The organism is Komagataeibacter oboediens (genome assembly GCF_003207815.1).
In the GTDB taxonomy this organism is placed as follows: domain Bacteria; phylum Pseudomonadota; class Alphaproteobacteria; order Acetobacterales; family Acetobacteraceae; genus Komagataeibacter; species Komagataeibacter oboediens.
Genome location: NZ_NKTX01000001.1, coordinates 115344 through 173014, shown reverse-complemented (window position 1 = coordinate 173014; position 57671 = coordinate 115344). Strand labels below are relative to the sequence as shown.

The window sequence follows — 57671 nt, the reverse complement described above, 5'->3', positions numbered from 1 at the left end:
CCGTGCCGGGCGGCGTAATCCGCCACATAGGGCGTGGGATGGTCCACCGGTCCGTTATGCTTGGCCAGCCCCTCGAGCATTTCCCATGTCAGGTTCAGGCCATCAAAGGCGAAATACCGCCGTTCCAGCAACGTCACCAGCCGCAGGGACTGCGTGTTGTGGTCGAACCCGCCCCATGGCTTCATGGCAGTGGACAGCGCTTCTTCCCCCGCATGGCCAAAGGGGGTGTGGCCAAGGTCATGGGCCAGCGCCAGGCCCTCGGTCAGGTCTTCCTCCAGCCCCAGCCTGCGCGCGATGGAGCGGGCGACCTGCGCCACTTCCAGCGAATGGGTCAGGCGGGTGCGAAAAAAATCGCCTTCATGGTTGAGGAAGACCTGCGTCTTGTACTGCAGCGTGCGAAACCCCGCCGAATGCAGCACCCGGTCGCGGTCGCGCTGCCACGGGCTGCGGGTCGGGGCCTCGGCTTCGGGATAGAGCCTGCCACGGGCCGTGGCGGTCTGGACAGCATAGGGTGCAGTGCTCATATAAGGTCAGGATCCAGCCATGGATGGAACGGCACGTGATGATGCCGCCGCCCATCCATAACCCGCGCGCCGCCCGTGGCCAACATGGTCCCTCAGGGTTGCGTGCCATTGATCATGGTGAAACCCGATGTCCATGCCCCCCACCCCGTCCACCGACAGCTTCCGCGTATCGGACGCGGCGGCCCGCCGCCTGCGTGAAATACTGGATGAACAGCCTGCCTCGCCCACCGGGGAACCCGCGCTGCGGGTATCGGTCGAGGCCGGGGGGTGCAACGGGTTCCAGTACAAATTCGCGCTGGATCATGAAAGCCGGCCTGATGATATCGTGATCCCGGCCGGAACGGTCCGCGTGGTGGTCGATCCGGCCAGCATGGACCTGCTGAGCGGGGCTGAACTGCATTTTGATGACAGCCTGATGGGCGCGCACTTTACCGTGCGCAATCCCAATGCCGCGTCATCATGCGGATGTGGCACGAGCTTTTCGGTCGAATGATGAAATTCGCCACCTGGAACGTCAATTCCATCCGCCAGCGTCAGGACCATGTGCTGGACTATCTGGCCCGCGAGCAGCCCGACGTGCTGGCGCTGCAGGAAATCAAGTGCCAGACCGAGGTCTTTCCCGTCGATGTGTTCAAGACAGCGGGCTACGACAGCATCGTGGTGGGACAGAAAAGCTATAACGGCGTCGCCATCCTGACCCGTCACGCGCATGACATCACGCATACCGCCCTGCCCGGCTGGGAAACCGACCCGGCACAGGCACGCTATGTGGAAATCCGCAGCTGCGGGCTGGTGTTTGGCAACCTGTACCTGCCCAACGGCAATTCCGGCGGCAGTGCTGGCTACGACTCCAAGCTGGCGTTCATGGAGGCGCTGGCGCTCCACGCACATGGCATGCTGCAGGCCGGACAGGATTTTGTCCTGCTGGGCGATTACAACGTCTGCCCCACCGATGAGGACTGCGCCCCCGGCGCACTGTCCCCCGATGACGCCCTGGTCCGCCCGCAGAGCCGCGCCGCCTTCCGCCGCCTGCTCTGGCTGGGGCTGACCGATGCGCTGCGTGCGCTGCACCCTGTGGGGCGGTTCTATACATTCTGGGATTATCAGGCGGCGGCATGGCAACGCGACAGCGGTCTGCGCATCGACCATGCCCTGCTATCCCCCCGCGTGGCCGAACGGCTGCTGACAGCCCTGCCTGCCCGTGACGAACGGGGCAAACCGCAGCCATCCGACCATGTGCCGATGGTGGTTACGCTGGCGGATGCGACGGGCTGACACCACCATGCCCCGGTGCCACACCGGGCACCGGGCAGTGGTCGGGCACCGGCAGCAGCCGGAATTCGCGCAATGTGCCCGACATGCGAAACTGCCCGAAATCCATGTCAACCCGGTCGGCTACGCCATTGCTGAAATAGCGCATGCCCGTCTCGAACACCGGGGTCATGTCACGGGTGGTGGGATTGTAATAGGCGACATGCACCCGCTGCGCCGCAAGCGTGGCAAGGGCGGGGAACATACCCGCCACCGGCTGCGTATCGCGCCCCAGCAGCAGCACATAGGTCCCCAGCGCCCCGGTATCCACCGTGCCGTCAAACAGGAAAGGCGCGATCTGTCCCCGCCCGTCCTGTCCTGCCTGAATGATTGCCGCCGTATGCGCAACGGGAAACAGCGTCCCGGCAGGCAGTGTCACGTCATGGGCCACGGGGGCGGTGTAATGCACCTTCCCACCGGTAGGGCGCATATGGGCCTCCCCCGCGATACGGGGGGCGGGCTGTCCGTTTTCCGTCTGGTCGGCACGGAACACGAGGGATGAACCGTCCTTTTCCTCCAGCACGGCATAATCCGAATCACTGACCGATTCCGCCCCGTCACGCCCCACGGTGCGCAGATGAAGCTGCTGCTGCGAGGACCATTCCGAACACATGTCAGACAGGACGAAGGTCAGCCTGCCCTCCGCCGTGACAACGTCGCCGCCACTGACCGCCACCAGCGTCAGGTCATAGACCGCACGGTGCGCAGCCATGGCCGGGGCCGCCTGCACCGGCATGCTGCGCCACAGGCACGCCAGCGTCATGCCCACCATCACGCACCGCCCCACCGGCACCCCGTGCTGCGCGGCACGGGGCATCGGGGCGGCAGGTGCATCGGCTGGCATCACGCCACTCAGTTCTTGGCCTGGCCGGGCTTGGGGCGCGACAGGTCGAGGGCGAGCGAGAGTTCCTTCAGCCGCTGCGGCTCGACCGGCGCGGGCGCACCCATCATCAGATCCTCGCCCTGCTGGTTGAGCGGGAACAGGATCACCTCGCGGATGTTCGGCTCATCCGCCAGCAGCATCACGATACGGTCCACGCCCGGGGCCGAGCCGCCATGCGGCGGCGCGCCATAACGGAAGGCGTTAAGCATGCCGCCGAAGCGGGCCTCGACCTCGCCTGCCGGATAGCCCGCGATCTCGAAAGCGCGGATCATCACGTCGGGCTGGTGGTTACGGATCGCGCCTGAGGACAGTTCGATCCCGTTACACACGATATCGTACTGGAAGGCCTTGATGGTCAGCGGGTCCTGGTTCTGCAGCGCATCCATGCCACCCTGCGGCATGGAGAACGGGTTGTGGGAGAAATCGATCTCACCCGTTTCCTCGTTGCGCTCGTACATCGGGAAATCCGTAATCCAGCAGAAGCGGAAGGCGTTCTGTTCGATCAGGTCCAGTTCGGTCGCGACGCGCGTGCGCACGGCGCCCGAGAACTTGACCATTTCATCACCCTTGCCGGCCACGAAGAACACGGCATCCCCCGCCTTCAGACCCGTTTTCGCACGGATGGCCTCGATCCGGTCGGCCTCGAGGTTCTTGGCGATCGGACCCTTGCCACCTTCTTCGGCGAAGATGATGTAGCCCAGACCACCAGCGCCGGATTCGCGCGCCCAGTTATTCAGCTTGTCAAAGAACGCACGCGGGCGGTCACCTGCGCCGGGGGCGGGAATGGCACGAACCTGCCCGCCATCGGCTGCGATACGCGCAAACAGGCCGAAGCCGGAACCGGCGAAGGCGTCGGTCACGTCCGACAGCTTCAGCGGGTTACGCAGGTCGGGCTTGTCGCTGCCATAGACTTCCATGGCCGTGGCGTAGGGAATCCGCTCGAACGGCCCTTCGCTTACAATGCGGCCACCGCCGAATTCGCGGAACACGCCTTCCATCACCGGCTCAAGGGTTGCGAACACGTCTTCCTGTGTCGCGAACGCCATTTCGAAATCAAGCTGGTAGAACTCACCGGGGGAACGGTCGGCACGAGCGGCTTCGTCGCGGAAGCACGGTGCAATCTGGAAATACCGGTCAAAGCCGGCGACCATCGCCAGCTGCTTGAACTGCTGCGGGGCCTGCGGCAGGGCATAGAACTTGCCCGGATGCATGCGCGCGGGCACGAGGAAGTCGCGCGCGCCCTCGGGCGAGGACGCGGTCAGGATCGGGGTCTGGAATTCCACGAAGCCCAGATCCGTCATCCGCCTGCGCAGGCTGGCAATCACCTGCGCGCGCAGCATGATGTTGCGATGCACCTTCTCACGCCGCAGGTCGATGTAGCGGTAGGTCAGGCGCAGGTCCTCGGGGTAATGTTCGTTGCCCGCCACCTGCAGCGGCAGTACGTCGGCGCTGGACTGGACCTCGATCTCACGCGCGCGCAGTTCGATCTCACCGGTGGGCAGGTTCGGGTTCTTGGTCGCGCCATCACGCAGCACGACTTCGCCCGTGACCGTCAGCACGCTTTCCACGCGTACGCGTTCCGCCGTTTCCAGCACGGGGGAACCCGCGGGGATCACAATCTGCGTCATGCCGAAATGGTCACGCAGGTCAATGAACAGCAGGCCGCCATGATCGCGCTTGGAGTGTACCCATCCGGAAAGGCGGGCCGTCTGCCCGGCGTCGGCTGCCCGCAGGGCCGCACAGCTATGGGTACGATAGGGATGCATGATCTTGTCCTGATTCTACCAGATTTTGGGGGATGCGCCCTGAAGGGACCACACCCGGTTGCAGGCGCGACAAAGCCAATCCCGCCCGCGCCTGTCAAGGTTATAGGTGAACAGCCCCGGCCTGCGGGGCCGCAGTCTACACGTATTCGGGGAACAGGTCGCACAATCCGTCCGCCGTTGCGGGGCAGCGGCCACGTTCGGTAATCAGCCCGGTCACAAGCCGCGCGGGCGTGACGTCAAATGCCGGATTGGCGGCGGTGCTGCCATCGGGCACAAGCTGTACGGCCGTCACGGCGCCACCTTCGTCACGCCCCTGAATGTGGGTGACTTCACGGCCGCTACGTTCCTCGATGGGGATTTCCTTCACACCATCGCTAATGGACCAGTCGATGGTGGTGGACGGCAGCGCCACCCAGAAGGGCACGCCATTGTCATGCGCCGCCAGCGCCTTGAGATACGTGCCGATCTTGTTGGCCACGTCGCCCGTGCGGGTCACACGGTCGGTGCCCACGATCACCATGTCCACCTGACCATGCTGCATCAGGTGACCACCGGCGTTATCGGCAATGACGGTATGCTTCACCCCGTGGCGGCCCAGTTCCCATGCCGTCAGGGATGCGCCCTGATTGCGCGGGCGCGTTTCATCCACCCAGACATGCACGTCAATGCCACGGTCATGCGCCATGTAGATCGGCGCAAGTGCGGTGCCCCAGTCCACCGTCGCGATCCAGCCCGCGTTGCAGTGGGTCATGATGTTGACCGGGCCGGGACGGCGGGCTGCGATCTCCTCGATCAGTTCAAGGCCCTGCCGCCCGATGGCTTCATTCTGGATCACGTCTTCATCACAGATGCGCCCGGCTTCGTCATATGCCGCCGCCACACGGTCCGCGGGTGCGGTCTGGCGCAGGCGCGTCAGCATGCGCCGGATCGCCCAGGCCAGGTTGACCGCCGTGGGCCGGGTGGCCGCAAGCAGCGCCGCATCACGTTCCATGGCGGCGTCACTGCTATCGTACCGCAATGCCAGCGCCAGACCATAGGCCGCGACCGCACCGATCAGCGGCGCGCCACGCACCTGCATGCTGCGGATGGCGTGCGCCACCTGGTCGCGTTCAGTCAGGCGCAGGATATCAAGCGACCAGGGCAGACGGGTCTGGTCAAAGATATGGACCGACCAGCCATCATCCGCATCTACCCATACGCTGCGATAAGAGACGTTATCAATTTTCATATAATACTTGCCGCCATCCAAAAACCAGAACACACAAAAGGGGCGTAAGGAAACATTCAGCAGGCTGTTATTCAAGCCCCCGCCCCCGATACATCGCTTTTTTACACCGGCAGGCCGCCAGTCCCGCGGTCATCGTCCATCATACAACCGGATCACGGACGGTTCCACAGGCTTGCGCCAGATACGGCCCCGCCTTTATCCTGATCGCCTGTGTTCTCAGGGCGGGGTGAAAGTCCCTACCGGCGGTAACAGGCTGCGGCCTGAAGCCCGCGAGCGCCCGGCCTTCGGGCCGGGGTCAGCAGATCTGGTGCAATGCCAGGGCCGACGGTGACAGTCCGGATAAAAGAGAACTGGCGGCTGCACGGCCCCTGCGGGTCCGTGCCCGTCCGTGATCGCCTTGGATGACCACCGGGTCCACCAAGGGAGACATCCATCATGACATCAACACCCGATTACCATGATTCCCCGCCACCGGGCGAGGTAAAAGACACGGCAACGCCGTCCCCCCAGAACATTTATGACAATCCGCGTTTTTTTGACGGATACCGCACCCTGCGCGAAAAGGACACGGGGCTGAACGGTGCGCTGGAAATCCCGGCGATACGCGCCCTGCTGCCCGACCTGCATGGCAGGGCCGTACTCGACCTTGGATGCGGGTTCGGGGATTTTGCCCGTTACGCCCGCGAACGCGGCGCGGCCACGGTCACCGCACTGGATGTATCGCTGAAAATGATCGAAGCCGCACGCGCACTGACGCACGACGCGGCCATCACCTATATCCATGGCTCCATCGAGGACCATGCGGTGCAGCCCGCGGTATTTGACCTCGTGGTCTGCTCCCTCGCCCTGCATTACATCGCGGATTACGCAGCCGTAGTCCGCCGCGTTTTCGACAGCCTCAGGCCCGGCGGACTGCTTGTCTTTTCAGTGGAGCACCCCGTCTGCACCGCCAACCCCATAGGCTGGATACACAATGCGGACGGCCACAAGCTGCACTGGCCACTCGACCACTATCAGCAGCAGGGCGCGCGCAGTACGTCATGGTTTGTGGACGGGGTCATAAAATACCACCGCACGATGGAAACCTACGTCAACACCCTACTGGATGCGGGCTTTCAGCTCCGGCACCTGGCCGAACCGCAACCCGCAGCAGACCTACTGCGCGACCGTCCCGATCTGGAAGATACCGTGCGGCGCCCGCCCATGCTGGTCCTTGTGGCCATGAAGCCGAATGCGGCACCCGGCCCACACCACAGGCTTGATACAAAAGACTGAAATCGCGTTTCCTGTCTCCATAACGAAACTGTCCCGCCATGCGGATGCATGGCGGGACAATCCGGTCCGGTCTGACAGAATCGCGCGGGATCAGCCCTGCGGACCGTCGGACAGCGGCAGGCGGGTCAGGATCGTGGTCAGGCGCTGGGCAAAGCCGGTCGGATCCTTCGGGCTTTCGCCATCCTGGATACGGGCCATGTCCATAAGCGTCAGGGCAATATCCTGCACCGGGTCGCCATTCTTCACGCGGGTCGCAAGATCCGCGATCAGCGGGTGTGCGGGGTTGACCTGCAGCACCGGCGCCGTATCGGGCACCTGCTGGCCGCTACGCTTCATAAGCCGGATCATCTGCAGGTCCGGCCCGGATTCGGGGGCTGCCAGCACCACGGCGCTGTTGACCAGGCGGTTGGTGCCCTTCACATCCGATACCGCGTCACCCAGTGCGTCCTTCAGCGCAGGAAGGACGACCTCCAGCGTGTCCTTTTCAGCCTGCGTTTCCTCCGGCGCGCCGAACTTTTCCAGATCGGTCTGGAACTGGCTGATATTGCGCAGCGGCGTGTCCTTGTACACGCCCAGGCGGTCAGGCCAGAAGGAATCCACCGGATCGGACAGCAGCAGCACCTCGATCCCGCGGGCGCGGAAGCCTTCAAGCTGCGGCGAGGACGGCAGCATTTCCGTGCGGTCGCCAGTCAGGTAGTAAATGGCTTCCTGCTCGGGCTTCTTGCGCTCCAGATACGCATCCAGCGTGGTCCAGCCGTCCTGCGTGCTGGACCTGAAGCGCGCGATGGCGGCCAGTTCCGTGCGGTGTTCGGCGTCGTCCCAGATGCCTTCCTTGAAGGTCGGGCCGAAATTGTCCCAGAACTTCTCGAAATCCGCTTCGTCCTTGGACCGTGTCTTGAGTTCCGAGATCACGCGGTTGGTCACCGCCTTGCGAATGCGCGCAAGCACCGGCGTCGCCTGCAGCATTTCGCGCGAGACGTTCAGCGGCAGGTCCTCGGTATCCACCACACCGGTCACAAAACGCAGCCACGGCGGCAGCAGGCCCGCATCATCGGTGATGAACATACGGCGGACATGCAGCCGGATCTGGCTTTCACGCACCGGTTCGGCGAATTCGAACGGCTTGCTGCCGGGAATGAACAGCAGGGCCGAGAATTCCAGCATCCCCTCGGCATGCCAGTGCAGGGTGGCCCATGGCGTATCGAAGTTGTGGCTGACGTGGCGATAGAACTCGTTCAGCTGTTCTTCATCAATCTCGCCACGCGGCTTGCGCCACAGCGCCGTACCCTTGTTGGCCGAAGCCTCTTCCCCATCATCCTTGACGATGGTGATCGGCCACGAAATGTGGTCGGCCCATTTGCGCACGATGGTTTCAAGCTGCCATGAATCAAGGAAATCATTCGCATCTTCCTTGATGTGCAGGATGATGTCGGTGCCTGCCTTATCACGGGTCGCCGGGCTGATCGTGTAGTTGCCCTTGCCAGTGGAGGACCAGCGCCAGGCTTCATCACTGCCCGCGCGACGCGAGATCACGTCCACCCGATCCGCCACCATGAACGCGGCATAGAAGCCCACGCCGAACTGCCCGATCAGGCTTGGCTTGTCCTCGGGCTTTGCATTGGCCAGTTCCTCGCCAAAGGCACGGGTGCCGGAACGCGCGATGGTGCCAAGGTTGCGGGCAAGGTCTTCCTTGCTCATACCCGCGCCATCATCACTTATGGTCAGCAGGCGGGCGTCCTTGTCGGGGTTGATGCGGATCTTCGCATCATCGGGCAGCGCACGCGCGCCATCGGTCAGCGCCTCGAACCGGCGCTTGTCGGTGGCGTCCGCCGCATTTGCCACCAGTTCACGCAGGAAGATCTCGCGCTCGGAATAAAGCGCATGCACCACAAGGTCGAGCAGGCGGCCGACCTCGGCGCTGAATTCATGCTGTTCACCCGTTGCTTCGGGCGGGGTTGTCGTTGTGTGTTCCGTCATTGCCGGTCCCTATGTCCGTGAAATGCCATCAGGTTTCAATTTGTAATGAATATGGAAATCTTCGCGGCGTTTTCAATGGCCTGCGTGCGGGACCGCTCAGTCAAAATCCGTCGGCAGTCCAGGGTTGCGGACATGGTCGAACATGCGGGCGATCTGCTGTGGCAGGACGCGGCCCAGGGACAGGTCCGCAGGGATTTCATCGGGGCCGAACCAGCCGATTTCCGATGTCTCGACACTGGTCTGTGCCTGCCCGCCGGTCAGTTCGCATATGAAATACAGCGTGTAGCATGAAAACGGCGCGGGCGGATGGCCCTGCCGGTCGCGGTCCCACACGGCGGCAAGCCGGGTAACACGGACATCATACCCGCTTTCCTCACGCACTTCCTTGACCGTGTTTTCCACCGGGCTGAGGTTCACGTCCGCCCAGCCTCCGGGCAACGTCCAGCGGTCATGGTCCAGCACTTCGCGTACCAGCAGGATCCGCTGGCGTTCATCAAACACGGCGGCCCGCACCACGATCTTGGGCGTGGCGTACCCGTCCTGTCGGGTGAACAGGTCCAGCACCCGCTCCATGTCGGCTGCGCTGCCTGCCGCCATCATCTCGGCTGCGATCTGCCTTATGCTTTCATACCGCTCACGGTCAAAGGGGCTTTCGGCATAGGTCAGGCCGCTCTGGGCCAGTGCCTGCAGGTCCCGCGCCCAGACCAGCCATTTGGGGAATGTCATTCTGCCTCTCCCTGTGGTGACCAGCCCGGCGGGGCCAGTTCGAAGCTGCTGAATACAAACGCCGGCGCGACCTGGCAGCCCGTCAGGCTCCACGCTCCTTCCGGGAATGCCGCCTGCCAGGCGCCCGCCGGCACCACGGCCTGCATCACCTGCCCCTGTTCCGGCAGCGGGCCAATGGTGACACGTTCAATCGGACCGTCGGCACGCGGGGCGATTTCCAGCACCAGCGGACTGCCCCCCTGCCAGCACCAGATTTCCGCCGCGTCAACCCGGTGCCAGTGCGACCGCTCCCCCGCCGCCAGCAGGAACATGATGGTGGATACCGCGCCACGCGGACCATCGGCCGGGGTATCACGCCATATCTCGCGGTAGCTTCCGCCTTCGGGATGGGGCTGCAGGCCCAGCGCCTGCCGCACGCTTTCCGGTGGGGTGGAGGGATCACGCAGGTCGATCATGGTGAATTCTTGCTCCGGTCATAAGGCTTTGAGACTATTTGAAATAGTCCGCCCGGACACCATCCGGCAATCATCACGAAGTTTGCGGAAATCCGGTTTCAGAACGCTTCGGGAAACATCGCCTTTTTGAAAAAAGGTGACGTCCAAATAATTTTATCATTTCTTATCAATGGATTATATGAAAAACTGCCACCACAATACCAGCCTAATGCGCGTAATCCGCATCCATTGCGGGCATGAACGACAGGGTCTGGTCCGTATAGGTCTCCACCACCTCGCTAAAGGGCTGGCCACGCGCATCGCGCAGTACCGCGCGCTGGCGCACGATCTGCGCAGGCGGTGTGATCACTCCCGCCGTGTCATGCGGGCTCCCGGGCCACGGTGACCACAGCCGGGTGAATTCCAGCCGGTCACGTGAAAAATGCAGGCCCGCAACCACATGCCCGAATGCCGCGTCGGTCCCGTCCAGCGTGGCGTTCATATCCGCCGTCAGCCGGTCGGGCACATACCAGTTGTCGGCGACCGACAGCACATGGGTGCCGCAGACAAGCTGCACCTGCCGGTGGCGTATGGGCTGTGTGGCACTGGCCCCAAGGTCAGCCCGTACGCGTGCGGGTACGGGATCGGGCCCGGTAGGGATCATCTTGCGTGCAACCACCACCGGCCTGTCGGCCATGTGGTGGCTGGCGCACCAGTCCTCCAGCGCCACAGTCGCGCTGGGATGGGTCAGCAGGGTAATTTCCAGTTCCTGCACCGCCAGCAGCACACGGGCACGATCCAGTGCGGTATCAGGCAGGCCCGCCGCCAGGCAGCCACCGGAAGCAGGCAGGATGCCTACGCCCGACAGCCCCACGGCGGCCAGCAGGAAACGTTTCACCCCGTGCCTCAGGGCGCCAGCGTGCGCGCGGGCAGATGCACGCTGACCTGCTGGCTGTCATCCACGGCCGACGTGCCCAGCCAGACCCGGAAGCGGCCCGAAGGAATGGCCCACCGGTCATGCCTGCCATCAAAATGGGCCAACAGGCGCGGATCGACCTGCACCGAGACCTGGCGGCTTTCGCCCGGTGCCAGCGTCACGCGCTGCCAGCCCCCCAGCCTGCGCGCGCCACCATCGGGCAGACCGACATAGACCTGCGGCACATCCACACCCGGACGCGTGCCGGTATTGCGCACGTTGAACGTCACCGTAAGCTGCTTGTGGTGATACCCCGCCGCCAGCCCGTCGGTGGCGAAGGTGGTGTAGGTCAGGCCATAGCCGAACGGATAGAGCGGCTTGAGGTGATTGCGGTCGAACCAGCGGTAACCGACATCGCTACCTTCATCGTACACCAGTTCCTGATCGGTATGGAACTGCATCTCGAACACGTTGTTGGCGGTTACACCCGCGATGTCAGGATGGGCAAGCTGGGATTCAGCCTGCGGGAAGGTCATGGTCAGATGGCCCGACGGCGCGACCTTGCCAAACAGCAGCCGTGCGATGGCCGTGCCGCCACCGGAACCGGGGAACCATGCCTCCAGCACGCCCGCCACGCTGCTGTTCCACGGCATCAGCACCGGATCGCCGGTTTCCATGACCACCACGGTGCGCGGGTTGGCGGCCGCAACGGCGGCGATCAGCGCATCCGCATTGCCATCCAGATGCATGTTCGGCGCGTCCATCCCTTCAAAGGTGAACTGGGTGGCATACACGACGGCGACATCGGCGGCGCGCGCGGCACGGACGGCGGCTGCGATATTCGTGCCCGGATCATAGGTAATGTGCGCAGACGGGGCCTCGGCCCGCATGGCCTTCAGCGGGCTGGACGGGAAATAGACCGGATCGCCCGGCCAGTCCTTCTTGCCCGGTCCCTTGACGACCTCACCCCCGATGGGATCGACCTGGCTGGACCCGCCACCCGAAATCACGCCCACATCCGCATGACCGCCAATGACCGCAATGCGCGCGGTGGGGGACAGCGGCAGGACGTTGCCTTCGTTGCGAAGCAGGACCGCGCCTTCTTCCTCGTCACGCTGGGCGACAAGGGTGTCGGTCACGACATCCAGCGGCGCACGCCGCGGCGGATGGTCAACCAGCCCCTGCGCGAACAGGGAACGGACAATACGTTGCGCCATGTCATCAATACGCGACTGCGGCACGCGACCCGCCTTCACATCGGCCGCCAGTAGCGCCTGGAAATAGGGACGCGCATCAGCATGGTCGCCCGCCGATTCCTGATCCAGACCGGCCAGCGCCGCACGGGCGGAGGAATGGGTGGCCCCCCAGTCGGACATGACGAAGCCGGGATAATGCCAGTCCTGCTTCAGCGTCGTGTTCAGCAGGTACGGGTTTTCACACGCATACAGGTCGTTCACGCGGTTATACGAACACATGACCGAACCGGGATGCCCGGTTTCCAGCGCGATCTCGAAGCCCAGCAGGTCACTTTCACGCATGGCCACAGGGTCGATATCCGCACTCATGGTCATGCGTGATGTCTCGAGATCGTTCATCGCGTAATGCTTGAGGGTGGAAATCACATGCTGTGACTGCACGCCCGCAATGGTGCTGCCGACCATGCGCCCGGTCTGCAGCGGATCCTCGCCTGCATATTCGAAATTGCGGCCACCGCGCGGGTCACGGGTCAGGTCCGCCCCGCCGCCCAGCAGGACGTTGAAGCCGCTCTGCCACGCTTCGCGGCCGATCATGGCCCCGGCCTCACGCGCCATGTCCATGTCCCACGAACTGGCGGTGGACAGCCCCGATGGCAGGGAAACCGCCGCCCCGTCCTTACGGATATGGGCCGGGTTGCGGATGCCAAGCCCCGCATCCGAAATCTGCAGGTCCGGCAGGCCCGACCCCGCAGGCGCACGCAGATACGCCGCCGAACCAAGGCCGCCCGGCGGGGCGACGCTGCCATTGAACCCACCACCGTCAACGCTGAACAGCAGGGACATCTTGTCTTCAGGGCTCATATGCGCCAGCACCTGACGTGCCTTTTCATCGGCCGGATCACCCGGGGCATGATGCGCTGCATGGGCGGCGTCATGCGCCACCATCATGCCGCACGCCACGGCGGACAGCAGGAATATCTTGCGGGACAGCTTCATGCGGCGGCTTCCTCATCATAATGGTCAGGACAGCAGGGATACGAGCCGGACGGTCCCGCCCGCTGTGGTCATAATTACTGAAACACCCGTCCTGCAATCCGCATGATCTAGCGCAAGGCAGGACGAGAAATTGGGCCAGCAGGTGTAAAAAAACCCCGCCGGCAGGCCATATACATGCCTGTGGGCGGGGTCATGCGGCAACAGCGCGGCCCGGACAGGTCCGGTCAGTTGCTGTTGCTGCGGGTACGCATGTACAGGATGATGGTCTGGGTCGGGACGGAATTCAGGTCTTCCGCATCCACATCGCGGGTGACGACATAATCACCAAACGCACCCGGCTGCGACGTGATCCAGCGGCCGTACAGCCCTTCCAGCACCGGGGCCAGCCAGGTGCCCGAGGGTTCACCTGCACTGCCAACCTGCGGCAGGTCTTCATGCACGATGCGCATGGCCTGTTCTTCCGCCAGCAGTTCCAGCTTCACATATCCCCAGTTGATCATGCCCAGCAGGGCATTCAGTTCGATCTGCAGCTGGTGGATGGTGTTGCACAGGGGCGGCTGCAGTCGACCAGCCATGCCGCGGCCGACCTCGCGCAGCAGGTCATTCCTGACCTCGATCCCGGCCTGATCGTCGATTTCCCACGACAGGGCCTGCAGGAAAAGCGAGAAGTCCGGTTTTGCGTTGAAAGTTGTCATTACTGGTCCATAATAAGATAGTGTACGGAAATCATGGCGCCGCTTTCAGTCCAGTTACCGGCCTTCTGCCAGCGCCCCGACAGATCAAGACGAAGATTGTGTGTAAATCGATACCCTACCCTAGCATTGAAGCCGCCCGTAAGACTAGCGATACTATCCCCGGGATAATAGGCCCTGTCTACCGTTTCCTCTGACAGATAATCCGAGGCCGTCGCATTCTGCATATACGAGTCGGCAATGTACTGGGCCCCCGACTGCAAGAGCGAGGATGTCGGGAAGAATGGGGAAGAGTGTTCGTGGAACACCTGATAGCCCACGCTGCCGGTCACATCCCAGTCCAGTCGCTTGTGCTGCCCGGCGTAACGGATCGGAACGGTAGCTGAGTAATAGGACTGGGGCGAGAAGTAGCCACCCTGCCCATAAGTATAGAAGTCCTGATTGTTGGCATAACCGAAATAGGTCAGGCTGACACCGATCCGCACCAGCATGTTGGCGTTGTGCCACACAAGTGTATTGGCGCCGATACCGGCCTCACGCTCGTTATTACTCCGCGTGTTCTTACCGGTCTGGATCGCATAGCCACCGCCACCATACAGGATGGTATTGCCCAGCGTCGCCTCGACCTGGCCATGGAAGTGGTTGGTCACGACACCACCCCATTCCTGCCCCCACTGCGACGCAAGCTGGCTGCCATAATGGTTCAGCGCGTAACGGCCCAGGGCCGAATTGTAGTTCGGATCACGCAGGCCGCCATAGGACAGGACGCTGTTGGTGATCGAACGGCGCTCGGCACTGACACGGAACGTCACCGGCCCGACACGTGGCGAGAATTCGACCCCGCCCAGCACATTGGTGATGGGGAAGCCGATCGGCGATGCGCCGACATCCGCCCGCACCCAGCTATTGCTGAACTGCACATCCGGCGCAAAGCCCGCTTCACCCTGCCCGCCCTGAATCTGCTGGGTCCGCAGGCTGCTGCTGCTGTTGTTCTGGCTCAAGGAATTGACGTACTGGTTGTACGCCTCCGTCGCCATATTGGTGCCGTAACGGGGCACGTCATAAACCGAACCGGCATTCAGGTCACCCGACCAGATCATGGTTGGCGTGATCGAGAAGGTCAGGCTGGATTCACCGGCCTGCAGCGGCAGGCGCCCGACGATGGGAATGTTGGCTTCCGTCAGGCGGCCCATGCCGTGTTCACCCGAACGCGACCGGAACCCGAGACCACCGTCAATGGACGGGGCAAGATTTTCACGCAGGGTATTGATCTGCCCGGAAATGGAAGACAGCATCTGGTCCGCAGCCTCGGGTGAGGTCGCTTCCATGCTGTAGGACCCACCCGTGACCGGCGCGCCAAGTTCCGTCTGCCGCCCGTAGCCATGGTGGCGGAACGGGTTGCTGGAAGGTGGCGCCAGCGCATCTTCCTCGGTCGCTGCAGGGCCGAAGGCAGAGCGGGACCCCTCGACCTGCTGCAGGCGCAGGTCATACGCCCGGCGCAGGTCGGCAATGGTCCGATGCCCATGTCCATCCGCCTGATCGGCCACGGCCATGCCCAGCCATGCGCGGGCATCCATCGGGCTTTCCTGTACGCCGTCCATCGCCAGATGGGTGGCCAGGCTCTTGCGGCCACTATTGACCGCGGCCTGCACGGCGGCCTGCCGGGCATCAAGATCCTGCGGGTTATGGCGCAGTACTGCCAGGTCGATGTCCAGTGCCTTGCTGGATTTGCCTTCGCCGTTATACAGCCGGGCCAGCGCCAGTTTGGGCGATGTCGCCTCCGGATCCGCCCGCAGCGCCGGGGCCAGGTGATCATACGCCTGCGCCTGATCGCCACGCTGGTTCAGCAGGTCGGACTGCGCCACGGCAATGCCCATGCGCAGCTGCTGGAGCGTCTGCTGCTGTTCCGGCAGCAGCGCATTGCCTGCTCCGCTTCCGCTACCATCGCCCAGCGGCGCAAGCAGGCGGGCGGCGGCAACCGGGTTGCTGATCTTCATGTATTCGGTGGCGTAGGCCAGTCGCTGGTCCGGCGACAGGTCAATCGTACGGGTCGAGGCGATACGCAGGGCCATGCGGGCATGGATCATGTCACCACGCTGGCGGAACAGGTCTGCCACGGCCACGCCGCGCGCGCCGGTCGGGTCAGGCGGGGCAAGCGCTTCACGGATCAGGGGAACCGGATTTGGCACCATCGACAGACGGCTGGCCAGATCTTCCTTGATCTGCATTTCCTCGGCAATCGAACGGATGGCCGGCGAATAATCCTCGGGGGACAGCCCGGACAGCAGGCGACGGGTCGCCGCGTCATTGCCGGCGCCATAGGTATACAGGATACCCGCCTGCCGGTCCTGCGCCGTAACCGGATTGGCCAGGATCGGCTGCATGACCCTCCCGGCTTCCGCCACGTCACCCTGCTGCTGCAGGGCATTGGCCAGGTTGATGCGCACCCACGGATCGCGCGGGGCCTGCGTCATGGCTTCACGCAGAATGGCAACCTTGCGCGCCGAGTCCGACGTGTGCGATGCCGCGGCCATCAGGCCCGTCACCTCGATCTCGCCAACTTCCGTGGCATATTGCGGCCCGACGCGCGACAGCAGCTGACGGGCTTCCGCTGTGTTGCCCTGCGCCATGTCCACCCGCGCCAGCCCCATCAGGGCCAGCTGGTTGTTGGGATCTCGCGCCAGAACGGACCGATATTCCTGTTCAGATGCATCGATCTGCCCGGTCGTGCGCTGCAGGTCCGCCAGCATCAGGGTCGCACCGGTGAACTGTCCCGGCTGACGCGCCAGCGATGTCAGGCGCTGCTTGGCTTCGGTGTACTGATGGGCTGCGATCAGCTGGCGGACAGCCGCATAGTCACCGCTGATTTCCATCCCCGCCAGCGCGGGGCGCCAGCGGTCAGCCGTCTTGGGGTCCGCAGCCATCGCTTCCTGAAAATAACGACGCGCTTCAGCCGCATCACCCTGACGCATGCTGACCAGCCCCATCCCACCCAGCGAATCCGCATCATGGGAATTGATCTGTAGCGCGGACTGGAATGACTGCTCGGCCGCGGACAGGCGTCCGGAATTAAGCTGCTGGAAGCCTGCCTGACGCGCCAGCCCGGCCTTGTCCGGCGGACCACCCGGCGGATGAAGCATGTGCTCCTTTAGCGCCGTATCATCGGGATGCGCCGTCAGCCACTGCTGCATGAGCGGCTGCGTCTCGGCCGTGACGGGCAGCCAGCTCAATGTCTGCCGATAGGACTGGGCGGCGGCGGCGGCCTCGACGGGGGCCTGCGTGCGGAACCCCTGCAGGTCCTTCAGTCGCGCCAGCCCCTCCATACGGGTCGAGGTGTTATATGTCAGCGTCTGTGCAAAGGCGAGCTGTGCCCGGTAGTCCTGCGGATTGGCCGCCACAAGACCCGCAAGGCCCGCACGCGCCTGGTCCCAGTCCGCCGGGACACCCGCCATGGTCTGGTAATATTCGATCGCCAGGGAATGCGGGGGCCGGCCGCCATTGAACAGCTTCTGGTACCCGGCAACGGCTTCCGCGCTATGACCGGATGCCGCAAGCGAACGCACATGTGACAGATCGCCGGTCGAGATGGAGCGTTCGTGCAACAGGTCGCTCAGGCTGTTTGCCGCGACACTGCCCGGTGCCACTTCCTGCAGGTGGCGCAAGGTATCGGCTGCCGCTTCACGGTTGCCCATGGCCGTCTGGTATTCCCCCTGCACTTCCAGCACGTCGGGGGCATCCGGAGCGATCCGCTGCGCATTCTGCAATGCCTGCCGGGCATTGTCATACTGCTGCTGCTGCAACCAGAAACGCGCCTGCTGCAACAGGATCTGCCGTGGCGCGGCAGTTCCCCCGGTGGCCTGCGCGCCGGTCATGGCGGTGGACGCCTGCTGCGCGCGGGCGACCGGACAGGCATTATCGCGCTCATGCAACTGCTGGCAAGCAGGCCGGCAGAAAGCGAAAAGACGTATCGTCTGTTCATGATCACGATTTCTGCCTTTCTTCCTGCAACTGCCGGCGACGGAACATCGCGTGGCGGAACAGGGCACGCACCAGGACAGCCGCCACCAGCAGACAGCCAACCAGCCCGACCACGATCACGCGGAAGGGATGGTTATGCATATACCAGTCGGGAATCAGCCACAGCGGCACCGTGCCAACCGTATACAGCGGCGAACTGCGGTAGGATGTCAGGTCATCGCCATGCGCCAGCACAAGATCACCCTGTACTTTCGCCTGGTTCTTACGCTGCCCCAGGATCTGGACCAGATTATCAAGCCCCTGCCCGTCACCCGACAGCAGGGCCAGCACGGTGCGGCCGGACGCCAATGGCGATTCCGCCTCCACCATCGCGCCGACGCCACCGCTCAGCGTGGTTTCAACCTCGGTCGGGTGCGTGTTGCTCATGACCGACATCGGATCCTGGAAGATGTTCCACACGCCGCTCAGGGTGGAACGCAGCCCCATGTGAAGCCGCCCATCCGAAATCTGGTATGCCGAGTTGGCCAGCAGGGCAGATACATCCGCACTGTTGGACAGGGTGGACAGGACAATCAGGTTCCGGTCCGCCACGTCGCTGACATGGTCGGCCGAAACGATATCAACGCCCGAAACGGGATACCATGTCGTCGCCCCCATGAAGCCCATGAGGTCGAGATACGCGCTGACCACCGTACCATTGGGATGATCCGGCAGCACCACTGCCGAACGCGACAGGTCGGCGTAGGTCGTGAACGGATACCCCGCACTGGCCATGTAGGCCAGGTTGGGCATGCGCGTGATGTGATAGGCATTGGACAGGTCAATGGTCGAATCCGGATCGACCGACATGTGGATCAGGCTCGGACCGGGACGGCAGCCGGGCTGTGCCAGCGGGGCTGCGTCAAAATAGAACTGCAGCTGATCCTGACCGAACACCATCCACGGCGGAATGGTCAGCGTATGCTGCTCCACGCCCGCATTCTGGGTGCCCACGCCAACACGATGCAGCAGCTGATCGACAACCGAGCTCTGCTCCCGCAGTGAATAGGACTGCAGGTAGGTATTGTTGATGCCGACATCCAAGTGCGAACGCGCCACATCGAGGATCGGGCCATCCGGCGCGCGGAAACGCACGTTCAGCTTGTACGGACGGTCACGCCACGTATAGAGGTCAGGCGACACGCGGAACGGAACCGACAGCACGCCCGGCGTATACCCTTCGCCCTGCAGGGCGCTGACCGGCACCAGTTCACCCAGCCGGACCGGGCGGCTGGTGGGAATGAAGGACGGCGCGTCATTGGCCAGACGCGGGGCGACATCAATCGGCGCCACATCCATGCGGCTGGCGACCGGCAGGGCGCTGGACCCGAAGCCGATCCCTTTGCTGGCGGTAATGACTTCATCGCGGTCACGCCCCGTCACCAGCAGCACCGTGCCGTTGGGATCGGAGGGGTTGGCGACCTCCATCAGGGTGGGGCCACTGACGGACGGGCGGCCCAGCGCTGCAGGCAGTTCATCCGCCACGCCGACCACAATGGCATTGCCGGTCTGGGGAATGGTGGAGAAGACAGGGAAATTGACCCCACGGAAGTCGGTCTGCTGCCCGAACCACGACGCGATGATGCCGGAAGCCTTGAGCACTTCTGGATCAAATGTCTGTGCAAGGACGAACGGAATGACGACTTTCTGCCTTACAGTCTTATCAAAGAACGGCTGGGGCAGACGGGCCAGCTGACGACGGGGAGGAAGCGGAATGGTCGTGATCTGCAGCTGCGAATGTTCAGACACGCTGGCCCACTGCAGCCCGTTGGTCGGGTCCGCGCACCCTTTGGAACCTGAAGCGAAGTTGAAGTTCAGGCGGTTGCCGCTGACAAAGAAAATCGGATTGATGTCAAATGACAGCGGCCCGAACGCCGGATGCGTCGGGTCGGGACGCAGCGTGCCGATATACTGTTCGTTCAGCGTGATCGTCACCGCGCTGTTGTCGGGCTGGAGGTTGGGCGACATGGCCCCGGACACGACCAGTCGGGCCGATGTCACCAGCTGGTCTGCCGGAATCCCGAACTGCAACCCCTGCAGCGGGGCGGCGCCGCGCATGGTCAATGCACTCTGCGCACCCAGTTCCTGAAGGGAATAGGTATGGACGGTTGCAACATCGGTACCGACGCCTGCCGCATTTTCGGCATTATCCAGTATCGCATCCGCATTGCTGGCGCTTCCCGCATCGGACGCGGGCGCGGCTGATGCCGGATCAACCGCCTGTGCGGAAGGTTGCGCCGCTGGCGCCACCGGTGCCGCTGCCGGCAGGGGGGGGAGATCACTGCCCGTAGGCTGGTGGGCTGGCGCTTTGGACGCAATCGGGGCAGCCTGCGCTCCCGTTGCGAAAACCAGCAGCGCGATCAGGGACACCATTTTCATATCACGAGGCCGCACGACTGATCTTTCCTTCCTGTTTCTGACCACCCTGGCTGGTTGTTGGCTCCCTACGCTCAACCGGCAGTGCAATTGGTTTCTTTTTGGGACGACTATGGGCAATCATCTGACCCTTCCTGCGGAACAGTGCCTTGATGCTGAGGATCAGACTCCACAGGCTTCGTAACGGCCGGTCATCCTCATAATTATTCCACTGCAGCCAGGCATCGGCGCGTCCGAACACAAACCGGACCACGGCCGCCTCAACCTGAATGTTACTGATCGACCACGTAAACACCGCCTTGCCCTGGGCACTGCGGATCATGGTGGCCGGAAGGTTCATCTCCTCGCCATCCAGTACGGCATGGATCACGACCTGTACAGGGTGATCGGGAGTAACCTCACGCCATGGCAGGTGGATCGCCACACCGCCCATGGAGACGTCTTCGGTAATGCCGTGGCTCGAATTGCCATCGTAATCATAAACCGTAACGGGGATCTGGGCTTCGATACGATGGCTCTGCCGCAGCTGCTTTGTTTCACGCCCCACGGAGATTGCCGCCATCAGGATGATCAGACTGATCACCGACCAGATGCAGTTCAGCGCGTACGCACGTTCCGAAATGATGTCCAGGTGCTGGAAGATCAGCGCATATAGCCCACGCAACAGGCCGAGGGCCATGATGATGGCGAAAATAATATTCGGATAGGTGGCGGTGAGGTCGAATTCCTCACGTTCCAGAACACCACCTTTTTCCGTCACGTTGAACTTGCCCTTGGAGGGGAACAGCATCGTGACGATGGTCACCCGCACCAGGAACAGTGCCATGACGGTTTCGTACACTTCACTCCAGAACGAATACCGCCAGCCCTTGTTGACCTTCGCCGCAGTCGCAATGGAATGGAACATGTGCGGGATGGCGTAGACCCCCACCGCCAGCGGCGATGCCGCGATGATATTCTGGCTGAAGAACAGGAAGGCCAGCGGGGATGCAAGGAAGATGACGCGGGGAATGGCGAAGAAGAACGACGTCATGGCCGACAGGTAGCAAAGACGCTGCCCAAGCTTCAGACCCGAGCCAAGCATCGGGTTATCGACGCGGAAAATCTGGATCATGCCACGGGCCCAGCGCATACGCTGCCCGATATGCGTAATGAGACGTTCTGTCGCCAGACCACTGGCCAGCGGAATGCGCAGGTAGGCGGTCGACCAGCCCTTGCGCTGCATACGCAGCGCGGTATGGGCGTCCTCTGTCACGGTTTCGGTTGCAAAGCCGCCGATTTCCTCAATCGCCTTACGGCGCAGGATGGCGCACGATCCGCAGAAGAAGGTCGCATCCCAGAAGTCGTTACCATCCTGAATGACGCCATAGAACAGATTGCCTTCGGGCGGGGTGCGGTACCCCACCGCCAGGTTACGCTGGAACGGATCGGGGGAATAGAAGTGATGCGGCGTCTGCAGCAGGGCGATGTTCGAATCGCTGACCATCCAGCCCATGGAGATCTGCAGGAAAGCACGCGTCGGGATATGGTCACAGTCCAGGATGAGGATGTGATCGCCCGTGGTATGTTTAATGGCGTAGTTCAGGTTACCGGCCTTGGCGTGCGCGTTATCGGGACGGGCGATGTAACGCGCGCCACAGGCCTCGGCAAAACGGGCGAATTCCTCACGCCTGCCGTCATCCAGAATATAGACGTTCACCTTGTCGGGCGGCCAGTCGATACCCAGCGCCCCGAGCACCGTCAGACGCACGATGCTCAGTGCTTCGTCATAGGTCGGGATGAAAATATCAACCGTGGGCCACTCATCGGGATTGGCCGGCAGCGGCAGCGGCGCACGATGCAGGGGGGAAATCGTCTGGAAATAACTGAGGAACAGCATGTAGAGCGCATACAGTTCCGCCAGCAGCAGCGTGACACCCAGAATGCCCTGCGTCCAGGTATCAAAGTCCAGCGTTTCCGTCAGCCGCCACGTCAGATACCGCAGGGACACCAGCGCCGACAGCACTTCCAGAAAGACCTGGGTGCGACGGCTTTTGCGGCGGCCGACGATAAAAAACACCGCCACACACACTAATGCCACAATCATCTGTTCATTAAGCGACAGCGTAACCATGGTTGCGGCAAGCAGGGCGCAAAGCCCCAACGCCCCAACGACATAGCTGGCACCGCGCAGTGACAGTATCTTGTTGGAAAAGCGGCCGAACCAGCTTTCCGCAGGCGCTGACGACTGAACCTCTGACATCAATAACTCGTCCGATTAATAAATACTGATAAAACAGATAGTTACGTTCAAAAGAAAACCGTCAGACGCATCTGGTCCGTCATGTCGCCTTTCGGCCCGCATGGCACGCGGGTCATACGGGGCCCAGGCCCCCTGCCCTGTATCCCGTGGCGGACCGGCCTGCCATCATAACCGGTCACGCCTGCCGGAATCAGGATTGCTCGTTCTCTTCCTCACGCTTGCGCAGCAGGGCCTCACGCAGGCTCGGCTTGGGGATCAGACGGTCGGTCGCCCGCCCCCCCAGTGTCATGAACACTTCGGTCAGGGTCGGGGAGTTATCGGTCGGCGCCGGGCGGCGTCCCGCGCTTTCATTCCATGAATTCTTGTCGAACTTGGTCATCGTGGTCACCTTGGAAGCAGGTTTGGAAACAGGCCGGGGCATCGGCACCGGTGTCGGCTGGAACAGCCGGGCCATCTGGGTCCGGTCGCCTGCCTTGGCAAAAAAGAATCCAGGCCCGGTCGGGCGCTGTCCACGGCGCTGCTGCGCCTTGGGCACGGGGGCCCACTCATCCGTTGCAGCAACCTCAGGCTCGGGGGCTTCAACCGTGAAGGGAGCAGACTGCGCGGGTGCCGGACGCGGCGGCGCGGACGGCGCAGCAGGCGCAACAAACGGCGGCAGGCCACGCCGTTCGCGCCCGCCCGACTGCACGACATCCGGCGTCGTTGCGGCAGGCTTGGGCTGCGGTGCGGGTGAGACCACGGTTTCCGGCGGCGGCGGCGGCGGTTCCGGCGCGACCGTTTCCATGACAGGCGGCGCGGGCTGAACAGGCGGCTGCGGCACATGCACGGCTTCCGGCACAACCGGGGCCGGTGGCGGTGGCGGCGCTTCCTCCACAATGGGAGGCATGGCTACAGGCGTGACGACAGGCGGTTCAGACTCCGGCGCAGGCGCAGCGGCTGGAGCCGGCTCGTACGACTCCGGCTCGGCATAATGCTCTTCGGCGTAGGCATGCGTGTCGTCGTGATCTGTTTCTTCGGGGACATCCACGGGCGCGTCCCGCACGATGGACCGGAAGGAATGGTAATGAAAGCCTTCCCCGCTCAGACCATAGCCAGTCGTAAGCATGCGGGACACATCCTGCGGATTGTCCATGTCCACATTACGGTGTGGCGCCGGTGTCCCTGCTTCCTTGTCGGCTGAACTCACATCCCACCTCCCTCGGCACGGGCGATATAGACCAGCAGTGTAAGCGCTGCGGAATAATAATCCGGCGCATTATCCAGCGTGGGCAGTTCGCCAGCCGATGCCAGACCCGAACACGATGCAACGGCCAGATAACCGGGCGGCGCATTATAGGGCGAACGCGAACCATTTGTCAGGTCAACCCAACCCGGCAGGGCAGATGCGCCAAAATGGTTCCAGAACCGGGTGTAGTCAGCCAGCAGTTCCGGCGACAGCATATGCGCCCAGTACAGGTAAAGCGGCACGCGAATCGCGTCGTAGGAGAAACGCGGCGGCCAGCCCTTTGCGATGGAGAAATTACCCGTCTGCCGGTTGATCGACAGCCAGTCCGGCGGCAGCTTCCATTCACCGAACTGTGCCTTGCCAATGATGCGCAGGCCATTTTCGATCACGGTCTGCCACTGGGATTCGCCTGACAGCTCAAACGCCTGCAGAAGGGAGGGCATGACGTAATAGGACAGGTTGAGGGTCACCGCGTCCTTGGTAACGAATCCCACTGCCCCGGGCAGCAGCACCGTATAGGGACCGACCTTCATGGTCATGTGCTTCAGCACGTCGGCGTAGATGTTTATAGCGTCCTGAATATAGTCCGCCCGCTTCCAAAGCTTCCCGGCGCGTGCCAGGCCCAGGGCAATCAGCAGATCCCCGTCGGTGGCATTGTTCTTGTCCGCGACCGGCGGGTTATGTCCCTCCAGGTAACGCCAGGAAAACAGGGCATCGGTCTTGTGCTGAAGGTTGTTGCGCGCCCAGACCCATATCGCCTCGAACGCCGTCTGGTCGCCTGCCGCGGCGGCGAACAGCATGCCGTAACCCTGTCCCTCGCTGTGGGATTCGCCGCTATTGCCGGTATCGATAATGCGCCCGTCGGGATGGAAATACTTGCTGCGGAAAATGGCCCACTGCTGATTCACCGCCGTGCCGTCCCCTGCTTCAGCCGCCGAAAGGAACGGAATGCTGCCGGTAGCCGCCATGACGGACAGAAAGGACCGACGCCCCATCCCGGATACATGTTTCTGCAGCTTCATAAAATCCAACAGCATTGATCACCACACACTAGAAATCAGAACCGATGCAACCACAGGCGGAAACCGGTGTTCAACTCCCCGCCCGGTCGCACTCATGACGCCTTAATCGCAAACTCCTCCATCCTGCAAGCCACACATGGCTACTACGAGACAGACTTTATTACGGAAAGGAAGCATAACGCCTTCCCCCCCAATGGCGAAACTGCCACCAGCGCCCTGACGGACCGGAAAGGGGGTGAAGTTGCATTTTTATCACGTCGGGCCAGCACGCTCCCCCAGAAAATCCCGTTGATTATTCCTGCAGAAATCAAAAGAGAAATATGGAAAATGACCGGGTTCCAATATGCTGCCATCTATCCGAAAATTAAAAGACGGAAAATATTTTTAAATTTCGGTGCCATTTGACATGAATCAATGCTTTTTTCACAAAGCGTCCCGGCAAATATATAAGATGCCTTTATTATATATTAATATGAAAAACGGCGCCATGCCATAGATTGATTGCTTTTCAATGAAAATAACGCGGACAATTGTCCAGTACATACTAAAAACCCGCCTTGCGGCGGGCTTTCGTTCTGCGGCCATGGTATAAACAGCCAGTAATCTGGCGTCCCGTACGGGATTCGAACCCGTGTTGCCGCCGTGAGAGGGCGGTGTCCTAGGCCTCTAGACGAACGGGACAAAGGCCGGTGCCGCGTTCTATGCGATCACACGTGGGGATGCAAGGAAAGAATTGGTCAGGACCGCCCCAGAACCAGTCGCGCCACGATACGGTGGCCGGCAGGATCCCATAGCACCACACGGTCTACGCTTTCCCCACCAGTCAGCACCACCGCCAGCAGCCCATCGGGGCGAGCGGTAACGGACTGCACATGCGTCCCCGGCGCTTCCTCCACCACCAGATCCCCTGCCTGCACGCCCGGCCCCGCCATGACGGGGGCCGGTACCGTCGCGCCTGCCACCGCAACCGGGTGGGGAGCGGCCGGGTGCATCATCCGGTGCACCAGCACGCCAACCAGCGCCAGCGAGCCGATGAACAGCAGGATTCCCATGCCGATCACCGCCGCAAGCAGCGCGCGCGATCCCTGTTTTTCCATTATGTGCTTTCCGTTCCCGAATACCGTTTTTTCCGATAGACACATGCCATGAATGACACTGTCCCCCCTGCCCCTGTCATCGCCACCACCGGTGACGCAGGCCAGCGCACCGACCGCTTCATTGCCAATGTGGTCGAAGGCCTTTCGCGTTCACGCGTCAAGTCCCTTATGGAAAGCGGCCATCTGTTACGCGATGGCAGCCCGCTGCGGGACCCGGCGGAACCCGTGCGGGCAGGCATGTGTTATGAAATTCATATCCCCCCCGCAATCCCCGCCACACCGCAGGGGCAGGATATCGCCCTCGACATATTATATGAGGACCGCGACCTGATCGTGCTGGACAAGCCCGCGGGCATGGTCGTGCACCCGGCCCCAGGGAACGAGGACGGCACCCTTGTCAACGCCCTGCTGGCCCATTGCGGCGAGGGGCTGACCGGAATTGGTGGCGAACGGCGACCGGGCATCGTACACCGACTGGATAAGGACACGTCGGGCATCATGGTCGCGGCCAAGACCGAAATGGCGCATCAGGCGCTTTCCCTTGCCTTTGCCGAACGCAGGATCGACCGGGCGTATCAGGCCATCTGCTGGGGCGTTCCCTCGCCCGCCAGCGGATCGTTCGATGGTGCGATCGGGCGCGACCGGCGCGACCGCAAGCGCATGGCGGTGATTGCCAATGGTGGCGGCAAGATGGCGCTGACCCATTACCGCGTACTGGACACCTTCCATGGCGGCCTTGCCCATGTGGAATGCAGGCTGGCGACCGGACGCACCCACCAGATCCGGGTCCACTTCGCCCATGCCGGACACGCGCTGGTGGGCGATCCGGTTTACCTGCGCCGGATTCCGGCCGCGTCACGCAGCCTGCCCCCCGTGGCAAAGGACGCGGCGCTGGATTTTCCCCGCCAGGCGCTGCATGCCCGCCGTCTGGGCTTTGTCCACCCGCGCAGCGGTGAGGAGATGCTGTTCGAGACCGCCCCCCCGGAAGACTTCCGTCACCTGCTGTCCAGTATTGCCTGATTTGCAGGCATATTCATTGACACAACCGGCCAGCATGCCTATGTTCGGTGATTGTTCGCCGGGGCCGACGCCCCCAGGCTAACTGGACGTCCTGTATAAAACTGCCCATGACGGGGGTCATATACAGGGACGTGAGATGTCCAGTCGTGCGTCTAACAGAGTTGACGATGCAACCCTTCCGGTAACGGTTACGTTAGTCCGGATTAAAGCTGTCCCGTCCCTCTGGAACAGGAGTCCGTTACAATGGCCTCTTCTGCTTCTGCTCTTATTTCCGGTCCCGAAAACAACCTGTCCAAATACCTTCGGGATATCCGCAAGTTTCCCATGCTCTCCCCCGAGGAGGAGCTTCGCCTGTCGCGCCGCTGGAAGGACAAGGGCGACACCGAGGCCGCGCATAAACTCGTCACTTCCCACCTGCGTCTCGTCGCCAAGATCGCCATGGGCTATCGTGGCTATGGCCTGCCGGTGGGTGAACTGATCAGCGAAGGCAATATCGGGATGATGCAGGCGGTCCGCCGCTTCGACCCCGACCGTGGCTTCCGGCTGGCGACATATGCCATGTGGTGGATCCGTGCAGCGATACAGGAATACATCCTGCATAGCTGGTCACTGGTGAAGATCGGCACAACCGCCGCGCAGAAAAAACTTTTCTTCAACCTGCGTCGCCTCAAGGGACAGATGCAGGCCATCGATGACGGTGACCTGCAGCCTGAACAGGTCAACAAGATCGCCCAGTCCCTCGGCGTGCCCGAACAGGACGTGGTGAACATGAACCGCAGGCTTGCCGCCCCCGACCACAGCCTGAATGCGCCGCTGCGCATGGATGGCGAAGGGGAATGGCAGGACTGGCTGGTTGATGACAATGACAACCAGGAAGAAACCCTTGCCCAGAGCGAGGAATATTCCGGCAGGCAGGCGCTTCTGGCCAACGCCATGAAATCCCTGAACGACCGTGAACGTCATATCCTGACCGAACGGCGGCTCAAGGACGAACCGGCGACGCTGGAAGAGCTGTCGCATGTCTACAACATCTCACGCGAACGCGTGCGCCAGATCGAGGTCCGTGCCTTTGAAAAGGTTCAGACCGCGATGAAGGCGGAAGTCGCTTCCCGTCGCGCGCAGCACACGGCACAGGCCGAGGCCTGACAACCCGACAGCCTTCCCGATAAAAAAAAGCCCCGCACGCTTCTGGCGTTGCGGGGCTTTTTGTCTGTACCGGCCTTAATGGAAACGTTTTTGGTGAAGCTTTTTTCAAAACGCTTCAGAGAACGCCGCCTTTTCGAAAAAAGGCGGCACCCAAAAACTTTTATGACCTTGCAATCAGTCTTCGAACGGATCGCGCATCAGGATGGTGTCATCACGTTCGGGACTGGTGGACAGCAGGGTTACCGGCGCTTCAACCAGTTCCTCGATCCGGCGGACATACTTGATGGCCTGCGCAGGCAGTTCAGCCCACGAACGCGCGCCCTTGGTGCTGTCCTTCCAGCCTTCCATCGTCTCGAACACCGGACGGATACGCTGCTGCGCGCCGGGTGCCGACGGGAAGGCCGTGATCTTTTTGCCATCCAGTTCATAACCGACGCAGATGCTGATTTCATCCAGACCGTCCAGCACATCCAGCTTGGTCAGCGCCAGGCCGTTCACGCCACCAACGCGCACCGCCCTACGCACCAGCACGGCGTCGAACCAGCCACAGCGGCGCGGACGCCCCGTAACCGTGCCGAATTCATGTCCGCGTTCGCCCAGCGTGCGACCCATCTGGTCATGCAGTTCGCTGGGGAACGGCCCCTCACCCACGCGGGTGGTGTACGCCTTGGCAATGCCCAGGACGAAACCGATGCTGGTCGGCCCCACGCCTGCACCCGTTCCCGCATTGGCGGCAACGGTGTTGGAACTGGTCACGAACGGATAGGTACCGTGATCCACGTCCAGCATCACCGCCTGTGCGCCTTCGAACAGGATGCGTGACCCGCTGCGGCGGCTGTCATCCAGCAGGTCCCATACCGGCGCCATGAAGGGCAGCACGCGGGGCGCCACGCCATTAAGGAAGTCCAGCAGTTCCTGCTTGGTGAACGTATCCGCCCCAAGCCCCTTGAGCAGGGTGTTGTGGTGCAGCAGCAGTTCGTCCAGCTTCCAGTCCAGCGTTTCCGGCTCGGCCAGGTCACACAGGCGGATGGCGCGACGGGCCACCTTGTCCTCATAGGCCGGGCCGATGCCACGGCCGGTCGTGCCGATCTTGCGGTCGCCACGCGCTGCTTCACGCGCACGGTCCAGCGCGCCATGCACGGGCAGGATAAGGGGCGCGTTTTCAGCAATCTTCAGCGTCTCGGGCGTGACCTTCAGGCCCTGCGCCGTCACGCGGTCGATTTCCTTCAGCAGCGCCTCGGGGTCAACCACCACGCCGTTGCCGATCACGCCCATCTTGCCACGCACCAGCCCGGACGGCAGCAGGGACAGCTTGTAGGTCTGATCGCCCACCACCAGCGTATGGCCCGCATTGTGGCCACCCTGGAAACGCACGACCACATCGGCCCGGCTGGCCAGCCAGTCCACAATCTTTCCCTTGCCCTCGTCACCCCACTGGGTGCCGATCACGGTGACGTTGGACATTTCATGCTCCTTGCTATGCTGCCCGACCGGAATAAAGGCGACCAGCCGGAAAAACCTTGTTTATCAGATAATTAACGAAATAAAGTCAGATACCATCCACCGGCACGGGCTGACCATCAACCACCACCAGCATACAGGATAGGCGTCGTGCCTCGGCCCCTGCGTCACCTTCATCCCCCAGTGCGCTGACCGTGGCATAGCCCCCGGCGCGCAGGGCGGCCCCCACTTCCGGCGACGTCCCCCACGGCAGGAACACCCGCGTCCGGCACGGCAGCGGCGGAGCCGCGCGCAGGATGATGTCGGGCCGCAGGGTCAGGCCACAGGCCGGCTCGTCATTATTGGACAGGTAGCGACCGCCCCGGCCCAGTTCTTCGCGCTGGCCCGCGGCATATACGCTGACGCATACGCCGGTATGGTACTGCCAGCCACGGAATTCCACCGGGTCCACCGTCAGGCGGATACCGGGCACGCGCGCCTCAATGGCGGCAACGGTTGCCGCCAGCCGCACGCTATGGGCACGCACCACGGGCGGCAGGTCCACCGCCGCCAGTTCCGCCAGCGCTCCATGGGCCGGCCCCGCGGCATGCAGCAGGCGGATCAGGACCGGCGCCAGTTCCCCGCCATGCCGCGCCACGGCAGCGGCATCCTTGCGGTCCAGCGCACGCATCAGCATGCCGCGCACATGTCCGTCAAACCGGCCCGCATCAACCAGCGCCGTGGTCAGGGAAGGCATGGTGAGGTCAAAAGACACGCCCTGCACCCCAAGTGTGGCCAGGCATTCAGCCGCGATGGCGACGATTTCCGCATCTGCTTCCGGCTGGTCGGGGCCGATCAGTTCGACCCCCGCCTGCGAAATCTGGCGTTCGCCATCGCCACGGTTACTGTCCATAAGGATACACGGCCCGGCATAAGCCAGACGCAGGGGGCGCGGCACATCAGGCAGCCGTGTCGCGGCAATGCGCGCGATCTGCGGCGTCATGTCGGGCCGCAGCGCCATCATGCGTCGGGTGTCGGGGTCCATCAGGCGGAAGGTCTGTTCCGCTACGGCCGCACCGGAACCCGATAGCAGCGTTTCCTCGAATTCCAGCAATGGCGGCGTCACGCGGTCATACCCGTGGGCCGCGAATACGCGCATCAGCGTCTCGACCCCCGCTGCCTCGGCCTCGGCCTCGGGGGGGAGCCTGTCCACGAACCCTGCAGGCAGCAGCGCGGGATTGAACGGCGGGTCATCTGTCATATCAGGGGCCTATCGTGCGGCATCATGCCCCCCTGTGGCAGGCAGGGCATGACAGGTCAGACATGGAAAAGCAGGGATCAGGCGTGCTGGGCGCGCACCTGCGCGTACGCCCAGTCAAGCCAGGGCAGGACGGCCCGCAGGTCGGCGGTTTCCACCGTGGCCCCGCCCCACAGCCGCAGGCCTGGCGGCGCGTCGCGATAGCTGCCCACGTCCATCGCCACCCCTTCCTGCCCCAGCAGGGACACGATCTTCTTGGCCGCCGCCGTCTGGCCCGCATGGTCCAGCGCGGTAAACCACGGGGCGACAATACGCAGGCAGATGGCCGTGCTGGAACGGTGCTTCGGGTTGGGGGCAAGGAACTGCGCCCAGTCGGATTCCGCTTCCCATTCGGCAATGGCGGCAAGGTTGGCTTCGCTGCGGGCGATCAATCCCTTCAGGCCACCAGTGCCTTCAGCCCATTTCAGGCCATCCAGTGCATCTTCCACGCACAGCATGGACGGCGTGTTGATCGTGTCGCCACGGAAAATGCCGTCAATCAGGCCCTTGCTGTTGGTCAGACGGAATATCTTGGGCAGCGCGCGGGGAGCAGGCGTGGATACCAGTCGCTCCACCGCACGCGGCGACAGGGCCAGCATGCCGTGGGCTGCTTCACCACCCAGCACTTTCTGCCATGACCATGTGACCACATCCAGCTTTTCCCACGGCAGGTCCATGGCGAAGGCGGCGGATGTGGCATCACAGATCACCAGCCCGTCGCGCTGCGTGGGAATGGCAGCATCGTACGGCAGGCGCGCGCCCGATGTCGTGCCGTTCCATGTCAGCACTACGTCGCGCGCCCAGTCCACCTGCGCCAGATCGGGAATTTCACCATAATCGGCCTTCAGCACGCGGGCATCGGACAGTTTCAGCTGCGCGATGATGTCGTTGGCCCAGGTGGCGGAAAAGCTTTCAAACGCCAGCACGTCCACCGGGCGGGTGCCCAGGATGGACCACAGCACCATTTCCACCGCACCCGTATCGGATGCGGGCACGATGCCCAGCACCCAGTCATCCGGCATGCCAAGGATGGCCTTTGAACGGGTAATGACCTCGTTCAGCCGTGCGCGTCCTTCGGTCGAACGGTGCGAGCGCCCCACCAGCGCATCCGACAGGGCGGAAAGCGACCAGCCCGGACGCTTCGCGCAGGGGCCAGAAGAAAAGCACGGATTGGCAGGCCGTACGGACGGCTTTGCAGTAAGGGCATCAGGCAAGGGAGACATCGTCCTGTTCGCGACACGGGCAAAGGGACAGCAACACCGGGCGGTGCGCCAGACTGGTGCGAGAGGGGGGATTCGAACCCCCATGCCTTTCGGCGGTCGATTTTGAGTCGACTACGTCTACCGTTCCGTCACTCTCGCATACAGGCAGCCCGCCCTATGCGGGACGGAATGCCACGGCAATCAGTCCAGGGACGTCTTGCGGACCCGCTATATCACACGGGCGGCGGCGGTTCCAGCCCAAGCATCAGCGCCACATTCTGCAGTGCCGCGCCCGACGCACCCTTGCCCAGATTGTCCAGCCGCGCAGTCAGTACGACCTGCCGCAGCGCGTCGTTTCCATGCACGCGCAGTTCCATCCGGTCAGTGCCCGCCAGCGTATCCGCCAGCAGTTTCGCGCACGGTTCAGCCACCGTAATGCGGTCCGATCCCCTGTAATGCGCGCTCAGGGCGGCATGCAGGTCTGCAATGCCCACCCGACCGGGCAGGCGGTCCAGATGCAGCGGCACGGACACGATCATCCCCTGCGGGAAGTGCCCGACCGATGGCACGAAAACCGGCGGCTGCGCCAGACCGGCATACAGCGTCATTTCCGGCATGTGCTTGTGCCCAAGGCCCAGCCCGTACAGTTCGAACGCCGGACCGCCATCACGCTCATGCGCCTCGATCATGCTGCGGCCACCACCGCTATAGCCACTGACGGCATTTACGCAGACGGGGTAATCCGCCGGGACAAGCCCTGCCCGCACCAGCGGGCGCAGCAGGCCAATCAGCCCGGTGGGGTAACAGCCGGGATTGGACACGCGCGCGGCAGCGCGGATGGCGGCGGGCTGGGCTGCATCCATTTCGGGAAAGCCGTAAACCCATGCCGGATCGGTGCGGAACGCGGTGCTGGCGTCAAGTATACGCGGCGCATCGCTGCCCATGGCATCTGCCATGGCCACTGCTTCCCTTGCCGCGGCATCCGGCAGGCACAGAATGACGATATCGACCGCCGCCATCATTTCCCGTCGGGCATCGGGGTCCTTGCGGCGTTCGGGATCGATGGAACGCAGTGTTACGGGCAGGTGCCGCAGGCGGTTGCGAATGCCCAGTCCCGTCGTGCCCGCTTCGCCATCAATAAAGACCGTTGGCTGTCCACTGCTGCTCATGTTCGGTGTGTCCTGATAAAAACTTCCCGCACGGGGATGGGCGATCTATACAAAACCTGTGCCCGACCGCAATACGAACTGGCAGGAAACCGCACCCATGCACGATGCCCCGTCCGCCCTGCAACGCCTGCTGGACATCATGGCCCGCCTGCGCGACCCGCAGACCGGCTGTCCATGGGACCGGGAGCAGGATTTCGCCTCCATCGCACCTTACAGCATTGAGGAAGCATATGAAGTCGCGGACACCATCGCCCGCGAAGACTGGGACAGCCTGCCCGATGAACTGGGCGACCTTCTGCTGCAGGTCGTCTATCACGCGCAGATGGCCGATGAAAAAGGCATGTTCGATTTCGCCACCGTGGCCCGCATGATTGGCGACAAGATGGTCCGCCGCCATCCGCACGTATTCGGCAATGCCCCGGCCGAGGCAGGCCAGTGGGAAACCGGCAAGGCGCAGGAACGGCTGGCCCGCAACAGGGCCGGCACGCTGGATGACGTGCCGGTGGGCCTGCCCGCGCTGCTGCGCGCGCGCAAGCTGTCCGCACGCGCGGCCCGTACCGGTTTCGACTGGGACACGGTAGGCGAGGTCGCGGCGAAGGTGGATGAGGAACTTGATGAACTGAAGGTCGAACTGGAAAGCGGCGACCGGGCGAAGATATTCGATGAACTCGGCGATGTGCTGTTCACGCTGGCAACCCTTGCGCGCAAGCTGGACATGGACCCCGAAGCCTGCCTGCGCCAGGCCAACGCCAAGTTCACCCGCCGCTTCACCGCGGTCGAGCACGATCTCGCCGCCCGTGGCCTTGCACTGACGGATGTGGATGTCAGAACCATGGAAGAAGGCTGGCAGGCCGTCAAACGCCGTGAACGCGCGGCACAGCCACAGGACTGAAACCCGCGCAAACCATTCAGGCGTTTCTGGTAAAGATTTTTGCAGAAAGCTTTCAGGGGACGCCGCCGTTTTGAAAAAATGCGGCACCCATGAACGTTTCCGGGTTTTTTATGCAGCGGGGGTCAACAGCAGGTCACGCAACGCCTGCCAGCTTGCCCTGTCTGGCGCATACAGAAGGCCGCCGCTACGATCCGTGACACGGTAGGGAGAGCCATCAAAATGGGCGCTATAGCCCCCGGCCTCCGCATGGATCAGCCACCCTGCCAGATGGTCCCATGGCATGGTGCGGTTGAACAGCAGGAAGTGACACCGCCCGTCAACCAGCATCAGGTATTCATGCGCGGCACACCGGAAATCCCATGATCCCGCCACCTTGGGCAGGTTATGCGTCACCACGTCGCGCATGGGGGCCGGCAGGTAACGCCATGACGCATTGCCCGACATGTCCCGCGCCGCAACGGGGGCGGCCACATTCAGCCTGCGCTCGACCCCGCCACGATCGTTCAGCCATGCCCCCTGCCCGCGCGCGGCCAGCACAGCGACATCACAGACCGGGTCGACAATCGCCCCGCCAACCACGTCCCCCCGTGCCACGACGGAAACCATGACGCCAAACAGCGGCACGCCCGCCGCATAATTGGCTGTGCCGTCAATGGGATCGATCACGAAAGCAAGGTCGGCCGTCACCAGACCGTCCAGCAGGGCGGGATCGGCCGCCACCGCTTCTTCTCCCAGCACCAGTGCGGTGGGCCATGCGGCGCGCAGGGCCGCGGTCAGGTCGCGTTCGGTGGCTTCATCGGCCACGGTCACGATATCCAGCGGGCCGCTCTTGCTGCGGATGTCGGCACGGTCCAGACAGCGGAAGGACGGCATGACATGGCGCGATGCCGCGCCGCGCATCATATCCACCACCTTGTGCATGTCCGCCAGTGTGATCCGTGCCGTCATTGCTGTCCCTCCGCCATGCATGTCAGTCGTTTACCGGTGCCTATCCATGCGCCCGCAGGGAGATGTTTTCCACCCCGCCCGCGGTCACAGGACAGTCAGCGCACCAGTCTCCGGCCTAATCCTGCAGGCAGGTCACGACACGGCCGAACTGCATCTCGAACCGCGCGCGGTTTGCGGGGGACAGGCGGACGGTCATCTCTACCCCGTCTTCCCCATCCTCGCGCTGCGTGACCTCGCCATGTTCATACAGCCACGCCATCGCGGCCCCTTCGGCCAGCGGCACGCGATAGGCGGCAACTTCCATCGCCCGCGTCATGCGTTCGTCAATCGCGGCCAGCAGGTCGGGCAGGCCATCGCCGGTAATGGCGGAAATGACCACGTTGCCCGGTCGTGCACCCACCGCGTCACGTCCGCCCACGAGATCGGCCTTGTTCAGCACCTCGATCACGCGGGACTGCCAGTCCTGCTCGATCGTACCATTGCGGGCCATGCCCTCCAGCACCTCGATCACGTCAGTGCGCTGCGATGCGCTGTCGGGATGCGAGACATCACGCACATGAAGGATGATGTCGGCTTCCGCCACTTCTTCCAGCGTCGCGCGGAAGGCGGCGATCAGTTCGGTCGGCAGGTCGCTGATGAACCCCACCGTATCCGACAGGATCACCCGCCGCCCCGATGGCAGCTGGATACCGCGCATGGTGGGGTCCAGCGTTGCGAAAAGCTGATCCTGCGCATACACGCTGGCCCCGGTCAGGGCGTTGAACAGGGTGGACTTGCCCGCATTGGTATAACCAACCAGCGCCACGATGGGGAACGGCACCCGCCTGCGGGCCTGCCGGTGCAGGCCACGGGTGCGACGGACCTGTTCGAGTTCACGCTTGAGACGCACGATCCGGTCGCCGATCATGCGGCGGTCGGCCTCGATCTGGGTTTCACCGGGACCGCCAAGGAAGCCGAAGCCGCCACGCTGGCGTTCAAGGTGGGTCCATGTCCGCACAAGACGGCTGCGCTGGTATTCCAGATGCGCGAGTTCGACCTGCAGCGTGCCTTCACGCGTGGCGGCGCGTTCACCGAAGATATCAAGGATCAGCGCGGTCCGGTCGATCACCTTGCAGCCCAGCGCGCGTTCAAGGTTACGCTGCTGTACCGGCGTCAGGCGGGAATCGATGATGACAACGGTGATGTTGTCCGCCTTGACCGTTTCCTTGAGCGAATCCACCTGCCCGCCACCCAGCAGGGTCGCGGGCCTGCGCGCACGCAGCAGCAGCACCGCCTGACAGACCACCACCAGCCCGATGGAAGCGGCAAGACCCACCGCTTCTTCCAGCCGGGCTTCGGCCGCGCGGGCATCGTCATGCCGGTCGGGGCGTTCCCACGGCAGGATGACGGCGGCGCGGGTGGCGGAGGAAGGCAGCCCCGCCATCACGACGGGCTGCCATCCGTGGGTGCACGCTCCTCTGTGCCCTCGGCTTCGGCCGGGGGTTCGAACAGGCTGACGGGCGTCGCGGGCATGACGGTGCTGATCGCATGCTTGTACACAAGCTGCGTATGCCCGTCGCGCCGCAGCAGGACGGAGAAGTTATCAAACCAGGTGATGATTCCCTGCAGCTTGACGCCATTGACGGGGAAAATGGTAACCGGCGTTTTCGACCGGCGGACGTGGTTGAGAAACACGTCCTGGACATTCTGTGAAGGTTCTTTTGCCACGGCAGGGCCTTACTTGTTGCTTGTTGGGCGGAATCACACGGCACAGTCGCGTGTCATGCTACGGCGTTGCCACCGTCCGTATCACAGTTCGTTGTCTAGCAGTCATGTGCCAGGTGGGCAAAAGCTCATCCCGCATTGCGGTCCTCGGATGTCACGCCAAGCTGCTTGAGCTTGCGGTGCAGCGCGCTGCGCTCCATCCCCACAAACCCCGCGGTACGGCTGATGTTCCCCCCGAAACGCAGCAGCTGCGCCTGCAGGTACTGGGTTTCGAACAGGTCGCGGGCCTCCCTTAACGGCAGGCTCATCACATCCTCGTCAGAATCGAACTTCAGCAGCGCGGGTGCGCCTTCGCCCACGGTGGATGGCAGCATGTCGGCACGGATCGGGTCCGAACTGTTGCCCGGCATCATGATCAGAAGGCGCTCCATCAGGTTGCGCAGTTCGCGCACGTTGCCCGGCCATTCATAGCTCTGCAATGCGGCGATCGCGTCTCCCGACAGTTCGCGCAGCGGCAGCCCCGCGTTTTCTGCCGCGCGGTCAAGGAACATGCGCGCCAGTTCGGGTATGTCCTCGCGCCGTTCACGCAGGCTGGGAATACGCAGCGGCACGACCGCAAGGCGGTAGTACAGATCCTCGCGGAAGCGCCCCAGCGCAATTTCGGCCTGCAGGTCGCGGTTGGTGGTGGCCAGCACGCGCACATCCACCTTGACCCGTCGCGCACCGCCAAGGCGTTCAAACGTCTGGTCCTGCAGCGCGCGCACGATCTTGCCCTGCGTTTCCAGCGGCATGTCCGACACTTCGTCCAGCACCAGCGTGCCGCCATGGGCGCGTTCCAGCACGCCGGTGCGACGACCGGCGCCGTCCTCGCCCCCTTCGATACCGAACAGTTCCTCCTCGAACCGACCCGGGGCAAGGGTCGCGCAGTTCAGCGCGATGAACGGCCCTTCCGCCCGGCGGGAACTGGCGTGGATCATCCGCGCCGCCACTTCCTTGCCAGTGCCCGCCGCCCCCGAAATCAGCACGCGCGACCCGGTGGGCGCCACGCGGTCGATCTGGTTGCGCACGGCGGTAATCGCAGCACTACGCCCCTCCAGCACGGTGCCGGACCCCGCGCGCAGGCGCAGTTCCGCATTTTCGCGCGCCAGACGCGACGCCTCCAGCGCACGACGCACAACAACCAGCAGGCGATCTGCCTGGAACGGTTTTTCGATAAAGTCGTACGCGCCGTGCTGCAGGGCGGCGACGGCGGTCTCGATCGTGCCGTGTCCCGATATCATGATGACCGGGATGGACGGCTCCTCCTTATGCAGGACATTCAGGATCCCCAGCCCGTCCAGCCGTGACCCCTGCAGCCATACATCAAGCACCACCAGCGAAGGCCGACGTTCCCGGAAGGCCGCAATGGCGGAATCGGAATCCGCCGCCAGCCGCGTCTCGTATCCCTCATCAGCCAGAATACCTTCGATAAGGAGCCGTATATCCGGCTCGTCATCGACGATCAGGATTTCATGCCCCATGGTCGTCCTTTATCGGCAAAATCAATGTCGACACAGCTCCCCTGCTCCCGGCGCGATCCGCAAGCCCGATGCTACCGCCATGATCCTCAAGAATCTTCTTGACGATCGCAAGGCCAAGTCCGGTTCCCTTGGGCTTATGGGTCACATATGGCTCGGTCAAACGGGCACGATCCTCCACCGGCAACCCGATGCCGTCATCCTCAACGCTCAGGACGACATCCGGGTCATGCCGGGTCAATGTAATACGGATCGTGCCGATCACGCCATCCCCGCCACTCGTGCCCGGGTCCGGCCGCATGGCGATCGCATCCGCCGCATTCTGCAGCAGGTTGGTCAGCGCCTGCCCCACCAGCCTGCGGTCACATTTCACCAGCGGCCCCCGGTCCGGCAGGTTGACCTCATAGCGGATTTCCGGATGGGCATTGCGCTGCAGGATCAGCGCCTCGCGCACGATGCGCGACAGATCCTCCATCCGCATCACAGGCTGCGGCATGCGCGCGAAGGCGGAAAATTCGTCGACCATACGCCCGATGTCACCCACGTGGCGGATAATGGTGTCCACGCACTGCACGAACGTGTCGGGATCGGATGATATTTCCCGCAGGAAACGCCGCTTGAGCCGTTCGGCCGCAAGCTGGATGGGCGTCAGCGGGTTCTTGATCTCATGCGCGATGCGGCGGGCGACATCGGCCCAGGCCGCCTTGCGCTGCGCGACCTGCAGGGCTGTTATGTCATCAAACGTCACAACGTAGCCATCCGCGAAATCGCCGGTCACGGTACTCTGCATTTCCGCGCCGATTCGCACCAGCAGGGTGCACGCACGCCCACCGGCCAGCACCTGCACCTCGCCGGTCAGTTCGCGCCCCTTTTCCTGCGCGATGCGTCCCAGCATAGTACCCAGTTCCGGCACCACATCCGTCAGCGACTGTCCCACGCATGCCGACATGTCACGCTGCAGCAGCACGCTGGCGGCACGGTTGGGCAGTTCGATCATGCCATGCGAATCCAGCCCGATCACACCTGCGGACACGCCGGACAGCACGGCTTCGGTAAACCTGCGGCGTTCGTTGATCTGGTTGGTGGCGTTGACCAGTTCCGCGCGCTGGGTCGCAAGCTGGGTGGTCATGCGGTTGAAGGCGCGCGACAGGCTGGAGACCTCGTCATCACGCTCGCCCTCGGGCACGTTGCTGTCCAGGTTGCCCTTGCTGACCCGTTCGGATGCAAGGATCAGCAGTCCCAGCGGGCGCACGATCTGGTTGGCCAGCATAAGCCCGATCAGGATCGCCGCCCCCAGCACCAGCACGGCCACCAGGGCGAAGATCAGCACGAAGGTGAACTGGATCTTGGCACGGTTGCCATTCAGGCGCTGGTAATCGGCCACCACCTGTTCGGTACGATGCATGTGTTCGAGGATGTCGGGGTCCACCGGACGCTCGATCATGAGCATGAGCGACGGCGTATCGCCCAGTGTCACGACGGCGCGGACGGTCTTTTCATCGGGGGAATCAAGGATCGCGATTTCGTTCGTGCGCGCCATGAGGGTGGCGGCAGGCGGCGGCAGGTCCTTGCGGTTGGCTGTCCGCCCCATGAGCCCGCCCGAGGCGACGACGGTATTGGTGAACGGATCATACACCACCGCCACATCCAGCCCGCGCAGCGTGGCCTGTGAATCCAGCACCTGCGACAGCGCATCCGGGTCATGCAGAAGATCGCCCCCCGACCCCGACAGCCCGTTCTGCGCACTGACAAGGTAATTGGCCAGCGAGAACGCTTCCGTACGGATATTGGCGTTATGTTCCTGCAGGTAGCCACGCGATGTCTCCAGCGCCTCGTTCAGGGCGGTGTTCACCCGGTCGCTGAACCAGATCTGGATACCGTAATGGAAGAAGACGGCGGCAAACGTGCCCACCACGATGGTGGGCGCCACCGCAACAATGCCAAACAGCGTGACCAGCCGCACATGCAGCCGCGCCCCCGCCAGCCCGCTGCGCCGTTCGGCCAGGACCCGCCCGATCTTTTCCGTAAGCGAGGTTGCCAGCAGCAGCAGCACGAGGAAGTTCAGGATGAAGACCAGCGCCTGAAGCTGCGGATGATGGGCCAGCGACTTGCCACCCGACAGCACCACGAATGTCGCGACCCCCAGAACCAGCGCCAGCAGCACCAGAACCAGCGCCACATTGCGCCGCACCAGCATGTCCAGCACCCGCCGGGCCAGCCGGTACGCCACGCTGGAGCGTTGTGTCGCGTTCATGGTCATGCGCCGCCGCGGACCACCGGAATGTCCAGGTCCCGGATCTTCTTGCGCAGCGTGTTGCGGTTCAGCCCCAGCATGGCCGCGGCCCGGATCTGGTTGCCGCGCGTGGCCGCCAGCGTCATGGTGATCAGCGGGCGTTCGACCTCGGCAATCACCTTGTCGTAAATATCGCTCAGCGGCATGCCGTCCTGCCCCGATGACAGGAAGCGGCGCAGATGCCGCTCCACCGCCTCGGCCAGCGTCTCGGCCGCCCCGCTGCCGCCTTCACCCTGTGCCGCAACGCTGCTGGTTTCCGCCAGTTCAGCGGCGATGATGTCCGCGCCAATGCTTTCCTGCGGATGCAGCGCCGTGATGCGCCGCATGAGGTTTTCCAGTTCGCGCACGTTGCCCGGCCAGCGATAGGCCTGAAGCTGGGCCATCGCCTCGTCATCCAGCACGCGCACGCTGCCTGCGCCCTCGGCGTTTTCATTCAGGAAATGCCGCGCCAGCAGGGGAATGTCCTCCACCCGTTCACGTAGCGGCGGCAGGCGCATGGGCACCACGTTCAGGCGGTAGTACAGATCCTCGCGGAAGGTGCCCGCGCGGATCGCCTGCCGCAGGTCCCGGTGGGTCGCGGCGATGATGCGCACATTGGCGCGGATCGGCACGGTGCCACCCACGGTGGTGAATTCCCCGTCCTGCAGTACGCGCAGCAGGCGCGTCTGGGCTTCTGGCGGCATATCGCCGATTTCATCAAGGAACAGCGTACCGCCAGCCGCCTGTTCAAACCGCCCGGCGACACGGCTGGTCGCCCCGGTAAAGGCGCCGCGTTCATGCCCGAACAGTTCGCTTTCGATCAGATTGCGCGGGATGGCGGCCATGTTGATGGCCACGAACGGCCCCGTCCGCCTGCGCCCGTATTCATGCAGGGCACGCGCCACCAGTTCCTTGCCGGTGCCGCTTTCCCCGTTGATCATCACCGTCAGGTCCGATGTCGTCAGGCGGGCGATGATGCGGTAGATGTCCTGCATCACCACCGAACGCCCGATCAGCGACATCTGTTCGTCTGGCTGCGGGGGCGCCAGCGGCTGCACCGGGGTGGCAGGGGTCGCCAGCGCGCGGGCAACCACCGCCAGCACTTCCTTGAGGTCAAACGGCTTGGGCAGGTACTCGAACGCGCCGCGCTGGGTCGCCTTGACGGCTGTCATCAGGGTGGACTGCGCACTCATGACCACCACGCGCAGATCAGGGCGGATACGGCGGATGCGCGGGATCAGGTCCAGCCCGTTTTCATCGGGCATGACGACATCGGTGATGACAAGGTCGCCCTCGCCCTCCTCCACCCACTGCCACAGGGTGGACGCCTGGCCGGTGGTGCGGACCTGGTAGCCCCCACGCCCCAGCGCCTGGCTCAGCACAGTGCGGATGGAGCGGTCATCATCGGCAACAAGAATGGTCGGCAGCGACATACGCTATAAATCTCTCAGGTCCAGTGGGGGAACATCAGGGCGTGTCCCGGCCCTCGGTCACGACAGGCAGGTGCAGCAGGACCTCGGTGCGACCGGGCTGGCTTTCCACCTCGATCACGCCGCCATGGTCCCCCACAATCTTGCCGGCAAGCGCCAGCCCCAGCCCACTGCCCGTGGTCTTGGTTGTCAGGAAGGGCTCGAACAGGTGCGGCCGGATGTTTTCAGGAATGCCCGGCCCGTTATCGCGCACCGACACCAGCAGCGGCAGCTGCACGCGCTGGCTGCCCGCCCCGGTGGAAACCCATATGCCGGGACGGTAGCTGGTGGTCAGCGTGATTTCGGGCGGCGCCGCATCATCGGGATTGGTGTGCAGGGCCTCGGCCGCGTTCTTCACGAGGTTGAGCAGCACCTGCACCAGCTGGTCGCGGTTGCCCCATACCGGCGGAAGCGAAGGGTCATACACTTCGTGAAAGCGGATATCGGCGGCAAAGCCCTGCTGCGCCAGCCGGCGCACATGTTCCAGCACGCGGTGGATGTTGACGGGCCTGCGTTCAATCGGCCGGTCGCTGAACATGTCCATCCGGTCCACGAGGTCCCGGATGCGGTTGACCTCGTCCTGGATCAGCACCGCCAGTTCCCGGTCGGCTTCGCCGACCGATGTTTCCAGCAGCTGTGCCGCGCCCCGGATACCGGAAAGCGGGTTCTTGACCTCATGGGCGAGGATGGCCGCCATGCCCGCAACACTGCGGGCGGCGGAGCGGAAGGTCAGCTGCCGGTCCAGCACGCGGACGGCGGAAAAATCATGGAATGTCAGCGCGACCGAACCGGGCTCTTCCATGACCGGTGCGCCCTGCACCGTCACGCCATCATGGCGCAGGCGGGGACTGTCCAGCGTGACCTCGTGCTCGACCACCGTATGGTCCTGCGCGCGGACCTGTTCCATCAGCAGGAAAAGCGGGCTGTCACCGGGCAGGATGTCCGTCAGGCGCATCTGCACCAGATGCGCGCGCGACATGCCGAAAAACGGTTCCGCGGCGCTGTTGACATACCCGATGGCGTTATCCGCCCGCACGACCATGACCGGCAGCGCCAGCGAGTCGAGGATCACACGCCCGTTGCCCGTCACGTTATCGGGCGCACACGGCACATGGGGCATGGGGGAAAGCGGGCCCATCTTCATGCCGCCTGTGCTGCGGCCCTTTCCGCTCCCACGGTGGACGGGCGCGGCCCGCGTACATTGCCCGCCGCAATCTGGCGGTCATAGAATTCGTTGATCATGCCAATCGCGGCATCCACCGTATCGACACGGTTGACGGCGGCACGGAAGCCTGCGGAATCCGGCAGGCCAGCCGAGTACCACGACACATGCTTGCGCGCCAGGCGCAGGCCGGGATGCGCGCCGAAATGGTCGATCATCATGCCGTAATGCTCCAGCACGATGGCCTTTTCCGCCACAAGATCAGGCTCGGGCACGTGTTCGCCATGCATGAGCGCGCGCGCCACCTGTGCCAGGAACCACGGGCGGCCATAACAGCCGCGCCCGATCATGACGCCCCGCGCGCCGGAGCGTTCGAGTGCCACCCGGGCGTCTTCCACCGTCAGGATGTCGCCATTGACGATCACCGGCAGGTCCACCGCATCCACCACGTTGCGCACGAAATACCAGTCCGCCGTGCCGTTATAGAACTGCTGGCGGGTGCGGCCGTGGACCGTCACCATGCGTATGCCCGATTCCTGTGCAATCCGCGCAAGCGTGGGGGCGTTCAGGCTGTTATGGTCCCAGCCCATGCGCATTTTCAGCGTGACCGGCACATCCACCGCGCGCACCACGCCTTCCAGCAGGCGGCCGGCCTGTACCTCGTCACGCATGAGGGCTGAACCGGCAAGCTGGCCCACCGCCACCTTTTTCACCGGACAGCCGAAATTGATGTCGATGATATCCGCCCCGCGATCGACCGCGATCCGCGCGGCCTGCCCCATGGCGTCGGGGTCACAACCGGCAAGCTGTACGGAATTGGGGCCATCATCCGCCACTTCGGCCATGCGCAGGGTATTTTCATTTTCCCGGATCATGGCCCATGACGCGATCATTTCGGACACGACCAGTCCCGCGCCCAGCCTGCGCGCCAGCCTGCGGAACGGCAGGTCGGTCACCCCGGCCATGGGCGCCAGGATGACAGGTGCCTTAAGGACGACCCCACCCCCCAGATCAATGGGTGACAGCAGCTGAGACGACATGAACCACGCTTCCCCGCCGAAAACCCCAGCCGCGCCCGATGGCGGCAGAAAGGCATGCCGGCTACAATATCCATCAATAATGCTTATGATTTAGGCAGAATACCCTCTCCCGTCGCCCCGTGCAATCAGGTTCGGTGCATTCGGGAAACATTTTACTGCGTGTCCCCCGCCCCGCGCGGGACTGTTCCCGACGCTCAGTGCTTGACGCGCGGGCCACATGGCCGCATTGCTCCGCATCATGCGTGTTGCAGCCATCCTTCTCGCCGCGGGCCAGGGCAGCCGGTACAGCGCCCAGACCGCGACACCCCTCGCCAAGCAGTATGTCACGCTCGGCGGGCGGCCCGTCATCCGTCATGCGGCGGATGCCCTTGCCCCTCATGTCGGCATGATCCAGCCCGTGGGCGATCCCGCCCTGCTGACCGGTGCGCTGGAGGGGTTCGCCCCCGCCGGCTGCACGGTCCTGCCGGTCGTACCGGGCGGGGCCACGCGACAGGCCAGCGTCAGCGCGGGGCTGGAAGCCCTCGACCGCCTGCCCGAAGAACGGCGGCCCGACCTGGTGCTGATCCATGACGGCGCGCGTCCCTATGTGCCCGCCGACGTGACGCAGGGCGTGATCGCGGCACTGGAACAGCATGCGGGCGTCATTCCCGCCGTGCCGGTGGCCGATACCATCAAGCGCGCGAAGGACGGCATCATTACCGATACCGTGCCCCGCACCGACCTGTTCCGCGCCCAGACGCCACAGGGTTTCCGTTTTGCGCTGCTGCGCGACCTGCACCGCGCGGCCGATGCAGCGGACGCCACCGATGACGCTGCCCTGCTGGAACAGGCGGGACATCACGTAGCCATCGTTCCGGGTTCGGAAGACAACATCAAACTGACCTACAAGGAGGATCTGGTGCGCCTGGAACGCCTGATCGGCCCGACCCTGCTGCCGCGCACCGGGATGGGCTACGACGTACATGCCTTTGCCGAAAACCGGCCCCTGATCATGTGCGGCATCAACGTGCCCCATACGCGTGGCCTTGCGGGCCATTCGGATGCGGATGTGGGCATCCATGCCCTGTGCGACGCCATTTACGGCGCGCTGGCCGAAGGTGACATCGGCCGCCATTTCCCGCCCAGCCAGAATGAATGGAAGGACGCCGACAGCGCACGCTTCCTGGTGCATGCGGGCGAACGCATCCGCCTGCGTGGTGGCATGCTGGTCAATGCCGACGTGACGCTGATCTGTGAACGTCCCAAGATCGGTCCCCATTCGGAAGCGATGCGTGCCCGTCTGGCCGACCTGCTGAAGGTTGATGTCGACCGCATCTCGGTCAAGGCCACCACGTCCGAACGCCTTGGCTTTACCGGGCGCGAGGAAGGCATTGCCTGCCTCGCCAGCGCCACGGTGCTGGTGCCCTGATCGCCTGAAACACAAAAAAACGGCCCGGTGTGACACCGGGCCGTTTTGCATTCCGCACAAAGTTTCTGGTGAAGCCTTTATCTGTTCTCAACAGATGTGATGCCTCTCAGGTCATGTGGCACAGGCGCAGGAAACGCGATGCGTCCGCGACCTCCAGCGCCAGCAGGCGCAGGCTTTCAGCCTGTTTGTCATCCCTGCCCCATATGTCCATCTGGGTGCGTTCATCCACGGATGCGACTTCAGCCGCCTTCGCCGCCGACAGCGCGCCCGTCACGACCGCAAGCCCCAGCACGATGCTTTTCATGGCAGGCACCATCACGCCCAGTGCCGCAAGCGTGGCGTTATCCATTTTGTCCAGTATGCCCCGCCATGCCACCTGTACCGCCTGCGATTGCGACAGGGGCATGATGCCCTGCGTCACCGCCATGGCAATGCCGTAGCGCGCCTGCAGCCACGCAAGCTGCGGATCCCATTCCGCTTTCTGCCGTGCGCACAGCAGTGCCGGATGATCCGCGCGATAGCACAGCAGTTCTCCATCCACATACTGCAGCAGGGCCGTAACCTGCGCCGACGGATCGGGGGCGACGCGTTCGATCATGGTGCCGGTTATGCGTGTCATCGGCAGGTCGTCGGGGGTAAAATCACCGCCCTTTTCCCCACCGGCATGCGCCCATTCATCGGCAATCGCGCCAGCCAGCGCCCGTGACATCACACATAACGGCGTGCCACCGGGCAGGCGGATGCCCCGCCCGTCAAGCTCGACACAGAATCCCCCCTCCGCCGGGCGGGCGGCGGCCAGCGTCCAGAACCGCCTGCGCCTGCCAGGCGTCTGGGGCGTGGGCGGACGCACCCCGTCCTTCATCGCATTATCCTGTGTCATTTCAGGATGCCCAGCCCCTTCAGCAGGCCTGCCGCCTTGTTTACATCCGGCGAAGCCTTGGAATTGCCCAGCAGACCTGCTGCATCACCGGACGACTGCGCCTTGGGTGCTGCCGTCGTGGGTTCGGGGCCTGCCTGTCCCTCACGCGCGGCCTTCAGGGTTGCGGGGCACGGATCGGCCACCGCATTGCTCTTAGATCCACCCAGCAGCAGGCCGATGGCATAGCGGCCATCCGCGCCGCCATCCATTTTCGGGCGCGGTGCGGACAGCGTGCCCCCCACGCGCAGCGGCACGCTGGCCCCTGTCCCGCTGATCATGACCTGCGGCACCAGATGCAGGTCCAGCGCCTGCGACGCCATGCCCACCGTGCCCTTGCCGGTCACGGTCAGCGCATTGGTCTGCACGCCGATGGTGTCAACATTCGCCTGCCTGTCGGCCATGCTCATGTGCAGGCCAAAGCAGCGCAGTGCGATCGGGCCGGAGCCCAGCGCGCCGCGCGCCGCATCCCCCAGCAGTTCACCCAGCGCACTGCCGCTGACCGTTCCGTTGACCATGGACACGCCAAGGTGTCCGGTCATGCCGGTGCGCAGTTCGGCCGCGGTATTCCCCTGCGAACGCACTTCACCAACAACCTGCAGCGCCCCCTGCACCATGTTGGACAGGCCCGCCTTGCTTTCCAGCCATGTGGCCGGCAGCACCAGCGTGCCGATCTTACCCGATACGGTGGGCACGCTGCCCGACGCATCGACCTCAAACTGTCCCGATACGCGGCGGCCCGTGCCTTCGGCCTGTAGCGGGTCAACCTTCAGCAGCCCGTTGCGCAGGCTGATATGGCTCAGGGCGTTGTGGTATTCATCGCCTTCGAATTCCAGCTGCGCCGCGGTCAGGCGCAGGTCCGCATCCAGCTTGCGCAGCCGGTCAAACGGCAGCGCGTCATTGCTGTCCCTGGCATTCGCAGGCGTGGTGGTGCTGGCGTCGGCCTTGCCGGCAGCGGCGTTGCCCATCAGGGCATCGGCATTGACCCAGCTTGCATCAAGCGCGCCACTGACCAGCGGTACGCCCGCATGCCCACCGTGAACCGACAGGTCCAGCGCCCCCTTGAGGGAGACCTGCGTGCTCTTGACCACAATATCCGAAAGCTGGAAATGCGCGCCGTTATCCTCGCTGACCAGATGGGTCGAGGCGTCCAGATGGTCGATCACCGCGCCATTGGGCAGCGGCAGCCTGCCTGCGGACGCGTTGACATTCACCACCGCGCGCGACCCGCCCAGCGTGCCCGCGATACGCAGGCTGCCCGGATCACCCGACATGTCCAGCGACAGCGGCAGCGGATCGGCCAGATGCGACAGCGCCGCCTGTTCCACCTGCTGCAGTGATCCCAGCGTGCCGGACAGCTTCAGCCCCTGCCCCTGCCATGCACCCTGACTGCGGATGGTCACGGCGTCCTTGGGCCCCGGCGCGTCAACCGACAGCCCCTGCAGCGTCAGGCCGGACAGGTACTGTCCCGCGTCAACCGCGCCCGTATCCAGATGCAGGGAATTGAGCAGCGGCGTGCTGCCTGCCTTGTCCGCGGCATTACCGTCCACCACATTGGCTTTCAGCGACAGGCGGCGCACGTCAGGCAGGCTCATCCCCGGCACGAAAGCCTCGATCGCCTTCAGGCTGGCGATATTGCCATCCAGTTTGATGTTGTAGCCCTTCATGTGGTCGGGATCAGCCACGGTGCCATCCACCGCCAGCTGCCCCACCTGCTGCCCGCCAGCCCTGAATGCCGCCTGCAGCGCAACCGGCCAGCTGGCGCGCGCGGTGGATGTCAGGTTGATCGCCCCGGTATGCCCGGCCAGCGTAAAGCTGCCGCTGTCGTTATGACCCGCCACATCAATTTCGGGCTTCGCGCCATCAACATCCGACAGGTTGATATGGTCCAGCACCACCTTGCCCCGGCTGCCCGACATCCGGTCGTCCCAGTCAAGATCGGCATTGGTTATGCGGATGCTGCCGATCTGCACCTTCCAGTCGGACGCGGCCTGCGTGGCACCACCTTCGGGCGTGGCCGTGGCCTGTGCGCCGGTGGGCGACAGGCGCCAGTTGGCCTCGCCCCTGTCCGTACGCTCCAGATGGACGACAGGGTGGACCAGCTTCAGGTCCTCCAGGCGGATTTCATGGTGCAGCAGCGCCATAAGCCCCATGCTGGCCTGCAGGCTGTCCGCCGTTACCATGTCGGTATAGGCACCACCGGCCATGTCCGACAACCCGACATCACTGACAGACAGGGACAGGCTGGGCAGGACATGCAGTTCCAGCGCGCCCATGCGCACCTTGCGTCCGGTCTGCTTTTCGATCGCGGCAATGGCTTTCGTGCGCAGCGCATCCGGGTCCAGCATGGACTTGACCGCAAGCCCCGCCCCGCCCGCGATCACCACCAGCGCCGCGACGGAGCCGAGAAGGATGCGCCGTCCATTTCCGTTGTGTGCCATGTCAATTCCTGTCCTGTACCATTCTGGCCGCGTTAGCTGCGGCGGGGCTGCGCCGTGGCGGGTGCGACAAAACCGATCTGCCGGAACGTCTCACGCATGTGGGGGGGCAGGTCCGCCTCGACCACCAGCGTGCCACCTGCCGGGTGCGGCAGTTCCAGCCTGCGGGCATGCAGGTGTAGCTTATCCGTAAACCCCGTGACATGAGCTATGTCACCGCCATATTTCGGGTCGCCCAGTATGGGGTTGCCCAGTGCCTCACAATGCACGCGCAGCTGATGGGTGCGTCCCGTCAGCGGCGAAAGCGCCAGCCACGACAGCTTGCGCCCCGCGGCATCCAGCACTTCATATTCCGACAGGGCATGCACCGCATCCGCATCCCCGCGTTCGGCCACGACGCTGATCGCGCCTGCGCCAGCCCCCAGCTTGGTCAGGGGCTGGTCGATGATGCCCGTGGCCGGGCTGGGACGGCCCACGACCACGGCCCAGTAGACCTTGTGCACATCCCGCCCGCGGAACGCCGCCGCCAGCTTGGCCGCGACACCGGGCGTGCGCGCGACCAGCAGCAGGCCGGACGTGTCACGGTCGATACGGTGGACCAGGCGCGGACGCGGATCATCGGGGTTTTCCCGCAACCCGTCCAGCAGCGCGTCGATATGGTGCGTGATGCCCGGCCCGCCCTGCACCGCGATGCCTGCGGGTTTGTTCAGCACGATCACGTGGTCATCACGATAGACGACCATCCTGTTGATTTCACGGACCTGCCGCTCATCCAGCGGCTTGACGGCCAGCGGCGGCGGGCGGCTGGCATTGGGTATGGGCGGCACGCGCACCGCCTGCCCCGGCGCAAGGCGGGTGGCAGCGGTGGCGCGCCTGCCATCCACGCGCACCTGTCCCGTGCGGCACAGCTTCTGCAACGCCCCCTGCGTCAGATGGGGGTAATGCCTGCGGAACCAGCGGTCGAGGCGGATATCGGCTTCGTCATCACTGACGGTAAGGGTAACGACACTCATGACCCACGGCTTTCGCGCACTCTGTTCCAACTGTCCAGCCGTCGCGCCACTTCACGTTCATATCCACGCCCGGTGGGCTGGTACAGTTTCGGACGGCGCATGCCATCGGGGAAGTAGTTCTGCCCCGAAATTCCCCCTTCCGTATCATGGTCATATTCGTACCCCTTGCCGTAGCCGATATCCTTCATGAGCGTGGTGGGCGCGTTGAGGATATGGGCCGGCGGCATCAGGCTGCCGGTGGCGCGCGCTGCCCGGCGGGCCATGTTGTAGCCCTTGTATACCGCGTTGGACTTGGGGGCGGTGGCCAGATGCACCACAAGCTGCGCCAGCGCCAGTTCCCCCTCTGGAGAGCCAAGCCGCTCGAACGTTTCCCACGCCGCCACCGCCAGCGGCAGGGCCTGCGGGTCGGCCATGCCCACGTCCTCGGCGGCGAAGCGGGTCAGGCGGCGGGCGATGTAGCGCGGGTCCTCGCCGCCTTCCAGCATACGGGCGAACCAGTACAGCGCCGCATCCGGGTCCGAGCCGCGCATGGACTTATGCAGCGCGGAAATCAGGTTGTAATGTTCCTCGCGGTCCTTGTCATACAGCGCCGCGCGCCGCGCCAGCAGGCTGGACAGGGCAGCAGGGTCCAGCGCCGCCTTCTGCGGTGGCAGGGCCAGAAGCTGCTCGACCATGTTCAGCAGGTAGCGCCCGTCCCCATCGGCCATGGCACGCAGCGTGGCGCGGGCCTCGTGTGTCAGCGGCAGGGCCGTACCGGTCGCGAGTTCCGCGCGTTCCAGCAGCTTTTCCATCGCCGCATCATCCAGCCGGTGCAGCACCAGCACCTGGCACCGTGACAGCAGCGCACTGTTCAGCGCAAAGGACGGGTTTTCCGTCGTGGCCCCCACCAGAACCACGGTGCCATCTTCCACCACCGGCAGGAAACCGTCCTGCTGCGCGCGGTTGAAGCGATGGATTTCATCCACGAACAGCAACGTGCCACCGCCATTCGCACTGGTACGCCGGGCGTCCTCGAACGCACGCTTGAGGTCCGCCACGCCGGAAAACACCGCTGAAAGCTGCACGAAGCGCAGGCCCGCCGCATCGGCCAGCAGGCGGGCGATGGTGGTCTTGCCAACGCCCGGACCGCCCCACAGGATCAGGCTGGCCAGCGAGCCACGCGCCAGCATCTGCCGCAGGCTGCCCTGCGGCCCCAGCAGGTGATCCTGTCCCACCACATCATCCAGGGTTGCGGGGCGCAACCGGTCGGCCAGTGGCTGGGTACGTGGCGGGGCCTTGGGTTCATGGGCAGGAAACGGGACCGGGTTCCGCCTGTCCTGCTGCGGCGGGGGCGCGCCGAACAGGTCCGCCGGGCCATTCTCCATACTGTCACGCCTGCCTGCCATATACCCCTGCCTGTCATCATAGCGGTCCCGTGTGACGGACCATTGCTGGATTTGGGAAGTGTTGCGCTTCAATACCAGTGTCGGCAGCACAATACATGCCCCATACTGCAAAGACACGCGATGTCAGAACTGGAAATAGATGAAAGGTTCCGGCGGCCGCCCGCCGATCAGGAACACCAGCAGCACGAAGGCGATACCGGCCGCCACCGCCACCCATGGCGCAGGACGCACGCGGTCCAGTATCATCTGCTGCGATGACGGTCCCATTACCGCCACGACCACCGCCAGCCCCAGCACGACCGGGTGGTGGATGACCGTCGCGCCCATGCCATGCAGCCCCGCCATGGCCCCCAGCATCCGCCCCGCCGTGGCAAGGTCGGCCGCGCGGAACACCACCCATGTCACAAGCACGAACCCCATGGTCAGCACGTACGCGCATGGGCGCGGCATGGCCCGGCCCGCCCGGTCCCACGCATGGGCTGCCGCCAGTGCCGCGCCATGCAGCAGGCCCCACAGGGCAAAATTCCACCCGGCCCCATGCCACACACCCGCCAGTTCCATGGTTACCATGACATTGACCGCCTGCCGCAGCGGCGCGCAGCGGTTCCCGCCCAACGGGATATAGATGTAATCGCGCAGGAAACGCGACAGCGTCATGTGCCACCGCCGCCAGAAATCGCGTACCGACACCGCCATATAGGGCGCGTTGAAATTGAAGGGCAGGCGAATCCCCATCATTAGCGCCATGCCGATGGCCATGTCGGAATAACCCGAAAAATCGAAATAGATCTGCAGCATGTAGGCCACCGCCGCCAGCCACGCCGCCCCCATGCCCGGCACATGGCCTGCATGGGCCGCGTCAAACACCGGGGCGCACAGGCCACCCAGCGTATCGGCCAGCCCCACCTTCTTGCCCAGCCCCACCAGCAGCAGCAGCCCGCCACGGCCAAGATTTTCCCACATCGCGGCGTTGCGCGGGCTGCGGTCGAACTGCGGGACCAGTTCGTTATGCCGCACGATGGGTCCTGCCACCATCTGCGGGAAGAACGTGACGAATTCCATAAAATCCGCCAGCCGATACACCCGCGCCTGCCCCCGTCCCAGATCGACAAGGTAGGAGATTTTCTGGAACACGAAAAACGACAGCCCCAGCGGCAGCACGATGGACCACGCTGCATGCTCCCGCCCCGACCAGCGCAGGACACAGCCCACCAGCCAGTCGGCGTATTTGAAGCCGAACAGCACGGCAAGATTGCCCACGATCCCCACGCGCAGCCAGATGCGCCGGCGTGTCCGCCCCCACATGATGGCGACCGTCTGACTGAACCCGACCATTGCCAGCAGAAACGGCACAAACCGCCAGTCCCACAACCCGTAGAACAGCACCGAGGCTGCGATGATCACACCCTGTCGCGCGGCCCGGCTGTCGCCCACGGCGTAGTACAGTCCAAGAACCAGCGGCAGGAAAACAATCAGGAACGACTGCCACGCAAACAGCATCAGCCGCCGCGTTCCGCCACCGCCTGCCCCGCCGCATGCCCGCTGGCCCAGGCCCACTGGAAATTGTAACCACCCAGCCAGCCGGTTACGTCCACCGCTTCACCCACCATGAACAGGCCAGGCACGTCACGCGCCTGCATGTCACGCGACGACAGGCAGTCCGTATCCACCCCGCCACGCGTGACCTCGGCCTTCACGTAGCCTTCGGTGCCATGCGGGTTGAGCCGCCAGCCCGACAGGATACGCCCGACATTGGCCAGCAGCGCATCGGGCATGCCCGCCAGCTGCCCGTCAGGCAGGTGGGCCTGCGCCATAAGCTGGGCCAGACGCTGCGGCAGCAGCATGGACAGCATGGCCACGCCGCCCGCGCGCGGGCGGTCGCGCTTGATCTCCAGCAGGCGACGGCCGGCGTCAATGCCGGGCAGCAGGTCGATGTCCAGCACCTGCCCCGGCTGCCAGTAGGACGAGGCCTGCAGGATGGCGGGACCGGACAGGCCACGGTGGGTAAAGACCATGCCGTCACGGAAGGTGGCCTGCCGCGCCTGCCGTCCCTCCCCTTCATGGCAGGTAATGCCCACCGTGACCGACAGCCCGGCCAGCGGTTCCATCCATTCGCGGTCCTGCGCGCCAAATGTCAGCGGCACCAGCGCGGGTGCTGGTGCGACGATACGCAGTCCGAACCGGCGCGCGATGTCGTGGGCCAGTCCCGTCGCCCCCAGCTTGGGAATGGACAGCCCGCCGGTCGCGACGATCAGGTTGGGGGCATGGAAGATGCCGTGGTCCGTTTCCACCCGGTACTGCCCCGCCCCGTCGCGCGTCACGTCGATGATCCGGTGCGACACGCGCACGTCCACCTGTCCTGCCGCACATTCACGCCGCAACATGTCCACGATATCCCGCGCCGAGCGGTCACAGAACAGCTGGCCCGCCGCCTTTTCATGCCACGGGATGCGATGCCGCTGCACAAGTGCGAGGAAATCGGCAGGCGTGTACCGCGCCAGCGCCGATTTGGCGAAATGCGGGTTGGCCGACAGGAACTGCCCTGCCCCGGTGTCCATATTGGTGAAATTGCACCGCCCGCCGCCGGAAATCAGGATCTTGCGGCCCACATGGGGCCCATGGTCCAGCACCAGCACGCGTGCGCCCGCCTGCCCCGCCGTTGCCGCCGCCATAAGGCCCGCCGCCCCCGCGCCCAGCACGATGGTGGTGAAACCGGCAGTCCGTGCAGTCATATCCCTAGAAATCCAGATCCGCGTAATGGGCGGGCGGGTTAAAACCGGTCATGCGGTCCTGCAGCAGGGCGCGAAAGCAGGGACGGCTCTTGACGCGGGCATACCAGTCCTTGGCCGCGGGGGCGCGCGACCAGTCCACGTCATCAAGGAAATCAAGGCAGGACAGGTGGGCGGCGGCGGCAAAATCCGCCATGGACAGCATGTTCCCCGCCAGCCACTGCCGCGTTTCCGCCAGCCAGTCGATATAGGACAGGTGAGTGCGGATATGCGCATACCCCGCACGCAGGGCAGCGCCATCGGGGTTGCCCTTACCCGAAATGCGCTTCATCACCTTTTCATTAAGCAGGTTGCGCGATACCTCGCTGCCGAATTTCTCATCGAACCACACCACCAGCCTGCGCACCTCCACCCGTTCGGCCAGCGTGCGGCCAAGCAGGGGCGTGTCGGGATAGGCTTCCTCCAGATATTCGCAGATGACCCACGAATCGGGAATGCACAGCCCGTTGCTTTCCTGTAGCATGGGCACCGTGCCGGCAGGGTTGCGGTCAAGGTATTCCGGGCGGCGTTCCCACACACGCTCGGTCTTGAGTTCGAACGGCAGCCGCTTTTCCCCCAGCACGAGGCGAACCTTGCGGGAATAGGGCGAAAGGGGAAGATGGTACAGGATGCGCATGATCCCGCTTTATTGCATTGTCCCGCCCTTCGCCAAGCCCTCAGTACGCAGGCATGAAAAAGTATGGATGCATGACGGATGAATAAGGCATCCTCCCCTCGACAGTTCCGGCATGGCAAGGTAGCTGGAAACAACACGCCCCATTCACCACACAGGACAGGATAACGTTGCCAGACGAACTGCGTCCCACACCGAAAATCCGCGCACGCGGCCGGTCGTTCCTTGCCCTGGTGCTGTCCCCCGAACCCGTTCTGGCCGACTGGCTGGCGGGGCTGGATGCGCAGATCGCACGCTCAAGCACGTTTTTCGCGGGCAAGCCGGTCATTCTGGACCTGTCCCTGCTGGATGCCACGACCGAGGGGCTGGCCGACCTGTATCCGGCCCTGCGCGCGCGCGGCATCCGCATTATCGGCATAGAAGGCGGCGATGCCTCGTGGCCCGCCTGCGCAGCATGGGACTGGCCCGCAGGCTTCATGGGCGGCCGGGCGTCCGGCGCGGTCGAGATCCCCGATGATGCCGCCCCCGTGCAGCCACAGCCGCCACGCGCTTCCTCCATGATCATCGAACAGCCCATCCGCTCGGGGCAGGTCATCATGAACCCCGATGGCGACATCATCATCGTGGGTTCGGTCGGGTCCGGGGCAGAAGTGACGGCTGGCGGGTCGATCCATGTCTATGGTCCGCTGCGTGGCCGCGCCATAGCCGGCATGAACGGACAGCCCGACGCCCGCATATTCGCCCATTCCATGCAGGCGGAACTGCTGGCCATTGACGGTTATTACATTACGGCTGAGGAAATTGATCCGCGCTACGTTGAAAAACCCGCGCAAATCATCCTCAGTAATGACACACTTGTGGTCCAGCCGCTTGTGCCGCCTGCCTTTTCAGGGCGTAAAAGCTAGGCAGGCCTTCTCCAGTCCCCCGTCGCGCTCCTTACGCGTGCCAACCCATCCAACCGTATCCATCAGGTCATGAACAAGAAAACATCCCCTAAAAGCGGACAAGGAAGTACCCCAATGGCAAAAGTGCTGGTTGTCACATCCGGCAAGGGTGGCGTCGGAAAGACCACGTCGACCGCCGCATTGGGCGCCGCACTGGCACAGACCGGGCAGAATGTCGTCGTTGTTGACTTTGACGTCGGCCTCCGCAACCTCGACCTGGTGATGGGGGCCGAGCGGCGGGTCGTGTTCGACCTGATCAACGTGATTCAGGGTGACGCCAAGCTGTCGCAGGCGCTGATCCGTGACAAGCGCATCGAAACGCTGTCCATCCTGCCCGCGTCCCAGACCCGCGACAAGGACGCCCTGACGGCCGAAGGCGTCGCCCGCGTCATGCAGGAACTACGTGAAAAGTTCGACTGGGTGATCTGTGACAGCCCGGCCGGGATCGAACGCGGCGCGCAGCTGGCCATGTACCATGCCGACCACGCCATCGTGGTCACCAATCCCGAAGTGTCGTCCGTGCGCGACAGCGACCGGATCATCGGCATGCTGGACAGCACGACCGAAAAGGCCAAGGGCGGCGGCAAGATCGAAAAGCACCTGCTGCTGACCCGCTATGACCCCGCACGCGCCGCGCGTGGCGAAATGCTGCGTATCGAGGATGTTCTGGAAATCCTGTCGATTCCGCTGCTGGGCATCATTCCCGAAAGCGAGGAAGTGCTGCGCGCCTCGAACCTGGGCGCGCCGGTCACGTTAAGCAGTCCCGACAGCCCGCCTGCCCGCGCCTATGCCGAAGCCGCACGCCGGCTGGAGGGCGAGAAGCTGGAGATCACGGTCCCGGTCGAACGCAAGGGCCTGTTCGCCCGCCTGTTCAAGGGGAAAAGCTGATGAGCTTGTTTGGCTCCCTTTTTGGTCGCGGCACGAAAACGTCCGCTCCTGTCGCCCGTGACAGGCTCCAGATCCTTCTGGCGCATGAACGCACAAGCAACGGTGACGAATCCGACCTGCTGTCCAAGCTGCATGCCGAAATCCTTGAGGTCATCAAACGGCATATCCCCGTCGATCAGGACAAGGTGCAGGTAAAGCTGGACCGGGGCAATTCCGTCTCGATGCTGGAAATCGATATCGAGGTACCGCAGATCAAGTCACCGGGCCGCCGCTAGGGCGGCCCGACTGCCGATCGCCCCGTCAGGACAGACGGGGTTCGATCCAGCGGCGCGCATGTTCGAAATCACGCGTGACCGCCTCCTGTGCAGCCGCCACGTCACGCTGCCGCAATGCCATGATCAGGTCATCATGCGGGTGCGTGCGTCCCTCGTGCTGCATCTGGATCATGGGGCGTGACAGGGCATAGATCGGCCCGATCCGCATCCACAGGTTTTTCAGGATCGTGGCGGTCAGCGGCAGTTCGGCCAATGTCGCCACCGTGGTATGGAAATCCGCGTTGAAGGCCGCCATGCCCCCGTCGTCGCGTGCCTGGGATGCACTCATGAACTGCTGCTGCAGGATGACCAGCGCCTCGATCCCGTGGTCGGACGCACGCTGGGCCGCGGCGGCGGCAAGGCGCATTTCCAGATCAACGCGCAGGTCATGGATTTCGGCAAAGCTGCGCTGGGTCATGGCGGGTACGACGGCGGTATTGCGGTCGTTGAGTTCCAGCGCGTGTTCGGACACAAGGCGCAGCAGCGCCTCACGCACGGGGGTGGGGCTGAGGCCCAGTTCAGCCGCCAGCGGTCGCAGCACCAGCCGTTCGCCAGAGCGATAACGGCTGCGGATCAGCCCACGACGCACGTGCTCGTAGGCGTCGTCGCTCAACGCGCGGCGGGGAAGCTTGTCAGACTGGCCTGCGCTGAATGATACCATGCCGTTTACTTCATCCTTAATGCAAATAGGTCTTATTAATGCTGATCAATAATCATCTGGACGTGAATGGCAACGTCTGAGGCAACGAAAAACCCGTTTTTGCCATATTTTAGAGTGTTGC

At 63.8% G+C, this 57671-nt stretch carries 47 protein-coding genes, 2 tRNA genes and 1 riboswitch (1 of these 50 only partly in view); of the genes, 11 read left to right on the top strand and 38 right to left on the bottom strand.

The window, feature by feature from the left end; translation table 11 throughout:
- A protein-coding gene (locus CFR80_RS00750) for a deoxyguanosinetriphosphate triphosphohydrolase (protein WP_010515603.1) crosses the window boundary here: on the bottom strand, positions 1-524 show its 5' portion. Its footprint begins 655 nt before the window's first position; only the first 524 of its 1179 coding nucleotides appear in the window; its start codon is at positions 522-524; the stop codon falls past the left edge of the window.
- Between the two features lie 127 nt (positions 525-651).
- Here CFR80_RS00750 and CFR80_RS00745 point away from each other — a divergent pair, with 127 nt between their 5' ends.
- Both CFR80_RS00745 and CFR80_RS00740 read left to right on the top strand, forming a co-directional pair.
- Entirely contained in the window at positions 652-1017 is a 366-nt protein-coding gene (locus CFR80_RS00745; protein WP_010515602.1) for a HesB/IscA family protein, read from the top strand.
- On the top strand, positions 1014-1799 hold the full coding sequence (locus CFR80_RS00740) for an exodeoxyribonuclease III (RefSeq protein ID WP_010515601.1): 786 nt from the start codon (positions 1014-1016) through the stop codon (positions 1797-1799). Before CFR80_RS00745 ends, CFR80_RS00740 begins: the two co-directional genes overlap by 4 nt.
- Here the strand turns inward: CFR80_RS00740 and CFR80_RS00735 are convergent.
- The 3 genes from CFR80_RS00735 to mtnA form a co-directional block, all read right to left on the bottom strand.
- Positions 1774-2679 (bottom strand): EipB family protein, encoded by a 906-nt coding sequence (locus CFR80_RS00735; RefSeq protein ID WP_110507018.1) that lies wholly within the window; start codon positions 2677-2679, stop codon positions 1774-1776. The two genes, CFR80_RS00740 and CFR80_RS00735, sit on opposite strands and share 26 nt — an antisense overlap.
- A gap of 8 nt (positions 2680-2687) precedes the next feature.
- The gene (gene aspS / locus CFR80_RS00730; protein WP_110507017.1) at positions 2688-4484 is read right to left on the bottom strand and encodes an aspartate--tRNA ligase; all 1797 of its coding nucleotides are present in this window, start codon (positions 4482-4484) and stop codon (positions 2688-2690) included.
- A 136-nt stretch (positions 4485-4620) separates the two neighbouring features.
- Complete coding sequence (gene mtnA / locus CFR80_RS00725; protein ID WP_110507051.1) at positions 4621-5712, bottom strand: S-methyl-5-thioribose-1-phosphate isomerase; 1092 nt, start codon at positions 5710-5712, stop codon at positions 4621-4623.
- Positions 5713-5920: 208 nt separating this feature from the next.
- A riboswitch (FMN riboswitch) is annotated at positions 5921-6067 on the top strand.
- An 80-nt stretch (positions 6068-6147) separates the two neighbouring features.
- On the opposite strand from mtnA, the gene CFR80_RS00720 reads away from it, so the two are divergent.
- Entirely contained in the window at positions 6148-6987 is an 840-nt protein-coding gene (locus CFR80_RS00720) for a class I SAM-dependent methyltransferase (RefSeq protein WP_010513878.1), read from the top strand.
- Positions 6988-7077: 90 nt separating this feature from the next.
- Here CFR80_RS00720 and htpG read toward each other — a convergent pair whose 3' ends face one another.
- The 11 genes from htpG to CFR80_RS00665 form a co-directional block, all read right to left on the bottom strand.
- Positions 7078-8964 carry a molecular chaperone HtpG gene (gene htpG / locus CFR80_RS00715; RefSeq protein ID WP_010513879.1) on the bottom strand — a complete coding sequence of 629 codons (1887 nt, stop codon included), beginning with the start codon at positions 8962-8964 and terminating at the stop codon, positions 7078-7080.
- A gap of 96 nt (positions 8965-9060) precedes the next feature.
- On the bottom strand, positions 9061-9690 hold the full coding sequence (locus tag CFR80_RS00710; protein WP_010513881.1) for an NUDIX hydrolase: 630 nt from the start codon (positions 9688-9690) through the stop codon (positions 9061-9063).
- Complete coding sequence (locus CFR80_RS00705) at positions 9687-10145, bottom strand: cupin domain-containing protein (RefSeq protein WP_110507016.1); 459 nt, start codon at positions 10143-10145, stop codon at positions 9687-9689. The genes CFR80_RS00710 and CFR80_RS00705 overlap by 4 nt, the downstream gene beginning before the upstream one ends.
- Positions 10146-10350: 205 nt before the next feature.
- A complete protein-coding gene (locus tag CFR80_RS00700) occupies positions 10351-11022 on the bottom strand; it encodes a hypothetical protein (protein WP_010513883.1) in 672 nt (223 codons plus the stop codon).
- 8 nt (positions 11023-11030) lie between these two features.
- Positions 11031-13232 carry a beta-glucosidase gene (locus CFR80_RS00695; protein WP_110507015.1) on the bottom strand — a complete coding sequence of 734 codons (2202 nt, stop codon included), beginning with the start codon at positions 13230-13232 and terminating at the stop codon, positions 11031-11033.
- 224 nt (positions 13233-13456) lie between these two features.
- Positions 13457-13927, bottom strand: coding sequence for a cellulose synthase operon protein D (locus CFR80_RS00690; RefSeq protein WP_010513886.1), 471 nt, complete (start codon positions 13925-13927; stop codon positions 13457-13459).
- Entirely contained in the window at positions 13927-17853 is a 3927-nt protein-coding gene (locus CFR80_RS00685; protein WP_258367709.1) for a cellulose synthase subunit BcsC-related outer membrane protein, read from the bottom strand. The genes CFR80_RS00690 and CFR80_RS00685 overlap by 1 nt, the downstream gene beginning before the upstream one ends.
- Before the next feature lie 52 nt (positions 17854-17905).
- Positions 17906-20335, bottom strand: coding sequence for a cellulose biosynthesis cyclic di-GMP-binding regulatory protein BcsB (locus tag CFR80_RS00680; protein ID WP_232275638.1), 2430 nt, complete (start codon positions 20333-20335; stop codon positions 17906-17908).
- A complete protein-coding gene (bcsA, locus tag CFR80_RS00675; RefSeq protein ID WP_010513890.1) occupies positions 20322-22559 on the bottom strand; it encodes a UDP-forming cellulose synthase catalytic subunit in 2238 nt (745 codons plus the stop codon). Before bcsA ends, CFR80_RS00680 begins: the two co-directional genes overlap by 14 nt.
- Before the next feature lie 190 nt (positions 22560-22749).
- Entirely contained in the window at positions 22750-23745 is a 996-nt protein-coding gene (locus CFR80_RS20085) for an endoglucanase (protein ID WP_309146436.1), read from the bottom strand.
- Entirely contained in the window at positions 23742-24821 is a 1080-nt protein-coding gene (locus tag CFR80_RS00665) for a glycosyl hydrolase family 8 (RefSeq protein WP_010513892.1), read from the bottom strand. The genes CFR80_RS20085 and CFR80_RS00665 overlap by 4 nt, the downstream gene beginning before the upstream one ends.
- A 51-nt stretch (positions 24822-24872) precedes the next feature.
- On the opposite strand from CFR80_RS00665, the gene CFR80_RS00660 reads away from it, so the two are divergent.
- Complete coding sequence (locus CFR80_RS00660) at positions 24873-25211, top strand: hypothetical protein (RefSeq protein WP_010513894.1); 339 nt, start codon at positions 24873-24875, stop codon at positions 25209-25211.
- A 200-nt stretch (positions 25212-25411) separates the two neighbouring features.
- Here the strand turns inward: CFR80_RS00660 and CFR80_RS00655 are convergent.
- Together CFR80_RS00655 and CFR80_RS00650 are read right to left on the bottom strand one after the other, a co-directional pair.
- Positions 25412-25487 (bottom strand) — tRNA-Glu (locus CFR80_RS00655).
- Positions 25488-25543: 56 nt separating this feature from the next.
- The gene (locus tag CFR80_RS00650; RefSeq protein ID WP_010513895.1) at positions 25544-25903 is read right to left on the bottom strand and encodes a hypothetical protein; all 360 of its coding nucleotides are present in this window, start codon (positions 25901-25903) and stop codon (positions 25544-25546) included.
- 48 nt (positions 25904-25951) lie between these two features.
- Between CFR80_RS00650 and CFR80_RS00645 the strand changes: the two genes are divergently transcribed.
- Positions 25952-26923 (top strand): RluA family pseudouridine synthase, encoded by a 972-nt coding sequence (locus CFR80_RS00645; protein WP_010513896.1) that lies wholly within the window; start codon positions 25952-25954, stop codon positions 26921-26923.
- A 243-nt stretch (positions 26924-27166) separates the two neighbouring features.
- The gene (gene rpoH / locus CFR80_RS00640) at positions 27167-28069 is read left to right on the top strand and encodes an RNA polymerase sigma factor RpoH (protein WP_010513897.1); all 903 of its coding nucleotides are present in this window, start codon (positions 27167-27169) and stop codon (positions 28067-28069) included.
- Positions 28070-28243: 174 nt separating this feature from the next.
- Here rpoH and CFR80_RS00635 read toward each other — a convergent pair whose 3' ends face one another.
- The 5 genes from CFR80_RS00635 to argC all read right to left on the bottom strand — a co-directional run bounded on the left by CFR80_RS00635 (position 28244) and on the right by argC (position 33177).
- Entirely contained in the window at positions 28244-29533 is a 1290-nt protein-coding gene (locus CFR80_RS00635; RefSeq protein WP_010513899.1) for an adenylosuccinate synthase, read from the bottom strand.
- A gap of 85 nt (positions 29534-29618) precedes the next feature.
- Positions 29619-30770, bottom strand: a complete 1152-nt coding sequence (locus CFR80_RS00630; RefSeq protein ID WP_110507013.1) for an ATP phosphoribosyltransferase regulatory subunit — start codon at positions 30768-30770, stop codon at positions 29619-29621.
- A gap of 77 nt (positions 30771-30847) precedes the next feature.
- Positions 30848-32029 carry a phosphoserine transaminase gene (locus CFR80_RS00625; protein WP_167513885.1) on the bottom strand — a complete coding sequence of 394 codons (1182 nt, stop codon included), beginning with the start codon at positions 32027-32029 and terminating at the stop codon, positions 30848-30850.
- Positions 32030-32083: 54 nt separating this feature from the next.
- Positions 32084-32167, bottom strand: a tRNA-Leu gene (locus tag CFR80_RS00620).
- 74 nt (positions 32168-32241) lie between these two features.
- A complete protein-coding gene (argC, locus tag CFR80_RS00615) occupies positions 32242-33177 on the bottom strand; it encodes an N-acetyl-gamma-glutamyl-phosphate reductase (protein WP_110507011.1) in 936 nt (311 codons plus the stop codon).
- 97 nt (positions 33178-33274) lie between these two features.
- On the opposite strand from argC, the gene mazG reads away from it, so the two are divergent.
- Complete coding sequence (gene mazG, locus CFR80_RS00610; RefSeq protein ID WP_110507010.1) at positions 33275-34069, top strand: nucleoside triphosphate pyrophosphohydrolase; 795 nt, start codon at positions 33275-33277, stop codon at positions 34067-34069.
- A gap of 108 nt (positions 34070-34177) precedes the next feature.
- Here mazG and CFR80_RS00605 read toward each other — a convergent pair whose 3' ends face one another.
- The 8 genes from CFR80_RS00605 to dusB all read right to left on the bottom strand — a co-directional run bounded on the left by CFR80_RS00605 (position 34178) and on the right by dusB (position 44181).
- Positions 34178-35017 (bottom strand): inositol monophosphatase family protein, encoded by an 840-nt coding sequence (locus tag CFR80_RS00605; protein WP_110507009.1) that lies wholly within the window; start codon positions 35015-35017, stop codon positions 34178-34180.
- 115 nt (positions 35018-35132) lie between these two features.
- Complete coding sequence (hflX, locus tag CFR80_RS00600) at positions 35133-36440, bottom strand: GTPase HflX (RefSeq protein WP_110507008.1); 1308 nt, start codon at positions 36438-36440, stop codon at positions 35133-35135.
- Positions 36440-36724 (bottom strand): RNA chaperone Hfq, encoded by a 285-nt coding sequence (hfq, locus tag CFR80_RS00595; protein ID WP_110507007.1) that lies wholly within the window; start codon positions 36722-36724, stop codon positions 36440-36442. Before hfq ends, hflX begins: the two co-directional genes overlap by 1 nt.
- 125 nt (positions 36725-36849) lie before the next feature.
- Positions 36850-38241, bottom strand: coding sequence for a nitrogen assimilation response regulator NtrX (gene ntrX, locus CFR80_RS00590; RefSeq protein WP_010513910.1), 1392 nt, complete (start codon positions 38239-38241; stop codon positions 36850-36852).
- Positions 38231-40498, bottom strand: coding sequence for a sensor histidine kinase NtrY-like (locus CFR80_RS00585; RefSeq protein ID WP_010513911.1), 2268 nt, complete (start codon positions 40496-40498; stop codon positions 38231-38233). Before CFR80_RS00585 ends, ntrX begins: the two co-directional genes overlap by 11 nt.
- Positions 40495-41943, bottom strand: coding sequence for a nitrogen regulation protein NR(I) (gene ntrC, locus CFR80_RS00580; protein WP_010513912.1), 1449 nt, complete (start codon positions 41941-41943; stop codon positions 40495-40497). The genes CFR80_RS00585 and ntrC overlap by 4 nt, the downstream gene beginning before the upstream one ends.
- 34 nt (positions 41944-41977) lie before the next feature.
- Positions 41978-43117, bottom strand: a complete 1140-nt coding sequence (locus CFR80_RS00575) for a two-component system sensor histidine kinase NtrB (protein ID WP_029329382.1) — start codon at positions 43115-43117, stop codon at positions 41978-41980.
- Positions 43118-43119: 2 nt separating this feature from the next.
- Positions 43120-44181: a tRNA dihydrouridine synthase DusB gene (dusB, locus tag CFR80_RS00570; protein ID WP_010513916.1), complete on the bottom strand. Its 1062-nt coding sequence runs from the start codon at positions 44179-44181 to the stop codon at positions 43120-43122.
- A 238-nt stretch (positions 44182-44419) separates the two neighbouring features.
- On the opposite strand from dusB, the gene ispF reads away from it, so the two are divergent.
- Positions 44420-45589, top strand: a complete 1170-nt coding sequence (gene ispF, locus CFR80_RS00565) for a 2-C-methyl-D-erythritol 2,4-cyclodiphosphate synthase (RefSeq protein ID WP_029329383.1) — start codon at positions 44420-44422, stop codon at positions 45587-45589.
- A gap of 106 nt (positions 45590-45695) precedes the next feature.
- On the opposite strand, the gene CFR80_RS00560 is transcribed toward ispF, so the two are convergent.
- The 7 genes from CFR80_RS00560 to fzlA all read right to left on the bottom strand — a co-directional run bounded on the left by CFR80_RS00560 (position 45696) and on the right by fzlA (position 54746).
- The gene (locus tag CFR80_RS00560) at positions 45696-46469 is read right to left on the bottom strand and encodes an ATP12 family chaperone protein (protein ID WP_010513919.1); all 774 of its coding nucleotides are present in this window, start codon (positions 46467-46469) and stop codon (positions 45696-45698) included.
- Positions 46466-48946, bottom strand: a complete 2481-nt coding sequence (locus CFR80_RS00555; protein WP_010513920.1) for an AsmA family protein — start codon at positions 48944-48946, stop codon at positions 46466-46468. The genes CFR80_RS00560 and CFR80_RS00555 overlap by 4 nt, the downstream gene beginning before the upstream one ends.
- A gap of 32 nt (positions 48947-48978) precedes the next feature.
- Complete coding sequence (locus CFR80_RS00550; RefSeq protein WP_010513921.1) at positions 48979-49956, bottom strand: RluA family pseudouridine synthase; 978 nt, start codon at positions 49954-49956, stop codon at positions 48979-48981.
- Positions 49953-51341 carry a replication-associated recombination protein A gene (locus tag CFR80_RS00545; protein ID WP_010513922.1) on the bottom strand — a complete coding sequence of 463 codons (1389 nt, stop codon included), beginning with the start codon at positions 51339-51341 and terminating at the stop codon, positions 49953-49955. Before CFR80_RS00545 ends, CFR80_RS00550 begins: the two co-directional genes overlap by 4 nt.
- A gap of 123 nt (positions 51342-51464) precedes the next feature.
- Positions 51465-52841 carry an MBOAT family O-acyltransferase gene (locus CFR80_RS00540; protein WP_029329385.1) on the bottom strand — a complete coding sequence of 459 codons (1377 nt, stop codon included), beginning with the start codon at positions 52839-52841 and terminating at the stop codon, positions 51465-51467.
- Positions 52841-54073 (bottom strand): BaiN/RdsA family NAD(P)/FAD-dependent oxidoreductase, encoded by a 1233-nt coding sequence (locus CFR80_RS00535; RefSeq protein WP_010513924.1) that lies wholly within the window; start codon positions 54071-54073, stop codon positions 52841-52843. Before CFR80_RS00535 ends, CFR80_RS00540 begins: the two co-directional genes overlap by 1 nt.
- Positions 54074-54077: 4 nt before the next feature.
- Entirely contained in the window at positions 54078-54746 is a 669-nt protein-coding gene (gene fzlA / locus CFR80_RS00530; RefSeq protein WP_010513925.1) for an FtsZ-binding protein FzlA, read from the bottom strand.
- Positions 54747-54913: 167 nt separating this feature from the next.
- Between fzlA and minC the strand changes: the two genes are divergently transcribed.
- The 3 genes from minC (at position 54914) to minE (ending at position 56850) form a co-directional block, all read left to right on the top strand.
- Positions 54914-55648 (top strand): septum site-determining protein MinC, encoded by a 735-nt coding sequence (gene minC / locus CFR80_RS00525; protein WP_010513926.1) that lies wholly within the window; start codon positions 54914-54916, stop codon positions 55646-55648.
- A gap of 114 nt (positions 55649-55762) precedes the next feature.
- On the top strand, positions 55763-56575 hold the full coding sequence (gene minD / locus CFR80_RS00520; RefSeq protein ID WP_010513928.1) for a septum site-determining protein MinD: 813 nt from the start codon (positions 55763-55765) through the stop codon (positions 56573-56575).
- Positions 56575-56850, top strand: coding sequence for a cell division topological specificity factor MinE (gene minE, locus CFR80_RS00515; protein ID WP_010513930.1), 276 nt, complete (start codon positions 56575-56577; stop codon positions 56848-56850). The genes minD and minE overlap by 1 nt, the downstream gene beginning before the upstream one ends.
- Before the next feature lie 25 nt (positions 56851-56875).
- Here minE and CFR80_RS00510 read toward each other — a convergent pair whose 3' ends face one another.
- Positions 56876-57550 (bottom strand): GntR family transcriptional regulator, encoded by a 675-nt coding sequence (locus CFR80_RS00510; protein ID WP_010513931.1) that lies wholly within the window; start codon positions 57548-57550, stop codon positions 56876-56878.
- Positions 57551-57671 lie beyond the last annotated feature (121 nt).

Bases quoted from the DNA above. Each gene is read 5' to 3' on its own strand.
- CFR80_RS00745 (WP_010515602.1), top strand. From the start codon at position 652: ATGTCCATGCCCCCCACCCCGTCCACCGACAGCTTCCGCGTATCGGAC.
- CFR80_RS00740 (WP_010515601.1), top strand. From the start codon at position 1,014: ATGATGAAATTCGCCACCTGGAACGTCAATTCCATCCGCCAGCGTCAG.
- CFR80_RS00735 (WP_110507018.1), bottom strand. From the start codon at position 2,679: ATGCCAGCCGATGCACCTGCCGCCCCGATGCCCCGTGCCGCGCAGCAC.
- aspS (WP_110507017.1), bottom strand. From the start codon at position 4,484: ATGCATCCCTATCGTACCCATAGCTGTGCGGCCCTGCGGGCAGCCGAC.
- mtnA (WP_110507051.1), bottom strand. From the start codon at position 5,712: ATGAAAATTGATAACGTCTCTTATCGCAGCGTATGGGTAGATGCGGAT.
- CFR80_RS00720 (WP_010513878.1), top strand. From the start codon at position 6,148: ATGACATCAACACCCGATTACCATGATTCCCCGCCACCGGGCGAGGTA.
- htpG (WP_010513879.1), bottom strand. From the start codon at position 8,964: ATGACGGAACACACAACGACAACCCCGCCCGAAGCAACGGGTGAACAG.
- CFR80_RS00710 (WP_010513881.1), bottom strand. From the start codon at position 9,690: ATGACATTCCCCAAATGGCTGGTCTGGGCGCGGGACCTGCAGGCACTG.
- CFR80_RS00705 (WP_110507016.1), bottom strand. From the start codon at position 10,145: ATGATCGACCTGCGTGATCCCTCCACCCCACCGGAAAGCGTGCGGCAG.
- CFR80_RS00695 (WP_110507015.1), bottom strand. From the start codon at position 13,232: ATGAAGCTGTCCCGCAAGATATTCCTGCTGTCCGCCGTGGCGTGCGGC.
- CFR80_RS00690 (WP_010513886.1), bottom strand. From the start codon at position 13,927: ATGACAACTTTCAACGCAAAACCGGACTTCTCGCTTTTCCTGCAGGCC.
- bcsA (WP_010513890.1), bottom strand. From the start codon at position 22,559: ATGTCAGAGGTTCAGTCGTCAGCGCCTGCGGAAAGCTGGTTCGGCCGC.
- CFR80_RS00665 (WP_010513892.1), bottom strand. From the start codon at position 24,821: ATGCTGTTGGATTTTATGAAGCTGCAGAAACATGTATCCGGGATGGGG.
- CFR80_RS00650 (WP_010513895.1), bottom strand. From the start codon at position 25,903: ATGGAAAAACAGGGATCGCGCGCGCTGCTTGCGGCGGTGATCGGCATG.
- CFR80_RS00645 (WP_010513896.1), top strand. From the start codon at position 25,952: ATGAATGACACTGTCCCCCCTGCCCCTGTCATCGCCACCACCGGTGAC.
- rpoH (WP_010513897.1), top strand. From the start codon at position 27,167: ATGGCCTCTTCTGCTTCTGCTCTTATTTCCGGTCCCGAAAACAACCTG.
- CFR80_RS00635 (WP_010513899.1), bottom strand. From the start codon at position 29,533: ATGTCCAACGTCACCGTGATCGGCACCCAGTGGGGTGACGAGGGCAAG.
- CFR80_RS00630 (WP_110507013.1), bottom strand. From the start codon at position 30,770: ATGACAGATGACCCGCCGTTCAATCCCGCGCTGCTGCCTGCAGGGTTC.
- CFR80_RS00625 (WP_167513885.1), bottom strand. From the start codon at position 32,029: ATGTCTCCCTTGCCTGATGCCCTTACTGCAAAGCCGTCCGTACGGCCT.
- argC (WP_110507011.1), bottom strand. From the start codon at position 33,177: ATGAGCAGCAGTGGACAGCCAACGGTCTTTATTGATGGCGAAGCGGGC.
- mazG (WP_110507010.1), top strand. From the start codon at position 33,275: ATGCACGATGCCCCGTCCGCCCTGCAACGCCTGCTGGACATCATGGCC.
- CFR80_RS00605 (WP_110507009.1), bottom strand. From the start codon at position 35,017: ATGACGGCACGGATCACACTGGCGGACATGCACAAGGTGGTGGATATG.
- hflX (WP_110507008.1), bottom strand. From the start codon at position 36,440: ATGGCGGGGCTGCCTTCCTCCGCCACCCGCGCCGCCGTCATCCTGCCG.
- ntrX (WP_010513910.1), bottom strand. From the start codon at position 38,241: ATGGGGCATGAAATCCTGATCGTCGATGACGAGCCGGATATACGGCTC.
- CFR80_RS00585 (WP_010513911.1), bottom strand. From the start codon at position 40,498: ATGACCATGAACGCGACACAACGCTCCAGCGTGGCGTACCGGCTGGCC.
- ntrC (WP_010513912.1), bottom strand. From the start codon at position 41,943: ATGTCGCTGCCGACCATTCTTGTTGCCGATGATGACCGCTCCATCCGC.
- CFR80_RS00575 (WP_029329382.1), bottom strand. From the start codon at position 43,117: ATGGGCCCGCTTTCCCCCATGCCCCATGTGCCGTGTGCGCCCGATAAC.
- dusB (WP_010513916.1), bottom strand. From the start codon at position 44,181: ATGTCGTCTCAGCTGCTGTCACCCATTGATCTGGGGGGTGGGGTCGTC.
- ispF (WP_029329383.1), top strand. From the start codon at position 44,420: ATGCGTGTTGCAGCCATCCTTCTCGCCGCGGGCCAGGGCAGCCGGTAC.
- CFR80_RS00560 (WP_010513919.1), bottom strand. From the start codon at position 46,469: ATGACACAGGATAATGCGATGAAGGACGGGGTGCGTCCGCCCACGCCC.
- CFR80_RS00555 (WP_010513920.1), bottom strand. From the start codon at position 48,946: ATGGCACACAACGGAAATGGACGGCGCATCCTTCTCGGCTCCGTCGCG.
- CFR80_RS00550 (WP_010513921.1), bottom strand. From the start codon at position 49,956: ATGAGTGTCGTTACCCTTACCGTCAGTGATGACGAAGCCGATATCCGC.
- CFR80_RS00545 (WP_010513922.1), bottom strand. From the start codon at position 51,341: ATGGCAGGCAGGCGTGACAGTATGGAGAATGGCCCGGCGGACCTGTTC.
- CFR80_RS00540 (WP_029329385.1), bottom strand. From the start codon at position 52,841: ATGCTGTTTGCGTGGCAGTCGTTCCTGATTGTTTTCCTGCCGCTGGTT.
- CFR80_RS00535 (WP_010513924.1), bottom strand. From the start codon at position 54,073: ATGACTGCACGGACTGCCGGTTTCACCACCATCGTGCTGGGCGCGGGG.
- fzlA (WP_010513925.1), bottom strand. From the start codon at position 54,746: ATGCGCATCCTGTACCATCTTCCCCTTTCGCCCTATTCCCGCAAGGTT.
- minD (WP_010513928.1), top strand. From the start codon at position 55,763: ATGGCAAAAGTGCTGGTTGTCACATCCGGCAAGGGTGGCGTCGGAAAG.
- minE (WP_010513930.1), top strand. From the start codon at position 56,575: ATGAGCTTGTTTGGCTCCCTTTTTGGTCGCGGCACGAAAACGTCCGCT.
- CFR80_RS00510 (WP_010513931.1), bottom strand. From the start codon at position 57,550: ATGGTATCATTCAGCGCAGGCCAGTCTGACAAGCTTCCCCGCCGCGCG.